General features: G+C 72.6%; 48 protein-coding genes and 3 pseudogenes (1 of these 51 running past the window's edge). 31 read left to right on the forward strand and 20 right to left on the reverse strand.

Going from position 1 to position 57,166, the window contains the following annotated elements; translation table 11 throughout:
• The 5 genes from ACN260_RS02940 to ung all read left to right on the forward strand — a co-directional run.
• A protein-coding gene (locus tag ACN260_RS02940) for an NAD(P)H-hydrate dehydratase (protein ID WP_422754595.1) crosses the window boundary here: on the forward strand, positions 1–613 show its 3' end. It extends 857 nt beyond the left edge of the window; only the last 613 of its 1,470 coding nucleotides appear in the window; its start codon lies off the left edge, out of view; the stop codon is at positions 611–613.
• A gap of 57 nt (positions 614–670) precedes the next feature.
• Positions 671–1,789 (forward strand): alanine racemase, encoded by a 1,119-nt coding sequence (gene alr / locus ACN260_RS02945; protein ID WP_422754596.1) that lies wholly within the window; start codon positions 671–673, stop codon positions 1,787–1,789.
• Complete coding sequence (locus tag ACN260_RS02950; RefSeq protein WP_422754597.1) at positions 1,786–2,883, forward strand: alpha/beta fold hydrolase; 1,098 nt, start codon at positions 1,786–1,788, stop codon at positions 2,881–2,883. Before alr ends, ACN260_RS02950 begins: the two co-directional genes overlap by 4 nt.
• Positions 2,880–3,362 carry a tRNA (adenosine(37)-N6)-threonylcarbamoyltransferase complex ATPase subunit type 1 TsaE gene (gene tsaE, locus ACN260_RS02955; protein WP_422754598.1) on the forward strand — a complete coding sequence of 161 codons (483 nt, stop codon included), beginning with the start codon at positions 2,880–2,882 and terminating at the stop codon, positions 3,360–3,362. Before ACN260_RS02950 ends, tsaE begins: the two co-directional genes overlap by 4 nt.
• 70 nt (positions 3,363–3,432) lie before the next feature.
• On the forward strand, positions 3,433–4,134 hold the full coding sequence (ung, locus tag ACN260_RS02960) for a uracil-DNA glycosylase (RefSeq protein ID WP_422754599.1): 702 nt from the start codon (positions 3,433–3,435) through the stop codon (positions 4,132–4,134).
• Between the two features lie 24 nt (positions 4,135–4,158).
• On the opposite strand, the gene ACN260_RS02965 is transcribed toward ung, so the two are convergent.
• Positions 4,159–4,899, reverse strand: a complete 741-nt coding sequence (locus ACN260_RS02965) for a helix-turn-helix domain-containing protein (RefSeq protein ID WP_422754600.1) — start codon at positions 4,897–4,899, stop codon at positions 4,159–4,161.
• A gap of 380 nt (positions 4,900–5,279) precedes the next feature.
• Here ACN260_RS02965 and tsaB point away from each other — a divergent pair, with 380 nt between their 5' ends.
• From tsaB to ACN260_RS02985, 4 genes are read left to right on the forward strand one after another with little or no spacing between them, the layout of a single operon-like run.
• Positions 5,280–5,990 (forward strand): tRNA (adenosine(37)-N6)-threonylcarbamoyltransferase complex dimerization subunit type 1 TsaB, encoded by a 711-nt coding sequence (gene tsaB, locus ACN260_RS02970; protein WP_422754601.1) that lies wholly within the window; start codon positions 5,280–5,282, stop codon positions 5,988–5,990.
• A 2-nt stretch (positions 5,991–5,992) separates the two neighbouring features.
• Positions 5,993–6,463 carry a ribosomal protein S18-alanine N-acetyltransferase gene (gene rimI, locus ACN260_RS02975; protein WP_422756598.1) on the forward strand — a complete coding sequence of 157 codons (471 nt, stop codon included), beginning with the start codon at positions 5,993–5,995 and terminating at the stop codon, positions 6,461–6,463.
• Positions 6,456–7,502: a tRNA (adenosine(37)-N6)-threonylcarbamoyltransferase complex transferase subunit TsaD gene (gene tsaD, locus ACN260_RS02980; RefSeq protein ID WP_422754602.1), complete on the forward strand. Its 1,047-nt coding sequence runs from the start codon at positions 6,456–6,458 to the stop codon at positions 7,500–7,502. Before rimI ends, tsaD begins: the two co-directional genes overlap by 8 nt.
• Positions 7,503–7,516: 14 nt before the next feature.
• Positions 7,517–7,771 carry a hypothetical protein gene (locus ACN260_RS02985; protein WP_145921705.1) on the forward strand — a complete coding sequence of 85 codons (255 nt, stop codon included), beginning with the start codon at positions 7,517–7,519 and terminating at the stop codon, positions 7,769–7,771.
• Positions 7,772–7,864: 93 nt separating this feature from the next.
• Here ACN260_RS02985 and ACN260_RS02990 read toward each other — a convergent pair whose 3' ends face one another.
• The 8 genes and pseudogenes from ACN260_RS02990 to ACN260_RS03025 form a co-directional block, all read right to left on the reverse strand.
• Positions 7,865–8,605: a DUF4142 domain-containing protein gene (locus ACN260_RS02990; RefSeq protein ID WP_422754603.1), complete on the reverse strand. Its 741-nt coding sequence runs from the start codon at positions 8,603–8,605 to the stop codon at positions 7,865–7,867.
• Between the two features lie 141 nt (positions 8,606–8,746).
• On the reverse strand, positions 8,747–9,928 hold the full coding sequence (locus ACN260_RS02995) for an ROK family protein (protein ID WP_422754604.1): 1,182 nt from the start codon (positions 9,926–9,928) through the stop codon (positions 8,747–8,749).
• A 40-nt stretch (positions 9,929–9,968) separates the two neighbouring features.
• On the reverse strand, positions 9,969–11,228 hold the full coding sequence (locus ACN260_RS03000; RefSeq protein WP_422754605.1) for a sugar ABC transporter permease: 1,260 nt from the start codon (positions 11,226–11,228) through the stop codon (positions 9,969–9,971).
• Positions 11,225–12,049, reverse strand: a complete 825-nt coding sequence (locus ACN260_RS03005) for an ATP-binding cassette domain-containing protein (RefSeq protein ID WP_422754606.1) — start codon at positions 12,047–12,049, stop codon at positions 11,225–11,227. Before ACN260_RS03005 ends, ACN260_RS03000 begins: the two co-directional genes overlap by 4 nt.
• A gap of 118 nt (positions 12,050–12,167) precedes the next feature.
• Positions 12,168–13,268: a sugar ABC transporter substrate-binding protein gene (locus ACN260_RS03010; protein ID WP_422754607.1), complete on the reverse strand. Its 1,101-nt coding sequence runs from the start codon at positions 13,266–13,268 to the stop codon at positions 12,168–12,170.
• A gap of 209 nt (positions 13,269–13,477) precedes the next feature.
• Positions 13,478–13,957 (reverse strand): Cys-tRNA(Pro) deacylase, encoded by a 480-nt coding sequence (ybaK, locus tag ACN260_RS03015; protein ID WP_422754608.1) that lies wholly within the window; start codon positions 13,955–13,957, stop codon positions 13,478–13,480.
• A 10-nt stretch (positions 13,958–13,967) separates the two neighbouring features.
• Positions 13,968–14,399, reverse strand: a pseudogene (locus ACN260_RS03020) (THUMP-like domain-containing protein); the annotation flags it as partial.
• Between the two features lie 78 nt (positions 14,400–14,477).
• A pseudogene (locus ACN260_RS03025) lies at positions 14,478–15,236 on the reverse strand (methyltransferase domain-containing protein); the annotation flags it as partial.
• 340 nt (positions 15,237–15,576) lie between these two features.
• Between ACN260_RS03025 and groES the strand changes: the two are divergent.
• From groES to ACN260_RS03045, 4 genes are all read left to right on the forward strand, one after another.
• On the forward strand, positions 15,577–15,891 hold the full coding sequence (groES, locus tag ACN260_RS03030) for a co-chaperone GroES (protein ID WP_204924915.1): 315 nt from the start codon (positions 15,577–15,579) through the stop codon (positions 15,889–15,891).
• Positions 15,892–15,964: 73 nt separating this feature from the next.
• A complete protein-coding gene (groL, locus tag ACN260_RS03035; protein WP_422754609.1) occupies positions 15,965–17,611 on the forward strand; it encodes a chaperonin GroEL in 1,647 nt (548 codons plus the stop codon).
• 129 nt (positions 17,612–17,740) lie between these two features.
• Entirely contained in the window at positions 17,741–19,501 is a 1,761-nt protein-coding gene (locus tag ACN260_RS03040; RefSeq protein ID WP_422754610.1) for a molybdopterin-dependent oxidoreductase, read from the forward strand.
• Positions 19,502–19,681: 180 nt separating this feature from the next.
• Positions 19,682–21,115: a non-reducing end alpha-L-arabinofuranosidase family hydrolase gene (locus ACN260_RS03045; protein WP_422754611.1), complete on the forward strand. Its 1,434-nt coding sequence runs from the start codon at positions 19,682–19,684 to the stop codon at positions 21,113–21,115.
• A gap of 245 nt (positions 21,116–21,360) precedes the next feature.
• Here the strand turns inward: ACN260_RS03045 and ACN260_RS03050 are convergent, their stop codons facing one another.
• Positions 21,361–21,744 carry a WhiB family transcriptional regulator gene (locus ACN260_RS03050; RefSeq protein WP_088645816.1) on the reverse strand — a complete coding sequence of 128 codons (384 nt, stop codon included), beginning with the start codon at positions 21,742–21,744 and terminating at the stop codon, positions 21,361–21,363.
• 257 nt (positions 21,745–22,001) lie between these two features.
• On the opposite strand from ACN260_RS03050, the gene ACN260_RS03055 reads away from it, so the two are divergent.
• A complete protein-coding gene (locus ACN260_RS03055) occupies positions 22,002–22,817 on the forward strand; it encodes a LuxR C-terminal-related transcriptional regulator (protein ID WP_422754612.1) in 816 nt (271 codons plus the stop codon).
• A 49-nt stretch (positions 22,818–22,866) separates the two neighbouring features.
• Here the strand turns inward: ACN260_RS03055 and ACN260_RS03060 are convergent, their stop codons facing one another.
• A complete protein-coding gene (locus ACN260_RS03060; protein ID WP_088645783.1) occupies positions 22,867–23,277 on the reverse strand; it encodes a DUF5319 domain-containing protein in 411 nt (136 codons plus the stop codon).
• A gap of 196 nt (positions 23,278–23,473) precedes the next feature.
• Here ACN260_RS03060 and guaB point away from each other — a divergent pair, with 196 nt between their 5' ends.
• The 3 genes from guaB to ACN260_RS03075 all read left to right on the forward strand — a co-directional run bounded on the left by guaB (position 23,474) and on the right by ACN260_RS03075 (position 27,784).
• Positions 23,474–25,036, forward strand: a complete 1,563-nt coding sequence (gene guaB / locus ACN260_RS03065) for an IMP dehydrogenase (protein WP_088645784.1) — start codon at positions 23,474–23,476, stop codon at positions 25,034–25,036.
• A gap of 30 nt (positions 25,037–25,066) precedes the next feature.
• Positions 25,067–26,185, forward strand: a complete 1,119-nt coding sequence (locus ACN260_RS03070; RefSeq protein ID WP_088645785.1) for a GuaB3 family IMP dehydrogenase-related protein — start codon at positions 25,067–25,069, stop codon at positions 26,183–26,185.
• Between the two features lie 147 nt (positions 26,186–26,332).
• Entirely contained in the window at positions 26,333–27,784 is a 1,452-nt protein-coding gene (locus tag ACN260_RS03075; RefSeq protein ID WP_422754613.1) for a M1 family metallopeptidase, read from the forward strand.
• Positions 27,785–27,800: 16 nt separating this feature from the next.
• Here ACN260_RS03075 and ACN260_RS03080 read toward each other — a convergent pair whose 3' ends face one another.
• Complete coding sequence (locus tag ACN260_RS03080) at positions 27,801–28,925, reverse strand: LCP family protein (RefSeq protein ID WP_422754614.1); 1,125 nt, start codon at positions 28,923–28,925, stop codon at positions 27,801–27,803.
• A gap of 123 nt (positions 28,926–29,048) precedes the next feature.
• Between ACN260_RS03080 and ACN260_RS03085 the strand changes: the two genes are divergently transcribed.
• Both ACN260_RS03085 and guaA read left to right on the forward strand, forming a co-directional pair.
• Positions 29,049–30,749: an FAD-dependent oxidoreductase gene (locus ACN260_RS03085; RefSeq protein ID WP_422754615.1), complete on the forward strand. Its 1,701-nt coding sequence runs from the start codon at positions 29,049–29,051 to the stop codon at positions 30,747–30,749.
• A 78-nt stretch (positions 30,750–30,827) separates the two neighbouring features.
• Complete coding sequence (gene guaA / locus ACN260_RS03090) at positions 30,828–32,384, forward strand: glutamine-hydrolyzing GMP synthase (RefSeq protein ID WP_282344116.1); 1,557 nt, start codon at positions 30,828–30,830, stop codon at positions 32,382–32,384.
• Positions 32,385–32,391: 7 nt separating this feature from the next.
• Here guaA and ACN260_RS03095 read toward each other — a convergent pair whose 3' ends face one another.
• Positions 32,392–32,727, reverse strand: a complete 336-nt coding sequence (locus ACN260_RS03095) for a PspC domain-containing protein (protein ID WP_422754616.1) — start codon at positions 32,725–32,727, stop codon at positions 32,392–32,394.
• A gap of 144 nt (positions 32,728–32,871) precedes the next feature.
• Here ACN260_RS03095 and ACN260_RS03100 point away from each other — a divergent pair, with 144 nt between their 5' ends.
• The 3 genes from ACN260_RS03100 (at position 32,872) to ACN260_RS03110 (ending at position 36,205) form a co-directional block, all read left to right on the forward strand.
• Positions 32,872–33,822 carry an NUDIX domain-containing protein gene (locus ACN260_RS03100; RefSeq protein ID WP_422754617.1) on the forward strand — a complete coding sequence of 317 codons (951 nt, stop codon included), beginning with the start codon at positions 32,872–32,874 and terminating at the stop codon, positions 33,820–33,822.
• Positions 33,823–33,945: 123 nt separating this feature from the next.
• On the forward strand, positions 33,946–34,908 hold the full coding sequence (locus ACN260_RS03105; RefSeq protein WP_422754618.1) for an NUDIX domain-containing protein: 963 nt from the start codon (positions 33,946–33,948) through the stop codon (positions 34,906–34,908).
• A 367-nt stretch (positions 34,909–35,275) separates the two neighbouring features.
• A complete protein-coding gene (locus ACN260_RS03110) occupies positions 35,276–36,205 on the forward strand; it encodes a CDP-alcohol phosphatidyltransferase family protein (RefSeq protein WP_422754619.1) in 930 nt (309 codons plus the stop codon).
• A 65-nt stretch (positions 36,206–36,270) separates the two neighbouring features.
• Here the strand turns inward: ACN260_RS03110 and ACN260_RS03115 are convergent, their stop codons facing one another.
• The 3 genes and pseudogenes from ACN260_RS03115 to ACN260_RS03125 all read right to left on the reverse strand — a co-directional run bounded on the left by ACN260_RS03115 (position 36,271) and on the right by ACN260_RS03125 (position 39,799).
• Positions 36,271–37,518 (reverse strand): phosphatidylserine decarboxylase, encoded by a 1,248-nt coding sequence (locus tag ACN260_RS03115; RefSeq protein ID WP_422754620.1) that lies wholly within the window; start codon positions 37,516–37,518, stop codon positions 36,271–36,273.
• Between the two features lie 467 nt (positions 37,519–37,985).
• Positions 37,986–38,222: pseudogene (locus ACN260_RS03120) on the reverse strand (hypothetical protein); the annotation flags it as partial.
• Positions 38,219–39,799 carry a PspC domain-containing protein gene (locus ACN260_RS03125; protein ID WP_422754621.1) on the reverse strand — a complete coding sequence of 527 codons (1,581 nt, stop codon included), beginning with the start codon at positions 39,797–39,799 and terminating at the stop codon, positions 38,219–38,221. The gene ACN260_RS03125 and the pseudogene ACN260_RS03120, both read right to left, overlap by 4 nt.
• A gap of 168 nt (positions 39,800–39,967) precedes the next feature.
• Between ACN260_RS03125 and ACN260_RS03130 the strand changes: the two genes are divergently transcribed.
• The 8 genes from ACN260_RS03130 to ACN260_RS03165 all read left to right on the forward strand — a co-directional run bounded on the left by ACN260_RS03130 (position 39,968) and on the right by ACN260_RS03165 (position 49,795).
• Complete coding sequence (locus tag ACN260_RS03130) at positions 39,968–41,236, forward strand: PspC domain-containing protein (RefSeq protein WP_422754622.1); 1,269 nt, start codon at positions 39,968–39,970, stop codon at positions 41,234–41,236.
• 1 nt (position 41,237) lies between these two features.
• Complete coding sequence (locus tag ACN260_RS03135; RefSeq protein WP_422754623.1) at positions 41,238–41,924, forward strand: response regulator; 687 nt, start codon at positions 41,238–41,240, stop codon at positions 41,922–41,924.
• 168 nt (positions 41,925–42,092) lie between these two features.
• Positions 42,093–43,289 carry a thioester domain-containing protein gene (locus tag ACN260_RS03140; RefSeq protein WP_422754624.1) on the forward strand — a complete coding sequence of 399 codons (1,197 nt, stop codon included), beginning with the start codon at positions 42,093–42,095 and terminating at the stop codon, positions 43,287–43,289.
• Between the two features lie 677 nt (positions 43,290–43,966).
• The gene (locus ACN260_RS03145) at positions 43,967–45,607 is read left to right on the forward strand and encodes a peptide ABC transporter substrate-binding protein (protein WP_422754625.1); all 1,641 of its coding nucleotides are present in this window, start codon (positions 43,967–43,969) and stop codon (positions 45,605–45,607) included.
• A 153-nt stretch (positions 45,608–45,760) separates the two neighbouring features.
• Positions 45,761–46,687 (forward strand): ABC transporter permease, encoded by a 927-nt coding sequence (locus tag ACN260_RS03150; RefSeq protein WP_422754626.1) that lies wholly within the window; start codon positions 45,761–45,763, stop codon positions 46,685–46,687.
• Between the two features lie 75 nt (positions 46,688–46,762).
• Positions 46,763–47,734: an ABC transporter permease gene (locus ACN260_RS03155; protein WP_422754627.1), complete on the forward strand. Its 972-nt coding sequence runs from the start codon at positions 46,763–46,765 to the stop codon at positions 47,732–47,734.
• 26 nt (positions 47,735–47,760) lie between these two features.
• Positions 47,761–48,789, forward strand: coding sequence for an ABC transporter ATP-binding protein (locus ACN260_RS03160; protein ID WP_204925028.1), 1,029 nt, complete (start codon positions 47,761–47,763; stop codon positions 48,787–48,789).
• Positions 48,782–49,795: an ABC transporter ATP-binding protein gene (locus ACN260_RS03165; RefSeq protein WP_204924936.1), complete on the forward strand. Its 1,014-nt coding sequence runs from the start codon at positions 48,782–48,784 to the stop codon at positions 49,793–49,795. The genes ACN260_RS03160 and ACN260_RS03165 overlap by 8 nt, the downstream gene beginning before the upstream one ends.
• Positions 49,796–49,879: 84 nt before the next feature.
• On the opposite strand, the gene ACN260_RS03170 is transcribed toward ACN260_RS03165, so the two are convergent.
• Positions 49,880–50,248, reverse strand: a complete 369-nt coding sequence (locus ACN260_RS03170; RefSeq protein WP_422754628.1) for a chorismate mutase — start codon at positions 50,246–50,248, stop codon at positions 49,880–49,882.
• A gap of 267 nt (positions 50,249–50,515) precedes the next feature.
• The gene (locus ACN260_RS03175) at positions 50,516–52,366 is read right to left on the reverse strand and encodes a bifunctional metallophosphatase/5'-nucleotidase (protein WP_422754629.1); all 1,851 of its coding nucleotides are present in this window, start codon (positions 52,364–52,366) and stop codon (positions 50,516–50,518) included.
• A gap of 214 nt (positions 52,367–52,580) precedes the next feature.
• Between ACN260_RS03175 and pcrA the strand changes: the two genes are divergently transcribed.
• Positions 52,581–54,983, forward strand: a complete 2,403-nt coding sequence (gene pcrA, locus ACN260_RS03180) for a DNA helicase PcrA (protein ID WP_422754630.1) — start codon at positions 52,581–52,583, stop codon at positions 54,981–54,983.
• 58 nt (positions 54,984–55,041) lie between these two features.
• Here the strand turns inward: pcrA and ACN260_RS03185 are convergent, their stop codons facing one another.
• Both ACN260_RS03185 and ACN260_RS03190 read right to left on the reverse strand, forming a co-directional pair.
• Positions 55,042–55,833: a M23 family metallopeptidase gene (locus ACN260_RS03185; RefSeq protein WP_422756599.1), complete on the reverse strand. Its 792-nt coding sequence runs from the start codon at positions 55,831–55,833 to the stop codon at positions 55,042–55,044.
• A gap of 319 nt (positions 55,834–56,152) precedes the next feature.
• On the reverse strand, positions 56,153–56,869 hold the full coding sequence (locus ACN260_RS03190; protein ID WP_422754631.1) for a M23 family metallopeptidase: 717 nt from the start codon (positions 56,867–56,869) through the stop codon (positions 56,153–56,155).
• Positions 56,870–57,166: the final 297 nt, after the last annotated feature.

Here is a 57,166-nt window from a genome sequence, read left to right on the forward strand (position 1 = left end):
CGACGAGGTGGTCCGGCAGCACCCGTCGGTGATCGCCACCGACCGGGTCGCCGGGGCCGGCCGGGTGCAGGCCTGGGTCTGCGGCTCCGGCCTGGGCACCGACGAGCAGGCCGGGGCGGAACTGCGCGCGGTGCTGGCCGCGCCGGTGCCGGCGGTGCTCGACGCGGACGCGTTGACCCTGCTGGTGGACGGTTCGCTCGCCGGTCGGCTGCGGGACCGGGACGCCCCGATCGTGGTCACCCCGCACGACCGGGAGTTCACCCGGCTGTGCGGCGAGGAGCCGGGGGCCGACCGGGTCGCCGCCGCGCTGCGGCTGGCCGCCTGGATGAACGCGACGGTGCTGCTCAAGGGGGACCGCACGGTGGTCGGCACGCCTGACGGCCGGGCGTACGTCAACCCGACCGGCAGCCCCGCGCTGGCCACCGGGGGCACCGGGGACGTGCTGGCCGGGCTGCTCGGTTCGCTGCTCGCCGCCGGGCTGGCCCCCGAGCGGGCGGCGGCCGGCGCGGCGTACCTGCACGGGCTGGCCGGGCGGGAGGCGGCCCGGGGCGGCCCGGTGACCGCGCCGGACGTGGCGGCCGCACTGCGTACGGTGGCGGCCCCGCTGCTCTGACCGGGGCGGGTCGGCGTCCACCGACCCGGTGATCACCGACGCCAGTAGGCTGGGCGTATGTGGCAGGCCGAGGTACGTGTCGATCTGGACGCGATCCGTCAGAACGTGGCCCGGCTCCGGTCGGGCACCAGCGCCGAGTTGATGGCGGTGGTGAAGGCCGACGGGTACGGCCACGGCATGGTCCCGTCGGCGCGGGCCGCGCTGGACGCGGGGGCGGACTGGCTGGGGGTGTGCACCCTCGACGAGGCGTTGACGCTGCGCCGGGCCGGGATCACCGTGCCGGTGCTGGCGTGGCTGCTCGACCCGGGGCTGCCCCTGCACGAGGGGGTGGCTGCCGGGGTGGACCTGGCCGCCGCGAGCCTGTCCCAGCTCGACGAGATGGTCGCGGCGGGGCGGGCCGCCGACCGGCCGGCCCGGCTGCATCTCAAGATCGACACCGGGTTGTCCCGGGGCGGTGCCACCGTCGCCGACTGGCCGACCCTGCTGGAGGCCGCCGCGAAGGCCCAGGCCGACGGCCTGGTCGAGGTGGTCGGCGTGTGGAGCCACTTCGTGTACGCGGACTCGCCCGGCCACCCCACCACCGACCGGCAGTTGGCCGTCTTCCACGAGGGGCTGGCCATGGTCGAGCGGGCCGGGTTGCGCCCGCGCTACCGGCACCTGGCCAACTCGGCGGCCACCCTGACCCGCCCCGACACCCACTTCGACCTGGTCCGACCCGGGATCGCCGTCTACGGGCTGTCGCCGGTCGCCGGGCAGCAGTTCGGGCTGCGCCGGGCGATGACCGCGCGGGCCCGGGTGATGCTCGCCAAGCGGGTCCCCGCCGGCACCGGCGTGTCGTACGGCCACACGTACACCACCGCCGGGGAGGCGAACCTGGCCGTGGTGCCGCTGGGCTACGCCGACGGGGTGCCCCGGCACGCCTCCAACGTGGGGCCGGTGCAGCTCGGCGGGAAGCGGCGGACCATCTCCGGCCGGGTCTGCATGGACCAGTTCGTGCTCGACTGCGGCACGGACGAGGTGGCCGCCGGTGACGTGGCGACCCTGTTCGGCAGCGGCGACGACGGCATGCCCACCGCCGACGACTGGGCGGAGGCGGTCGGCACGATCAACTATGAGATCGTCACCCGGTTCGGCGGGGTCCGGGTTCCCCGGGTCTACGACGGGACGCGCCCGTGAGCGCGGTCAGCCGGTTCCGGGTGCCCCGGCCGAGGACCGCCGCCGGGCGGGTCGCCGGTGTGGTCGGGGCCGCGGTGGGGGTGGCCGCCGCCGGGCTGGCCGCCGGGGTGGCCACCGAACGGGCCCTGGTCCGCCGGCTCAAGGCCGACCCCGCCGACCCGTACGCCGGGGAGGACTTCGGCGAGCAGCGGTACGACGAGGCGTACCGGCTGGAACTGCCGGACGGCACCGACATCCACGTCGAGGTGGTCGAGCCGACCCGGCCGGTGCCGGGGCGTCCGACGGTGGTGCTGGTGCACGGTTTCTGCCTGGACATGGGGACGTTCCACTTCCAGCGCAAGCTGCTCGCCGAACGCGGCGAGCACCGGATCGTCGCCTACGACCAGCCGGGGCACGGCCGGTCGGGGCGGCTGGAGACCGGCGAGTACGACCTCGCCGCGCTCGGGCACACCCTGCGCCGGGTGATCGACGCGACCGCCCCGGAGGGGCCGTTGGTGCTGGTCGGGCACTCGATGGGCGGGATGACCATCATGGCGTTCGCCGAGGCGTACCCGGAGTTGTTCGGCGACCGGGTGGTCGGCACGGTGCTGATGGCCACGTCGGGCGGGTTGCTCGCCGAGACGAAGCTGGTCGCGCCGGCCCTGCTCGGCCGGGTGGGCTCGCCGGTGCTGTTCATGATGAGCAACGCCACCCGGTACGGCGGGCTCGTGATCGACCGGGCCCGCAGGTCCACGTCCAACGTGGCCTGGCTGCTGACCCGCCGCTACGGCTTCGGCACCCCGAAACCCAGCCCGGCCCTGGTGTCGTACGTGGAACGGATGAACTCCCGGACGTCGGCCGACACGGTGACCCGCTACCTGCGGACCCTGGCCACCCACTCCCGGTTCCCGGCGCTGGCCGCGCTGAGCGGCACCCCGGTGCTGGTGGTGGTGGGCGACAAGGACATGATCACACCGGTGGTGCACTCCGACGAGATCGTCCGCCGGCTGCCGCACGCCGAGTACCTCAAGATCCGGGACAGTGGGCACGTGGTAATGCTGGAACACGCCGACGAGGTCAACGCCGCGCTGGAACGCTTCCTGGAGGCGTTGTGAGCGTGCGCGTCACGTTGCCCACGGTCGAGGACACGCACGCCTTCGGCCGCCGGCTCGCCGGCGTGCTGCGCGCCGGTGACCTGCTGCTGCTCACCGGCCCGCTGGGGGCCGGCAAGACCGCCCTCACCCGGGGCCTCGGCGCCGGCCTGGGGGTACGCGGCGACGTCACCTCGCCGACCTTCGTGATCGCCCGGGTGCACCGGCCCGACCCGGCCCGTGGCGGCACGGTGGCCCTGGTGCACGCCGACGCGTACCGGCTGGGTGACGCCGCCGACCCGCGCGCCGAGATCGACGACCTGGACCTGGACGCCTCGGTGGACGACTCGGTGACCGTGGTCGAGTGGGGTGAGGGGCTGGTCGAGCAGCTCGTCGACACCCACCTGCGGGTACGCATCGACCGGCGCGACGACGACACCCGGGTGGTCGAGCTGGAGCCGGTGGGCGGGGACTGGGCGGACCGCCTGACCGCGCTGGGCTGACCGGCCCTGGGGTGCGGGGTGTCGTACCCGCTGCCTAGAGTGCCGGGGACTTCGTTGTGAAAGGTTGCCGATGCCCGACGACACCCCCACCCTCGACCTGCTGGCGCTGCTGCCGCAGGAGTGGCGTGCCGTGCTCACCCCGCACCTGGACCCGGCCCGGACGGCGGCGCTGGCCGAGTTCGTCGCCCACGAGTACGCCACCCAGACGGTCTTCCCGCCGCAGGAGGACCTCTTTTCCGCCTACCGGCTGTGCGGCCCGGAGCAGTGCCGGGTGCTGATCCTCGGCCAGGACCCGTACCACAAGGCGGGGCAGGCGCACGGGCTGAGCTTCAGCGTCCGCGAGGGGGTGTCCGTGCCGCCGTCGCTGCGCAACGTCTTCAAGGAGTTGAGCGAGGACCTCGGGGTGCCCAAGCCGCGCAGCGGCAACCTGGACGGCTGGGCGGCGCAGGGTGTGCTGCTGCTCAACGCGGTGCTCACCGTCCGGCAGGCCAGCCCAGGTTCGCACGGCAACTCCGGCTGGGAGGAGTTCACCGACGCGACCATCCGCGCCCTGGACGCCCGGGACGAGCCGGTGGTGTTCCTGCTCTGGGGCGGGTACGCCCGCAAGAAGGCGGCCCTGGTCACCAACCCCCGGCACGTGGTGCTGGAGGCGGGCCACCCGAGCCCGATGAACCCGCGTGGCTTCCTCGGCAGCCGTCCGTTCAGCGCCACCAACAAGGCCCTCGCCGACGCCGGGCTGCCCCCGATCGACTGGGAGCGCTCGGCCGGCTGACGTCGGCGGCGCGCGGTGGTGTGCTCACCGCCCGGTCCGACCGGCCGGGTCGACGTCCGGGGTACGGCGGTCGACGGCGCGTTGCCGGTGCCGGCGCAGCAGTGCGGCGGCCCGCGGGTCGGTCAGCTCCACGGCGACCAGCGGGACCACCCGGTAGCTGCGCTTCCCGTGCCGCACCTCGATCGCCGCCGGGAACTCGTCGCACATCTGCGCGCGGATCTCGCCGTACCGGGTCATCCAGAGGTGCTCGCCGGGCTCCTCCGGTTCCAGGTACAGGCCACCGAACTCACCCCACCTGGCGTTCCAGCGCTGCCCGTAGGCGGCCGTCAGCCAGGCGGTGAACCGGGCGGAGTCGCACCACCGGACGGCGATCTCGACCGCGTCGACCGGTACGGGCGCACCCTGGAGCAGCGCGGCGGTGCTGCCGGTCAGCAGGTGCGGCAGGTCACCGAGCCGGTCGAGCAGCCGGTCCAGCCCCAACTCGTCGATCCGGTCGGTGGTCGACCGCCCGGCCAGCGCGTCCATCTCGGCGTCGAGGTGGCTGTCGAGGGGCTCGGCGGTGACGGCGAGTTGCCGGCCGAGGGCGGCGAAGAGGCGCTCGACCAGGTCGAGGCTCGGTACCCGCCCACCCCGCTCGACCCGGGCCACCGCGCTCTGACTCGTCCCTGCCCGATCCGCCAGTTGCTGCTGGGTGAGCCGCCCGACGCTGCGTTCCCGACGAAGCAGGGCGGCGATCTCTGTGGCGAGCCGACTGCTTTCAGGCATCCCCGGATGATGATGTGCCGGCAGTGAGCGGTATGCCTGTGAGTCATAAGTATGACTCACAGGCATACCGCGCTACGTCGGATGGCACTCCCCGCCCTGGCCGGTTCCCCATCCGGTGGTCCGTCGACGGAGCCAGGAGCCAGGGGTGAGGAGCAGTCGGGGCGGGGACAGGGGAGTGGCCCGAGAGCGAGGTGTGGACCTGAGGGCGGAGCCGAAGGGCTGTTCCGAGGCAGCAGCGCGGGGCCGGGACCGGGACGATTCCGAGGTCGAGAGCAGGACGAGCGCCCGGGATGAGAGCCCGGGCGGGGGCGAGGGCGGGGGATGAGAGGGCGGGCGGGGTGTGGCCGGGCGGCGCGGGTGGACGGCTAGGCTGGCTTACCGTGCTCGTACTGGTGGTGGACTCCTCGACCCCCGCGGTCACCGCGGCGCTGGCCGAGGTCACAGCGGACGGTGTCGCGCTGCGGGCGCACCGGTGCACGGTCGACGCCCGCGCCCACGGTGAACTGCTCGCCCCGCAGGTCGAGGCGGTCCTCGTCGACGTCGACGCCCGGCCGGCCGACCTCGGCGCGATCGTCGCCGGGCTCGGCCCCGGCCCCTTCACCGGGCTGCGGGTCGGGCTGGTCACCGCCGCCACCGTGGGCCAGGTGCTCGGCATCCCCACGTACGGCGTCTGCTCGCTCGACGGCATCGGCCACCCCGGCCCGGCCCCGGCCGGCACGACCGGCGGCACGGCGGTGGGGGAGCCCCGGGTGCTGGTCGCCGCCGACGCGCGGCGCAAAGAGGTCTACTGGGCGGTCTACGACGGCAGCGGCCGGCGGATCGTCGGGCCGGAGGTGGACGCCCCGGCGGTCGCCGCCGCCCGCGCCCGGGAACTGGCCGTCACCGAGGCGGTCGGAGACGGCGCCCACCGGTACGCCGACGTGCTCGGCCTGCCGCTGCGCGCCGAACCCCGCTACCCGGACGCCGCCGCGCTGGTCGCCCTGGCCGCCGCCCGGATCAGGGCGGGTGCCCCCGGCGAGACGCTCACCCCGCTGTACCTGCGCCGGCCGGACGCGGTCGCGGCGACCAGCCGCAAGTCGGTGCTGCCGTGACCGTGCGCGTGGACCGGTTCCGCTGGTGGCACATCCCGGAGGTGCTGCTGATCGAGGCGGACCTGTTCGGCCCCGAGCAGTGGTCGCCGGCGATGTTCTGGAACGAACTGGCCAACGGCCACCACTACCGGGTCGCCCTGGACGGCGACGGGTCGCTGCTGGGCTACGCGGGCCTGGCCGTCGACCCGGGCGGCGAGTCGTGGGTGCAGAACATCGCGGTCCGCCGGAACGCCCAGCGGCGCGGGATCGGCCGGGCGCTGCTGGAGGACCTGCTCGCGGAGACCGCCCGCCGCGGGGTCGGCAGCGTCCTGCTGGAGGTGGCCGTCGACAACGCCCCCGCCCAGCGGCTCTACGCGGGGTACGGCTTCGAGCCGATCGGCGTACGACGGGGCTACTACCAACCGAGCAACACCGACGCGCTGGTCATGCGGCGCGACGCGGAACCGGGCGCGGACGGGACGGACCATGGCTGACGAACCGCTGATCCTCGGGATCGAGACCTCCTGCGACGAGACCGGGGTGGGCATCGTTCGCGGGCACACCCTGCTCGCCGACGCGCTCGCCTCCAGCGTGGACGAACACGCCCGGTTCGGCGGGGTGGTGCCCGAGGTGGCCAGCCGGGCGCACCTGGAGGCCATCGTGCCGACCATGGACCGGGCGCTGCGCGACGCGGGGGTGACCCTCGCCGACATCGACGCGATCGCGGTCACCTCCGGTCCGGGCCTGGCCGGGGCCCTGCTGGTCGGGGTGGCCGCCGCGAAGGGCTATGCGCTGGCCGCCGAGAAGCCGGTGTACGGGGTGAACCACCTGGCCGCCCACGTCGCGGTGGACACCCTGGAGCACGGTCCGCTGCCCGCACCGGCGATCGCCATGCTGGTCTCCGGTGGACACTCCTCACTGCTGCGCGTCGACGACCTGGCCCGGGGGGTGACCCCGCTGGGCGCGACCATCGACGACGCGGCCGGGGAGGCGTTCGACAAGGTGGCCCGGCTGCTCGGCCTGCCGTTCCCGGGCGGCCCGTACATCGACCGGGAGGCACGGGCGGGTGATCCGGCGTCGATCGCCTTCCCGCGTGGCCTGACCGCCGCCAAGGATCTCGTCGCCCACCGCTACGACTTCTCCTTCTCCGGGCTGAAGACGGCGGTGGCCCGCTGGGTGGAGGGGCGGCGCCGGGCCGGTGAGCCGGTGCCGGTGGCCGACGTGGCGGCCGCCTTCCAGGAGGCGGTCTGCGACGTGCTCACCGGCAAGGCGCTGGCCGCCTGCCGGGAACACGGGATCGACACCCTGGTCATCGGCGGGGGAGTGGCGGCGAACTCGCGGCTGCGGGCGATGGCCGAGCAGCGGGCGCAGCGGTACGGCGTCCGGGTCCGCACCCCCCGACCGGGGTTGTGCACCGACAACGGGGCGATGGTCGCCGCGCTCGGGTCGCACCTGGTGGCCGCCGGGGTACGCCCGAGCCGGCTGGACCTGCCCGCCGACTCGGCGTTGCCACTGACCACGGTCAGCGTGTGAGGGGAGGGGCCGACGTGATCGTACGGATGTGGGAGGCGCGGGCCGAGTCGTACGGCTTCGCCGACCTGATCACCTGGGTGTGCGAGACGGCCCTGCCGGAGTTCGAGCACGATCCGCTGCACCTGTCCAGCGAGGTCTTCTCCTCCACCGACCACCGGGTGGTGGTCGTCTCGAAGTGGCGCAGCAGCCCCCGGTCGCTGCCCGAGCCGCCGGCCACCCTGGTCGCCCGCCCCCCGCACTCCTGGGACTTCACCCAGGTCGACCGCTGACCGGGCACCCGTCCCCAGCACAGGGCCCTCCGACAGCCGGACGGCCCGCCGGCGGTGGTGCCGCCTGCGGGCCGTCGGGTCGGTCGCGCCGGGTCAACTGCGGCGCGTGATCCGCCAGGTGGCGTAGCCGCCCGCGCCGAGCGCGAGCAGGAAGACCGCCCAGACCACGGTAGTGCTGATCGCGACGGACGGGCCGGCGGCGGCGCCGGCCTGTGCGGCGGCGACCAGCGAGTCCTGCTGCGCGGCCGGGATCGCGGCCGGTGGCATCTGCTGCCAGCGGACCAGTCCGGTGCTCTCCAGCATGGCCATGTGGTCGTTGACGAACTTGTTGGCATCGTCGGCGAGCTTGCGGACGGTGTTGTCCCGGGTGCTGGCCCGGACCGCGCCGATCACCGGGAAGATCTTGCCGTGCGCCAGCCGGAGCCGGGTCACGAAGATCTGGTCGAACTGAGCACCGGAGGCGTTCTGCATCTCGGTCAGCCACCCCTTCTGCTCGGCGGTGGGATCGCTCGGCAGCGTCGCGCCCAGCTTGTTGGCGGCCTGCACCACCAGCTCGTCGAGGACGCCGTGCTGGCGGGCGATCTCCGCGCCGACCTCCCGCACCCGCGCGGACTGACCCTTCTCGGCGGCCATCGTGCCGGCCGGCATCTCCCAGAGCCCGGCGAGCCGGACGCCGTTGAGCAGCGCCATGTCGGCGGCGTTCAGCTGGACGCCGGGAGCGGCGACCGCCATGCCGGGTAGCACGACCAGGCCGGCCAGGAAGGTGACGAGCAACACCGCCACCCGGTGGGTCCGGTGCCCTCGCCGACGACGTACGGAATCCAGCGGTGCCATGCTGCGGTGCCTCCTCGATCCGGGCCGACCCTGTCCTGCCGGGCAGCGACCCGCCGGCTGCCCGTCCGTCCACTGGTACGGACTGTCGGGCCGATCAGTTCATCGGGCCGGACAACTCGCCCGTCGGCGCAGGTCGAGGACTCAGGCGGCGTCGAGCGGATCGGCGAGGAGTCGTTCGAAGGCCAGTTCGGCGGCGCCGATCAGGGCCGCGTCGTCGCCGAGTTTCGGGGTCCGCAGCCGGACGTGTTCCAGGCAGGCGGGCAGCCCGGTCTCGTTGAGCCGGCTGCGGACCTGGGCGGCGGCGGCCAGGTAGAGGTCCCGCATCGTGCCGCCGAAGATGACCATCTCGGGGTTGAAGATGTTGACCAGGTTCGCCACTCCGAAGCCGAGCCAGTCCCCGGCGTGCCGTACGGCGGTCTGGGCGCGGGCGTCACCCCGGTCGGCGGCGTCGAACACGGCCAGCAGCGCGTCGCGCCCCCGGGCCTCGGAGCGGCCGGCGGCCCGCAGCAGCCCGTACTCGCCGATCTGGGTCTCCCAGCAGCCCCGGGAACCGCACTCGCAGGGGGTGCCGTCGCGCACCACCACCATGTGTCCGACCTCGCCGCCGTACCCGCCGTGGCCGGTCAGCCGGCGGCCACCGGCGATGATGCCGGCGCCGACGCCGACGTCCCCGTACAGGTAGATGACGTTGTCGCAGCCGGCGGCGACACCCCGGGCGTGCTCGGCGAAGGCGGCGACGTCGGCCACGTTGCCCACCGTGACCGGCAGCTCGACGCCGAGTTCGACGGTCAGGGCGGCCCCGATCGGCTCGTCCACCCAGCCGGTGGTGGGGCCGAGCCGGACGAGCCCGTCGGCCCTGCGGACCATGCCGCAGACCGCGACGCCGGCACCGACGCAGATCGACTCCGGCGGCACCCGTTCCCGCATCTGCTTGAGGGCACCGGCCAGCATCGGGACGGTCTCCCCGGCGTCCAGGTCACGCGGCCGGTCCAGGTCCCGGCGGTCGAGCACCTCGCCGCCGAGCCCGACCCGCGCGGCCCGCAGCCGGTCCACCTCGATCGAGTACGCGTACGCGTAGACCCGGTCGGACTCGGGCCGGACGACCAGCGACGGTCGTCCGGCCCGGCCGGTCTCCTTCGGTGTGCCCTCGCTGACCAGGCCGGCCCCGGCCAGGTCGGCGGTGAGCGCACCGATGGTGCTGCGGTTGAGCCCGAGGGCGGTGGTGAGTTCCGCGCGGGAGGTGGCGCCGTGCACGTGGACGTGCCGGAGCAGCGCCCCGAGGTTCTGCCGTCGGATCTCGTCCTGGCTCGGTCCTACCCGCATCGTCGCTGGCACCCCATGTTCCGCCGCTGGAGTACGCGGATCAGCGCGTTCCGGAGGCGGAGGCGCGGCGGCGCGACAGCGCGTCCACGCTGGCCGCGAGGAGCAGCACCACACCGGTGACGACGTACTTCACCCCGGCGCTGTAGCCCATCAGGCCCATGCCGTTGTCGATGACGGCGACGACCGCGCCACCGAGCACGGCGTCGAGGACCCGGCCCTTGCCGCCGAAGAGGCTGGTGCCGCCGATCACCGCCGCGCCGACGGCGTAGAGCAGCACGTTGCTGCCGCCGGTGTTCGGGTCGACCGAGTTGGCCCGGCTGGCCGCGACGATGCCGCCGACCGCCGCCATGGACGAGCAGATGACGAAGACCGAGATCCGGATCCGGTCGACGTTGATGCCGGCCCGACGGGCGGCCTCCTTGTTGCCGCCGACGGCGTAGACGTGCCGGCCGTAGCTGGTGCGCTGGAGCACGAAGGTCCAGACGATCAGCAGCACCGCGATGACCGGCACCACGATCGGCACGCCCTTGAGCGAGTTGATCAGGACGTTGCGGCTGCGTTCCTGGTTGAGGATGTAGACCGCGATGCCGAGGATCAGGGTCAGGCCGCCGATCCGGGCGAGCACCACCGCCATCGGGTCGGTGGTCAGCCCCCGGGACAGCCGCTTGCGGTGCCGCAGCAGCTGTACGGCGGCGTACCCGCCGATGGCGACGGCGGCCAGCGCCCAGCCGACGGCCGGGGGCAGGTTGCGGTTGGCGATCGCCACCAGCACCTCGTCGTTGACCGAGATGTTGGCGCCACCGCTGATCAGCATCAGCACGATGCCCTGGAAGGCGAGGAAGCCGGCCAGGGTGACCACGAACGACGGGATACCGATCTTGGCGACCAGGAAGCCGAGCACGGTGCCGATGACCACGCCGGTGAGGATCGCCGCGAGCACGGCAACGTACCAGGGGTAACCGGCCTTGGTGGCAACGTTGGCCAGGATGGCCGCGCACACCCCGCTGGCGAAGCCGGCGGAGAGGTCGATCTCGCCGAGCAGCAGGACGAAGACCAGCCCCATGGCGATCAGGGTGACCGCCGCGCCCTGGGTGAACAGGTTGGCGAAGTTGCCGGCGGTGAGGAACGACGGCCGCATGATCGAGAAGACGGTGCAGAGCACGATCAGCCCGAGTACGGCGGGCAGCGCGCCGATGTCGCCGCCGCGGACCCGGCTCCAGTAGCCGCGGAGGTGGCTGCCGACGGTCGGCGGCGGCGTGACCGCCGCCGGGCCTTCCTTGCGCACGGCGGTGGTGGTCATCGAACGCCTCCTGGAGTGGTGTCGGCGGGCCCTGCGCCGGTGCCGTTGCCGGCGGTGACCGGTTCGCCGGTGAGACCGAGGTTGCCGGAACGGCCGGCGGTGATCAACTCGACGACCTGCGAGTGGGTGATGTCGGTGGTCTTCACCTGGGCGACCATCTGGCCGAGGTAGAGCGCGGCGATCCGGTCGGAGACCGCGAAGACGTCGTTCATGTTGTGCGAGATCAGCACCACGGCCAGGCCCTTGTCGGCCAGCCGGCGGACCAGTTCGAGGACCTGGGCGGTCTGTGCCACGCCCAGCGCGGCGGTCGGCTCGTCGAGGATGACCAGCTTGCTGTTCCAGAGCACCGCCTTGGCGATGGCGACGGTCTGCCGCTGCCCGCCGGAGAGGCTGGAGACGTGCTGGCGCAGCGACTTCACCGTCCGTACGGAGAGCCCGGCGAGGGTCTCCGCCGCCATCTGCTCCATGGTCGGCTCGTCGAGCACCAGCCCGCTGCGCTTCTCCCGGCCGAGGAACATGTTCTGCACGATGTCGAGGTTGTCGCAGAGCGCGAGGTCCTGGTAGACGACCTCGATGCCGAGGTTGGCAGCGTCCCGGGGGCTGTTGATGGTCACCGGTCGGCCGTCGAAGAGGAACTCGCCGGCGTCGGCCGGGTAGATGCCGCTGATGCACTTGACCAGGGTGGACTTGCCGGCGCCGTTGTCGCCGACCAGTGCGGTCACCTCTCCGGCGTGGGCGGCGAGGGCGACGTCGCGCAGGACCTGGACGGGACCGAAGCTCTTGTCGATCCCGCGCAGTTCCAGCAGGGGGGTCGCGGACACGGGGGTCTCCTTCGGACGGAGGGAAGATCTCGGAGCCCGTCCGGCGGCGGGCGCCGCCCGGCACGAGGTTCCGTGCCGGGCGGCGTCGCGTCGACGGGGTACGACGCTCGTCGTACGGTCAGCTGATGCCGTTGGCGGTGCAGAGCGCGGCGTACGCGCCGGTGCAGAGCTTCGCCTTGTCGACGTAGCCGTCGGCCACGACGTCCTTGACGGTCGCCTTGTCGATCGCCTTCGGCTCCAGCAGCACGGACGGGACGTCCCGGCCGCTCTCCGGGTCCTTGACCGTCTGCCCGGTCTCCTTGCGCTCGCCCTTGGCCACGGCGATGGCCAGCTCGGCGGCCGCGTCGGCCTCCTTCTTGACGGCCTTGTAGACGGTCATGCACTGGTCACCGGCGAGGATGTTCTGCAGGCCGGTCACGTCGGCGTCCTGGCCGGTGACCGGGACCTTGCCGTTGAGCTTGTTCTTCTTCAGCACCGAGATGGCCGCGTTGCCGAGGCCGTCGTTGGCGGAGAGCACGCCGTCGATCTTGCCGCCGGTCTGGGTGAGCATCTGCTCGAAGATCGTGGCGGCCTGCGCCGGGTCCCAGTCCGGAACCGACTGGTCGGGGCCCTTGGTGTATTCCTTCGACTCGAACTTCGGCTTGAGCACCGAGTCGTAGCCGTTCTTGAACAGGGTGGCGTTGTTGTCGGTCGGCGAGCCGTTGAGGTAGGCGACCGTCGGGTTCTTGACGCCCTTCTCGGTCAGGCACTTGACCAGGCCCTCGCCCTGGAGCTTGCCGACGGCCTCGTTGTCGAAGCTGACGTAGTACTGCGCGGAACCGCCCAGGGTGAGCCGGTCGTAGTCGATCGTGGCGACACCCTGCGACTTCGCCTTGTCCAGCACGGCCTTGCCGGTGCCGGAGTCCAGGTTGACGATCATCAGGGTGGTGACCCCGCTGGTGATCATCTGGTCGGCGATGGTCTGGAAGGCGTTCTTGTCGTTCTGCGCGTTCTGGATGTCCGACTCGACACCGGCGGCGTCGAAGGCGGCCTTGAGGAACCTGCGGTCGGCGGTCTCCCAGCGGGCGGAGGACTTGCTGTCCGGCAGGATCACGCCGATCTTCGGCTTCTTGGCGGTGTCGCCGCCGGCGTCGTTGCTGCTGGAGTCGTCGCCGCAGGCGGCCATGCTGCCGGTGGCCAGCAGGCCCACGGCGGCGAAGGTGAGGAAGCCCTTGCGCATCTGCACGGGTCCTTTCGAGGGTGGGGGAGGAGTGGTCGGTGTTTTGTTGTGTCCGGCAACGTATTCCCGCCCGCGAGTCGGGCGCAAGACTGCCGAGGTCAGAAGTTTGTTGGCGGCGGTAACAATTCAGCAACGCGGTTGTCACCCCCGGGACACCCGCCCCGCGATCACGCTGCGTGTCCGTTCTGCGACCGGCTCCCGGTGCCGGGTCAGCCGGCGGCGATCCGTGCGGTGCGGGCGTCGGTGAGAGTCACCAGGTCCGCCGGGGCGAGCTCAAGCTGCAACCCCCGCCGGCCGGCCGACACGTAGACGGTGTCATGGTCCAGCGCGGAGACGTCGACCACCGTCGGTAACCGGCGGCGCTGGCCCAGCGGGCTGATCCCGCCCCGCACGTAACCGGTGCTCCGCTCGGCGGCGGCCCGGTCGGCCAACGCGGCCCGCTTGCCACCCAGCGCCGCGGCCAGCGCCTTGAGGTTCAGCTCGCCGGTGACCGGGACGACCGCCACCGCCAGCGCCCCGTCGACCTCGGCGACGAGCGTCTTGAACACCCGCTCCGGCGGCACCCCGAGCGCCGCAGCGACCAGCGCGCCGTAGTTCGGCGCGTCCGGGGAGACGTCGTACGGGTGGGTGCGATGGGCGATCTTCCGCTTGGTCAGCAGCGCCGTCGCCGCGGTGGCCTGTCCCGCCATGCCGGTCACGCTAGCCCGGCGGGCCCCCGTCCGCGACCGGTCGACCGACCAGCACCGTCGGAGCCCCGGCCACCCGGGTCAGCACCAGGCTGGCCGGATTCTCCCCGGCCAGTCGCAGGTCCCGGCGCAACTGCTCGGGCGACAACGCCGAGCCCCGCTTGAGGATCTCCACCCGGCCGACCCGGCGCTCCCGCAGCAGCGCGCGCAGCCGCTTCAGCGAGAACGGCAGCACGTCGACGATCTCCAGGCACCTGCCGAACGGGGTGGGGCGTGGGGTGTCCGCGTAGAGGTAGGCGATGCTCGGGTCGGCAAGCGTCGCGTCGAGGGTGTCGGCCAGTTCGGCGACCAGGTGCGCCCGGACCACCGCCGGGTCCGGGTCGTACAGGTAGCGCCGTACCGGCCCGACCTCGGCCTCGGCCGTACCGGTGCCGGTCAACCGGTGGGCGGCGACCGGCTCGCTGTCGGCGCGGTGGCCGGTGGGCGAACCGTCCGCCGGGCGCTGCCGGTCGGCGGGCCCCGCCCGCAGCACGGTCGCCCGGCGGGGCACCTCGGCGAGCCGGCCGCACCACAGGGCCGCCTCGACCAGGTCGCCGTCGACGCTGACCCACTCCGCCTCGGCGTCGGCCGGGATCCGGGCGTGGTCGATACCGGGGGCCACCTTCACCACCGTGTGCGGCACCCGCGCGGCCAGCCCGGTGACGAAGTCCCACGGCGGCGAGTAGGCGTCCGGGTCGAAGATCCGCCGTCCGGTGCCGGCCCGCCGTCGGGCCGGATCGCAGAAGACCGCGTCGACCCGGGTCACGTCGAACGCCGTCGCGTCGCCGCACTCCACGGTGAACGTCCCGGCCAGCCCGGCGGCCTCGGCGTTCGCGGCGGCCAGCGCGGCGGTGACCGGGTCGGCCTCCACCCCGTACACCCGGATGCCGGCGCGGGCGGCGGCGAGCGCGTCGGCGCCGAGGCCGCAACCCAGGTCGGCGAGGGTGCGCACCCCGGCGGCGGCGAGCCGGGCGGCCCGCCGGTCGGCGACCACCCGGCGGGTGGCCTGCTCCAGGCCGGGTCGGGTGAGGAACATCCCGGCCGCCTCCGGGCCGAACTTGCCGACCGCGCGGCGGCGCAGCTCGGCCTGGGTGAGCGCGGCGGCGGCCAGCCCGGCCGGCACCCCGCGTGAGCGCAGCGCCGCCGCCGCGACCAGCGGGTCGCCGCCGGCCACCCCGACCGCCGCGGCGAGCGCGGCCGACCCCTCGGCGGTACGCAGCGCGGCGAACTGGTCGAGATCCACCCGCCCATTGTCCGGTCCTGCCCGGAGATCGACTCAGGCGGGCCGACGGTGCGGTGTCCGGGGGTGTCGCCACCGCGACGCCGCCGCCCTTCAGTTGATCATGGCCCCGGTCGGGCGACACGTCGGGCGGCAGATTGGCACTCTCCTTGACGGAGTGCTAGCCGAGGAATAACCTGCGATTAGCACTCTCACCCCGAGGGTGCCAGCGCCCGGGCTCCGGTCCGGGTGCTGAACGCCAGGCGGACCGGCACCCGCGACGACGGCCCCGCCCGGTGGCATGTGGCAGATTGACGCTGGTCGGACTCTCGGCCGGCAACGAAACCAAGTACCCCAGGAGGGTATGCCCGTGACTACCGCGACCAAGGTTGCGATCAAGCCGCTCGAGGACCGGATCGTGGTCCAGGCGAACGAGGCTGAGACCACCACGGCGTCGGGCATCGTGATCCCCGACACCGCCAAGGAGAAGCCGCAGGAGGGCACCGTCCTCGCCGTCGGCCCCGGCCGGATCGACGACAAGGGCAACCGCGTGCCGCTCGACGTCAACGTCGGCGACACCGTCCTCTACTCGAAGTACGGCGGCACCGAGATCAAGTACGCCGGCGAGGAGTACCTGGTGCTCTCCGCCCGCGACGTTCTCGCGGTCATCGAGAAGTAACCAAACCGATTCCAGTGTCGTCGCCCCGGTCCGGCTCGCCGGGCCGGGGCGACGTCGCTTCGAAGGGACATCCATGGCGAAGATCCTGAGCTTCTCGGACGACGCCCGGCACCTGCTGGAGCACGGTGTCAACGCCCTCGCGGACGCGGTCAAGGTCACCCTCGGCCCGCGCGGGCGCAACGTCGTCCTGGACAAGAAATTCGGTGCGCCGACGATCACCAACGATGGTGTGACCATCGCCAAGGAGATCGAGCTCACCAACCCGTACGAGAACCTCGGCGCGCAGCTGGTCAAGGAGGTGGCGACGAAGACCAACGACGTCGCCGGCGACGGGACCACCACCGCGACCGTGCTGGCCCAGGCCATGGTCCGCGAGGGCCTGCGCAACGTGGCCGCCGGGGCCAACCCGACCGCCCTCAAGCGGGGCGTCGACGCGGCGGCCACCAAGGTCTCCGAATCGCTGCTCGGCCGGGCCGTCGAGGTGGCCGACAAGAAGGCGATCGCGCACGTCGCGACGATCTCGGCGCAGGACGCCACCATCGGTGAGCTGATCGCCGAGGCGATGGAACGGGTCGGCCGCGACGGTGTCATCACCGTCGAGGAGGGCTCCACCCTGACCACCGAGCTGGAGGTGACCGAGGGTCTCCAGTTCGACAAGGGCTTCATCTCGCCGAACTTCGTCACCGACGCGGAGTCGCAGGAGTCGGTGCTGGAGGACCCGTACATCCTCATCACCACCCAGAAGATCTCGGCGATCGAGGAACTGCTGCCGCTGCTGGAGAAGGTTCTCCAGAACAGCAAGCCGCTGCTGATCGTCGCCGAGGACGTCGAGGGCCAGGCGCTGTCCACCCTGGTGGTCAACGCGATCCGCAAGACCGTCAAGGTCTGCGCGGTCAAGGCCCCCGGCTTCGGTGACCGCCGCAAGGCGATGCTCCAGGACATGGCGATCCTGACCGGCGCCGAGCTGGTCGCCCCGGAACTGGGCTACCGGCTCGACCAGGTCGGCCTGGAGGCGCTCGGCACCGCCCGGCGCGTCGTGGTCGACAAGGAGAACACCACGGTCGTCGACGGCGGTGGCAAGTCCGCCGAGGTCGCCGACCGGGTCGCCCAGATCCGCAAGGAGATCGAGGCGTCCGACTCCGACTGGGACCGGGAGAAGCTGGCCGAGCGGCTGGCGAAGCTCTCCGGCGGCATCGCGGTCATCAAGGCGGGCGCGGCGACCGAGGTCGAGATGAAGGAGCGCAAGCACCGCATCGAGGACGCGATCGCCGCCACCAAGGCCGCGGTCGAGGAGGGGACGGTTCCCGGCGGCGGTGCCGCGCTGGCCCAGATCCGCTCGGTGCTCGACGACGACCTCGGCCTGACCGGTGACGAGAAGGTCGGTGTCTCGATCGTGCGCAAGGCGCTGGTCGAGCCGCTGCGTTGGATCGCCCAGAACGCCGGCCACGACGGCTACGTGGTGGTGGAGAAGGTCGCCGGGCAGGACTGGGGCCAGGGCCTCGACGCCGCCCAGGGCGAGTACGTCGACCTGGTCAAGTCCGGCATCATCGACCCGGTGAAGGTGACCCGCAACGCGGTCACCAACGCCGCGTCGATCGCCGGCCTCCTGCTGACCACCGAGAGCCTGGTGGTCGAGAAGCCGGAGCAGCCGGAGCCGGCCGCCGCCGGTGGCCACGGCCACGGCCACGGTCACGGCCACCAGCACGGCCCGGGCTTCTGACCCGGTAGTACGCCTGTTCAGGGCGCACCGTCGTTCCTCGGCGGTGCGCCCTGACGCGTACGGTGACCGCTGCTTACGGAACGGTGACGTGGTTGGCGGCCGGCCCGGTCGATCGACGACACTGGCCGGATGAGCACCACCCCCCGTGGCTTCGCCGCGCTGGCCGGGGTCACCGCCGCCGTGGTGGCCATCGGTGTCGCCGAGCCGGTCGCCGTCCTCACCGGTCCCCGCTCCGCCCCGCTGATCGCGGTCGGCGGGGTCGTGGTCGACACGGTCCCCGAGCCGCTCAAGCAGTTCGCCATCGACGTCTTCGGCAGGTACGACAAGATCGCCCTGCTGGTCGGCACGGCGGTGCTGCTGGCGGCGTTCGCCGCCGGGATCGGTGTGCTCGCCGTGCGCCGGCTCGCGGTCGGGCTGGTGGGCATCGCGGCGTTCACCGGCCTCGGTGTCGCCGCCGCGCTCACCCGGGCCGGCGCGGATGCCGCCGACGTGCTCCCCGCCCTGGTCGGTGGGGCGTTGGGCGGGCTGGTGCTCTGGGCCTTCGTGGCCGGTCCCTGGCAGCTCGACCCCTGGCCGTGGCAGCCGCCCACCCCGCTGCCGGCCGTCCGTCCCGGGCCGCCCCCGACCCCCGGGTCGTCGCCAACCGACCGGCCGCTTGCGGCCGGCGGGCCGCCGGTGGCCGGTCCAGCGGTGGACGGGGCCGACGTTCCGCCGGTCGCCGGGTCGACGGCGGGCGGTGCTCCGGGGGTCGACGGTCCGCGTGCGCCTGCGGTTTCGGCCGGCGGGCCGCCTGTCGGGTGGGAGCCGCTGGAGTCGACCGACCCGGAGTCCCGGCGGCGGTTCCTGCGCGGTGCGGGCCTGCTCGCGGGCGCGGCGACCGTGGTGGGGCTGGGCGGGCACTGGCTCGCCGGGCGGCGGGGGGTCTCGGCGGCCCGGCAGGCGGTCGCGTTGCCCACCCCGTCGGTGGCGGCGCCGCCGGTGCCGGTCGGCGCGGACCTGTCCCTGGCCCAGCTCGCCCCCTACACCACGCCGAACGGCGGCTTCTACCGGATCGACACGGCGCTGGTGGTGCCGCAGGTCGACCCGGAGACCTGGCGGCTGCGCATCCACGGTCGGGTGCGCAACCCGATCGAGTTGACCTTCGCCGAGTTGCTCGCCCGCCCGATGGTGGAGCGGTACGTCACCCTCGCCTGCGTCTCCAACGAGGTGGGTGGGGACCTGATCGGCAACGCCCGGTGGCTGGGCGTACCGATCCGGGAACTGCTCGACGAGGTGCAGCCGGAGGACGGGGCCGACCAGGTCGTCGGCCGCTCGGTCGACGGTTGGACCTGCGGCACGCCGACGGCGGCGCTGCGCGACGGGCGGGACGCCCTGCTGGCGGTGGGGATGAACGGCGAGCCGCTGCCGGTCGAGCACGGCTTCCCGGTGCGGATGGTGGTGCCGGGCCTCTACGGGTACGTGTCGGCCTGCAAGTGGGTGACCGAGCTGGAGTTGACCAGCTTCGCCGACTTCGACGCGTACTGGGTGCCGCGTGGCTGGTCGGCGCAGGGGCCGGTGAAGACGCAGTCGCGGATCGACACCCCGCGCGCGCGTAACCGGCTCACCGCGGGCGAGGTGACGGTCGCCGGGGTGGCCTGGGCGCAGCACCGGGGGATCAGCCGGGTCGAGGTACGCGTCGACGGCGGCGCGTGGCAGGAGGCGACCCTCGCCCCGACGGTGTCGGTGGACACCTGGGTGCAGTGGTCGTGGCGGTGGCCGGCGACCCCGGGTGAGCACACCCTCCAGGTGCGGGCGACCGACCGGGACGGGGAGACGCAGACCCCGTTGACCGCGCCGGTGGCCCCGGACGGGGCGACCGGCTGGCACAGCGTCACAGTCACCGTCCGCTGATTTCCCATCACCGTTCAGTCATCAAGAGTGATCAATGTTCGGATAACCAAAAATTCCACGGTGATATCGAGGCTTGAGGCTGTGGGAGCGCTCCCGTAACATACCTGACGCGACTGTTAACGTTAACCTAACAACGGCCACCACCAATGTGCAGGTCGCGTCCCGTCAGGAGGGTGTTTTATGTCCAGATCCAGATCGGCCAATGTCGGCCTGATCTCGGCCGGTGTCGCGTTGCTGGCGTCGGCGTCGGTGGTCACCGCGCTGCCCGCAGGTGCGGCGGCAGCGGGATGCTCGGTGAACTACACCGTCTCCTCGGAGTGGGGCGGTGGCTTCGGGGCCAACGTCGCCATCACCAACCTGGGTGACGCGCTCAACGGTTGGACGCTGACCTGGTCCTTCGCCTCCGGGCAGTCGGTGACCCAGGCGTGGAACGCGACCGTGACGCAGAGCGGCTCGGCGGTGACCGCCAAGAACGTGAGCTACAACGGCGCGATCCCGACCAACGGCTCGGTGTCGTTCGGCTTCAACGGGGCCTGGACGTCGAGCAACCCGGTCCCGACGAGCTTCGCGCTCAACGGGGTGGCCTGCAACGGCGGCACGACGCCGACCAACCCGCCCACCACGCCGCCGACGACCGCGCCCCCCACCACCCCGCCCCCCACCACGCCGCCGCCGACCACCCCGCCGCCGACGGGCAACTGCTCCCTGCCGACTACCTACCGCTGGTCGTCGACCGGCCCGCTGGCGCAGCCGAAGGCCGGCTGGGCGTCGCTCAAGGACTTCACCATCGCCCCCTACCAGGGCAAGCAGTTGGTGTACGCCACCACCCACAGCAGCAGCGCCACCGGCGGCTGGGGTTCGATGAACTTCGGCCTGGTCGACAACCTCAACCAGCTCAGCACGGCTCCCCAGAACACCATGAGCCAGAGCACCGTCGCGCCGTCGCTGTTCTACTTCGCGCCGAAGAACATCTGGGTTCTCGCCCACCAGTGGGGCCCGACGTCGTTCTCGTACCGCACGTCGACCAACCCGGCCAACGCCAACGGCTGGTCGGCCGCGCAGCCCCTGTCGACTGCGTCGATCACCGGTTCCAGCACCGGTGTGATCGACCAGACGATCATCGGCGACGACCAGAACATGTACCTGTTCTTCGCCGGTGACAACGGCAAGATCTACCGCCAGATCATGCCGATCGGGAACTTCCCGGGCAACTTCGGCTCCAGCTACACGACCATCATGAGCGACACCTCGGAGAACATCTTCGAGGCGCCGCAGGTCTACAAGGTCGCGGGCCGCAACCAGTACCTGATGATCATCGAGGCCAGGACCAGTTCCTGGGAGCGCTACTTCCGCTCGTTCACGGCGACCAGCCTGAGCGGCACCTGGACGCCGAACGCGACGACCTACAACAACCCGTTCGCGGGCAAGGCCAACAGCGGTGCCACCTGGACCAACGACATCAGCCACGGTGAGCTGCTGCGTACCAGCGCGGACCAGACGAACACGATCGACCCGTGCAACCTGCAACTGCTGTACCAGGGCCGCGCCACGAACTCGGGCGGTGACTACGGCCTCCTGCCGTACCGGCCGGGTCTGCTGACCCTGCAGCGCTGACGGCGTGACGCAGGTGCGACCCCGCTGTTCCTGACTCCCGCGGCCGGCGGCGAACGCCGTGCCGGGTGAGCCGTAGGACGGCTCGGAGCAGGATCGGGTGCAATGAAGGGGCGGGTCCGGCCATGCCGGGCCCGCCCCGCCCCGCTTGTCGTACCTGTCGGCCCGGCGTCGTGACCGTGGGCCGGGAACGACGAGGCCGCGCTCCGGAGATCGGAGTGCGGCCTCGTCGAGGTGTGGTGGGTCGGTCAGGCGATCTTGCGCTGGGCCGGTACGGCGGTCTTGTGCGAAGCGCCGAGCCGGGCCTCCATGCGGGCGATGTCCACCCGGGTCTGCCGGCGGTCGGCCAGGTCCTCCCAGCCGAGGGCGAGCAGCCGCAGCCGCTCGGACTCGCTGAGGCCGCCCCAGACGCCGTACGGCTCCCGCACGGACAGGGCGTGCGCCGCGCACTCGGCCCGCACGGGGCAGGCCTGGCAGACGGACTTGGCACCGGACTCCCGGCGCAGCCGGGACGAACCGCGCTCGCCGTCCGGGTGGAAGAACTGCGCGCTGTCCCGGCCCCGACAGGCGCCGAGACGCTGCCAGTCCCACAGGTCGACGATGGGTCCGGGCAGTCTACGTACGTTCGACATCAGCACCCCTCCTCCCGCGCGGCACCGCGGAGATCCTCGTTGAACCGGCGTCCGGGCTGTGGTCCGCGCTGGCGTACCCCGTTTCCGGCGTGGAGCCTCGGTACCCGAACCCTCGTCGACTCACACGTGTTGAGATCGAAAACCCGAAGCCTCCTGCGGCGTATGACCCAAATGTCGGAAAAGTTCAGAGGATTGCCCGGAACCTCCTCCTCGGTGGACCCCGTCATGGTCTGCTCGTGTCCGGAGAGGAGACCACCTTGCGTACCGTTCTCGTATGCGTTCGGACACCGATCGCCGCGCAGCAGTTGACCAACGCGGCGGCGCGACTCGGCCTGGCCGCGGTCGTCCGGACAGCCGTCTCCGATCCCGAGGTGATGCTGCGGCTCGCCGAGCGCCCGGTCGACGTGGTGCTGGCCGACACGGCGCTCACCCGGCCGGACAGTGCCGGCTTCGTGCGCCGGGTGCTCGCCCGCGCCCCGCAGGCCGCGGTGCTGCTGCTCGGCACCGAGGAGTCGGAGGCGGCGGCGGCCACCATCAGCGCCGGTGCACGCGGCCTCATCCAGGGCGCCGACCACGACCTGACCAGCGCGGTGGCGAAGGCGCTGCTGCTGCTCGCCGCGCCCGGCCGGCCCGCCCGGCACCGGGTCGCCGACCCCGCCCGGGACACCGCCGCGGTCGGCGCGCCCCCGCGATCCGGTCGCCCGCCCGCCCCGGGCTGGTCGCCGCCGGCCGACGGTACGCCCGGAGCGCCGTCGGTGGTGCCCGTGCAGCGCGGCGACGACGAGGTCGAGGGGGACCCGGAGGGCACACCGGCCGAGTCGGCCCCGGCCGCCGGCCTGCCGCGTCCGACCTCCGGCGCGCGCGCCGGCCGGACCTCGGTCGGGCTGACCGAACGTGAACTCCAGGTGCTGCTCGGCATGGCCGAGGGCAAGAGCAACGCAGAGATCGGCCGGGAGCTGTTCGTCTCGGAGGACACCGTCAAGACGCACGCCCGGCGGCTGTTCCGCAAGCTCGGCGCGCGGGACCGGGCGCACGCGGTGGCCGCCGGCTTCCGCGCCGGCCTGGTCGCCTGACCGTCCCGGCTCCGAACCGGCCCGGCGGCGGGCCGCCGCAGCCCGGGGGTCAGTCGTCGGAGTCGGTGTCGTCGCCCGCGGACTCGGTCAGCGTGTCGTGCACCCCGTCGGCGTAGCCCCGGGCGTAGTCCCAGGTGACGTAGTGGTCCGGGTCGGGGTCGTAGGCCGGCTCGTGCACCCGGGGCCGGCCCGAGCTGAGCAGGTGCCGCAGGTTGCCCCGGAGCAGGTCCCAGTCGAAGTAGTGCGGCTCGCGGCAGTCCTCGCACTCGATGACCAGCCCGCGTACCCCGATCGGGGACAGCAGGGCCTGGTAGATCTCCAGGTCGGCGAGGTCTTCCAGCACGTCCTGCCGCTCGACCTCGGTCAGCGGGTCGAGCGGGGCGTCGTCGCCCGGATCGTCCAGCCCCGCAGCCGGATCGGCCGGGTCGCCGTTGAACGGGTCGATGGGCTCGTCGTGCACCCCCTCACCGTAGACCCAACCCTCGCCGCACGCGCCCCCCGGCGGTCGCTGTGGCGTCGCCGACCCCGACCGGTAGCCGGCGAGGGCCGCCCTGCTCAGTGGGTACGATGAGACGACTCGCCGTCACCCCGGCGTGCGCCGGTTGCCGCGCGCGCCGCCTCGCTGAATCCCGTCCGAGCAGCTCAGGGGAGCAATCGTGGAGAATTCGCCCAGCACCGATCTTCCGGCCGGCGTCGACAGCGGCGAGTGGGGCGGCCACCTGCCGGAGCTGCCCGCCGGGTCGGCGCGGGTGGTGCCGCTCGGCCTGACCTTCGACGACGTGCTGCTCCAGCCCGGCGAGTCGGACGTGGTGCCCAGCCGGGTGAACACCCGCACCCGGCTCACCCGCAACGTGGAGCTGTCCATCCCGCTGCTGTCCAGCGCGATGGACACCGTCACCGAGGCCCGGATGGCGATCGCGATGGCCCGCCAGGGCGGCATCGGCGTGCTGCACCGCAACCTGTCCCTGGAGGACCAGGCGCTCCAGGTCGACCTGGTCAAGCGCTCCGAGTCCGGCATGATCACCAATCCGGTGACGGCCAGTCCCGAGGACACCCTGCGTGAGGTCGACGAGCTGTGCGGCCGTTACCGCATCTCCGGCGTCCCGGTGGTCGACGGCGAGGGCCAGCTCGTGGGCATCGTCACCAACCGGGACATGCGGTTCGTCTCCGACCCGGCCACCCCGGTTCACGCGATCATGACCCGGACGCCGCTGGTCACCGCCCCGGTGGGGGTGAGCAAGGACGACGCGCTCACGCTGCTGCGTCAGCACAAGGTCGAGAAGCTGCCGATCGTGGACGACTCGGGGCGGCTGCGCGGCCTGATCACCGTCAAGGACTTCACCAAGAGCGAGCAGTACCCGGACGCCACCAAGGACGACGCCGGCCGGCTGCGGGTCGCCGCCGCCATCGGGGTCGGCGAGGACGCCTACAAGCGGGCCCGGACCCTGGTCGACGCGGGCGTCGACGTGCTGATCGTGGACACCGCGCACGGCCACCAGCGGGCCGTGCTGGACATGGTCCGCCGGCTCAAGGCCGACGTCACGATCGACATCGTGGGCGGCAACGTGGCCACCTACGCCGGGGCGAAGGCCCTGGTCGACGCCGGTGCCGACGGCGTCAAGGTGGGGGTGGGCCCGGGTGCCATCTGCACCACCCGGATCGTCGCCGGGGTCGGGGTGCCGCAGGTGACCGCGATCATGGAGGCGGCCCGCGCGGCCCGTCCGGCCGGCGTCCCGGTGATCGGCGACGGCGGCATCCAGTATTCCGGTGACATCGCCAAGGCCCTGGTGGCCGGTGCCGACACGGTGATGCTCGGCAGCCTGCTGGCCGGCTGCGAGGAGAGCCCCGGCGAGCTGATCTTCGTCAACGGCAAGCAGTTCAAGGCGTACCGGGGGATGGGGTCGCTGGGCGCGATGCAGTCCCGGGGCCAGGCCAAGTCGTACAGCAAGGACCGCTACTTCCAGCAGGACGTGCTCAGCGACGACAAGCTGGTGCCGGAGGGCGTGGAGGGCCAGGTGCCCTACCGGGGGCCGCTGTCCCGGGTGGCCCACCAGCTGGTCGGCGGGCTGCGGCTGGCGATGGGGTACGCCGGCGCGGAGAACATCCCCGACCTGCACCACCGGGGCCAGCTCATCCGGATCACGGCGGCCGGGCTCAAGGAGAGCCACCCGCACGACATCCAGATGACCGTCGAGGCCCCCAACTACCACACCCGCTGACCCACCACCCCCAACCACCTGGAGTCCCTCATGCGTGACGTGGTCGAGATCGGGCTGGGCAAGACCGCGCAGCGCGGTTACCACCTGGACGACATCGCCATCGTGCCCAGCCGGCGGACCAGGGACGTCGACGACGTCTCCACCGGCTGGCAGCTCGACGCCTACCAGTTCGACATCCCCTGTGTCGGCCACCCGTCGGACGCCACCATGAGCCCCGCCTCGGCCGTCCGGCTCGGGCAGCTCGGCGGCCTGGGCGTGCTCAACGTCGAGGGCCTCTGGACCCGCTACGAGAACCCGACCAAGGTGCTGGAGGAGCTGGCCGGGTTGGGCGAGGATGCCCGCGCGACCAAGCGGCTCCAGGAGGTCTACGCCGAGCCGATCCGTCCCGACCTGATCGCCGAGCGGGTCCGCGAGCTGCGGGCCGGCGGCAGCACGGTGGCCGTCCGGGTGTCCCCGCAGCACACCCTCGCGCTGGCCCCGGTGATCCTGGACGCGGGCGTCGACATCCTGGTCATCCAGGGCACCATCGTCTCGGCCGAGCACGTCTCGACCACCGACGAGCCGTTGAACCTCAAGGAGTTCATCGCCGACCTCGACCTGCCGGTGGTCGTCGGCGGTTGCACCGACTACAAGACGGCGCTGCACCTGATGCGTACCGGCGCGGCCGGCGTGATCGTCGGCATCGGCGGTGACGACTGGTCGACCAGCGAGTCGGTGCTCGGCATCCGGGTGCCGATGGCCACCGCGATCGCCGACGCCGCCGCGGCCCGCCGCGACTACCTGGACGAGACCGGTGGACGCTACGTGCACCTCATCGCCGACGGCGACATCCAGACCTCCGGCGACATCGCCAAGGCGCTCGGCTGCGGCGCGGACGCGGTGATGCTCGGCGAGCCGTTGTCGCTGTGCGAGGAGGCCCCGGCCGGCGGCGCCTGGTGGCACTCGGCGGCCAGCCACCCGTCCCTGCCGCGCGGGGCGTTCGAGGTGGCCGGCGAACCGCTCGGCTCGATGGAGCGGCTGCTGTTCGGTCCCGCCGACGAGCCGGACGGCCAGCTCAACCTGTTCGGTGGGCTGCGTCGCGCGATGGCCAAGTGCGGCTACCGCGACCTGAAGGAGTTCCAGCGGGTCGGGCTGGTCCTCGACCGCTGACCCGGGTCCGTCGCGGCCGGCCGGCTCCACCGTGGGCCCGGCCGGTCGCACCCCGCCCCGCTCGTCGTGCGGCGTTACCGGCCCGCCGGGCCTGCCGGGTCGGTAGGCTGCGCGGACGGCGACGGCGAACGGGGGACGAAGGTGGCCATGAGCCGGAACCGGCGTGGGCTCGCGCTGCTCGTCACCGGGGCGCTCGCCCTGGCCGGCTGTACCGCCGACCCGGAACCCCGGCGGGAACCCCGGTCCACCCCGACGCCCGGGGCGACCCCGGGGGTGACCCCCGGCCCGGCCGGCGTCGGCGACCCGTACTTCCCGACCGCCGGCAACAGCGGGTACGACGTCGAGCGGTACACCCTCAAGGTGCGCTACGACCCGGCCAGCGACGAGCTGCGCGGCGACGCCACCGTCCGGGCCACCGCCGGGGCCGACCTGCCGCTGTTCCACCTCGACCTGGCCGGGCTGACGGTGCGCCGGGTGACCGTGGACGGCACCCCGGCCCGGCACACCCGCGAGGGCACCGAACTGGTGGTCACCCCGGCCGCCCCGGTCCGCGCCGGAACGGCCTTCACCGTCCAGGTCGGCTACGACGGCCGGCCGGAGCCGCTGCGCAACGAGACGATCGGCGAGGGCGGCTGGCTGCACACCGCCGACGGCGCGGTCGCGCTCGGCCAACCCGAGTCGGCGAGCACCTGGTTCCCGGTCAACGACCACCCCTCCGACAAGGCCGCCTACGACTTCGAGATCACCGTGCCGAAGGGGCTGGTCGCGGTCGCCAACGGGGTGCCGCAGGGGCAGCGCCCGGCGTCCGGTGGCTTCACCACGTGGCGCTGGTCGGAGGCCGCTCCGATGGCCAGTTACCTGAGCACGGTGGTGATCGGGAAGTACCGCACCAGCACCGGCGAGCACCAGGGCCGGCCGGTGTTCAGCGCGGTCGCCGCCAGCCTGCCCCGGGGGGCCGCCGACGAGTCGGTCGCCCGCACCGTGGCGGTCGCCGACTACCTGGAGAGCGTCTTCGGGCCGTACCCGTTCGCGGCGTACGGCGGGGTGGTGGTCGACGAGCCCCGGATCAGGTACGCGTTGGAGACGCAGAGCCGGCCGGTCTACTCGGCCAACTTCTTCCGGGGCGGTGAGAACACCGGGGTGGTGGCGCACGAGCTGGCCCACCAGTGGTTCGGCGACAGCGTGTCGGTGGCCCGTTGGTCGGACATCTGGCTCAACGAGGGGCTGGCCACGTACGCCGAGTGGCTCTGGGCCGAGCACGAGGGCCGGGACCCCGCGCAGGCCACCTTCGACCGGCAGTACGCCGCCTCCGACGACGGGGTGTGGCGGGTGCCGCCGGCCGCGCCCGGGGCGACGAACCTGTTCAGCGAGTCGGTCTACCAGCGGGGCGCGATGGCGGTGCACGCGCTGCGGGTGACCGTGGGCGACGACGCGTTCTTCCGCCTGCTGAAGACCTGGGCGGCCGAGAAGCGCAACGGCAACGCCACCACCGCCGAGTTCGTGGCGACCGCCGAACGGGTCTGCGGGCAGCAGCTCGACGACCTCTTCGCCGCCTGGCTGTACGGCACCGAACGTCCCGCCCCGCCCACCCGTCGCTGAGCGTGCACCCCGACGGTCAGTTCTTCACCCGCAGCTCGGGGTGGGCGTCCAGATAGCTCTCGGCCTTGCCGGCCTTGAGGGCGGGCAGGAAACCCTTGCCGACGCTGGTCAGCTGCTCGCCCCGGTAGCTGCTGCCCTTGCCCACCCCGTCGCCGGGCAGCCCGACCAGGGTGATCCGGTCGGCGCTCAGCCCGCCGAGGGCGTACGCCAGGTCGACGATGCGGGGGCCGCCCGCGTAGACCAGGGTGTCGCCGAGCGCGGACACCACCTGCTCGACCCGGTCGGGCTGACGGGCCAGGTTCTCGTTGAGGATCTTGGCGGCCAGCGCCCGGAGGAGCTGCTGCTGGTGGCGCTGCCGGGCGTAGTCGCCGCCGGCGATGTAGCGCTGCCGGGCGTAGTCCAGCGCCTGCCAGCCGTTGAGGTGCCGCTCACCCTTCTCGTAGACCATCTGCGGGCCGGTGTATCCGCCGCCGCCCGGGGCCGGCTCGCGGTACCTGCCGTCCGGCCGGCGGTGCAGCGAGGGGACCCGCTGGTCGACGTAGAGGTCCACCCCGCCGAGGCTGTCGACCAGCCGGTCGAAGCCGTTGAAGGTGACCACCGCACCGGCGTCGAAGCGCAGCCCGGTGTACCCGGCGACCGTGCTGCGCAGCAGCTCGTACCCCTGGGCGGCGCTGGGGTCCCGGGGTTTGCCCGGCACCCGGCTGCCGTAGCTCATCGCGTGGGTGAGTTTCGTCCGGCCGCCCTTGTATCCCGACTTCGGGAACTTCGGGATGTCGACCACCAGGTCGCGGGGGAGCGAGAAGAGGTACGCCCGGTCCAGCCCGGCCGGCACGTGCAGGATCAGCACTGCGTCGCCGTGCGGTTCCCAGCCGGGCACGCTGACCCGGGTGTCCACCCCGACCAGGAGCAGGTTGAGCGGCCCGGTGATCGAGGCCCCGGGGGGCGGGGTCGGGCTGGGGGTGGGGCTCGGCGTCGGGGTCGGGCCGGTGGTCGTGGCGGCCGGCCCGGCCGTACGCCGTGGCTCGTCGTCGCGGACCATCCGGGTCACCACCAGGGCGGCCACCCCCACCAGGACGACCACGGCCAGGGCGGCCAGCCCCCACACCCAGCGTGGTCGTCCCGTTCCGGTCTCCTGAGTCATCGCTCGCCACCCCCGTCTGCACAACGCTTCGACCGGCCCTGCGGGTTGCGGTCGGCGACGGTCAGCATGATCGCGCGAAATCCGGCACTGGCGCGATGGCTACCCGCCGGTAATGATGCGGTCATGCGGTACGACGTGCTCGTCATCGGATCCGGCTTCGGCGGCAGCGTCGCCGCGCTGCGGCTGGCCGAGAAGGGCTACACCGTCGGCGTGCTGGAGGCGGGCCGGCGGTTCGCCGACGACGAGTTCCCGCAGACCTCCTGGCGGCTGCGCCGGTTCCTCTGGGCCCCCCGCCTGGGCTGCTACGGGCTGCAACGGATCACCCTGCTCCGCCCGGCCGCCCGGGGTGCCGCGAGCGGGGTGCTGGTGCTCTCCGGTGCCGGCGTCGGCGGTGGCTCCCTGGTCTACGCGAACACCCTCTACCAGCCACCGGACGCCTTCTACACCGATCCGCAGTGGCGTGACGTCACCGACTGGCGGGCCGAACTCGCCCCCCACTACGACCAGGCCGGACGGATGCTCGGGGTCACCCCGTACCCCCGGCACACCGGCGCGGACCGGGCGATGCGGGCGGTGGCCGAGCGGATGGGGGTCGGGCACACCTTCGGTCCGACCCCGGTGGGGGTGCACCTCGGCCGTCCCGGGCAACGGGTGGCGGACCCGTACTTCGGCGGGGCGGGGCCGGAGCGCACCGGCTGCACGCACTGCGGGTCGTGCATGACCGGCTGCCGGTACGGTGCCAAGAACACCCTGGTCAAGAACTACCTGTGGCTGGCCGAACGGCTCGGCGCGCGGGTCCACCCGCTGACCACGGTCACCGCCGTACGGCCGGCCGACGGCGGGGGCTACCGGGTGCACACCGTGCGTACCGGGGCCTGGCTGCGGCGGCGTCGCCAGGTGTTCCACGCCGACCAGGTGGTCTTCGCGGCCGGCGCGCTCGGCACCCAGCGGCTGCTGCACGCGATGAAGCAGACCGGCGCGCTGCCCCACCTGTCCGACCGGGTCGGCGCGTTGACCCGGACCAACTCGGAGGCGATCCTCGGCGCGTCGGTCGGCCGCCGGCAGGCCCGACGGCGGGGGCTCGACTTCACCGACGGGGTGGCGATCACCAGTTCGTTCCATCCCGACCCGCAGACCCACGTCGAGCCGGTCCGCTACGGCCGGGGCGCGAACGCGATGGGGCTGCTCCAGTCGCTGCTGGTCGACGGCGGCCCGCACCGGGTCCGGCGCTGGCTGGGCGCGATCGTCCGGCAGCCCCGGCTGGCCGCCCGGATGCTCTCGGTGCGGCACTGGTCCGAGCGGACGGTGATCGCGCTGGTGATGCAGTCGACGGACAACTCGCTGACCACCCGCTGGCAGCGGGGGCCGTCGGGCCGGCGGCGGCTGGTGTCCGCCCCCGGGCACGGCGTACCCCATCCGACCTGGATCCCGGCCGGTAACCGGGCCGTCCGGCTGCTCGCCGAGGAGATCGGCGGCATCCCGGGCGGGGCGCTGACCGAACCGTTCGACATCCCGATGACCGCGCACATCCTCGGCGGGGCGGTGATCGGCGCCACTCCGGCCGACGGCGTGGTCGACCCCTGGCACCGGGTGTACGGCCATCCGGGGCTGCACGTGGTCGACGGGGCGGCGGTCTCGGCGAACCTCGGGGTGAACCCGTCGCTGACGATCACGGCGCAGGCGGAGCGGGCGATGTCGTACTGGCCGAACCGGGGGGAGGCGGACCCCCGGCCGCCGCTCGGGTCGGCGTACGCCCGGGTGGCGTCGGTGCGTCCCCGGCGTCCGGCGGTGCCGGCGGACGCCCCCGGCGCGCTACGCGGCTGACCGGCGCTGACGCCGCGCGGCGCGCCCGGGGGCGGCCCGTGCCCGGGGCGGGTGTGACTGTCGGTAGGCTTTGCCCACATGAGCACGCCTCGCCCCGTCCTCGTGGTGGACTTCGGAGCCCAGTACGCCCAGCTCATCGCGCGCCGGGTGCGCGAGGCGAAGGTCTATTCGGAGATCGTCCCGCACTCCATGCCGGTCGCCGAGATGCTGGCGAAGGACCCGGCCGCGATCATCCTGTCCGGCGGCCCGTCCAGCGTCTACGCCCCGGACGCCCCGCAGATCGACGCCGGGCTGTTCGACGCGGGCGTGCCGGTCTTCGGCATCTGCTACGGCTTCCAGGCGATGGCCCAGGCGCTCGGCGGCACGGTCGCCCGGACCGGCAATCGGGAGTACGGCGGCACCCCGCTGCGTCCCCGGCTGCTCGACCCGGGGGTGCTGCTGCGGGACCTGCCGGCCGACCTGCCGGTCTGGATGAGCCACGGCGACGCGGTGACCGAGGCCCCCGCCGGGTTCACGGTGACCGCCGAGTCGGCCGGTGCCCCGGTCGCCGCCTTCGAGGACCTGGCCGGCCGCCGGGCCGGCGTGCAGTTCCACCCCGAGGTGGGGCACACCGCGCAGGGGCAGGAGATGCTCCGCCGCTTCCTCTACGACATCGCCGGCATCGAGCCCACCTGGACGCCGCAGAACATCATCGACGAGCAGGTGGCCCGCATCCGCGCCCAGGTCGGTGACAAGGAGGTCATCTGCGGCCTGTCCGGCGGGGTCGACTCGGCGGTCGCCGCCGCGCTGGTGCACCGGGCGGTGGGCGACCAGCTCACCTGCGTCTTCGTCGACCACGGCCTGCTGCGGGCCGGCGAGGCCGAGCAGGTGGAGAAGGACTACGTCGCGGCCACCGGCATCAAGCTGAAGGTGGTCGACGCGGCCGACCGGTTCCTCGGCGCGCTGGCCGGGGTGACCGACCCGGAGCAGAAGCGGAAGATCATCGGCCGGGAGTTCATCCGGGTGTTCGAGGCCGCCGCCCGGGAGGTCGCCGCGCACGGCGACGTCGAGTTCCTGGTGCAGGGCACCCTCTACCCGGACGTGGTCGAGTCCGGCGGCGGCACCGGCACCGCCAACATCAAGAGCCACCACAACGTCGGCGGCCTCCCGGACGACCTGAAGTTCGCCCTGGTCGAGCCGCTGCGCACGCTGTTCAAGGACGAGGTCCGCGCGCTCGGGCTCCAGCTGGGCCTGCCCGAGGCGATGGTCTGGCGGCACCCGTTCCCCGGGCCGGGGCTGGCCATCCGGATCATCGGCGCGGTCGACCGGGAGCGGCTGGCGCTGCTGCGCCAGGCCGACCTGATCGCCCGGGAGGAGTTGACCGCCGCCGGCCTGGACCGGGGCGTCTGGCAGTTCCCGGTGGTGCTCCTGGCCGACGTGCGCAGCGTCGGGGTGCAGGGTGACGGGCGCAGCTACGGGCATCCCGTGGTGCTGCGCCCGGTCTCCAGCGAGGACGCGATGACCGCCGACTGGTCCCGGCTGCCCTACGAGGTGGTGGCCCGGATCTCCACCCGGATCACCAACGAGGTCGCCGAGGTCAACCGGGTGGTCCTGGACGTGACCAGCAAGCCGCCGGGCACCATCGAGTGGGAGTGAGCGGGGTTCAGCCGGCCGTCGGCGGGGTCGCCGGCGGCTGCGGCTGCGACGTCGGCCCGCCGGCCTGCGGTCCGCCCGGCTGCGGCCAGGTGGCCGGGTCCGCCGGGTGCGGCCAGGCCGGCGCGCCGGCCGGCTCCTCGGGCATCAGGAACCACATGACCGGGTACGCCAGCGCGGCGACACCGCCGGTGACCAGGGTCGCCACCGCGAACAGCACCCGGACCAGGGTGGGGTCGACGGCGAAGTAGCGACCGAGGCCGCTGGCGACGCCGGCCACCATCCGGTCGGTGGTCGGCCTGCGGAGTTGCTTGTACGGGGCGTGGGGGGTGCTCGTCGAGGTCATGTCTCCACGGTCCGCGCCGGCCGCTTCGTCGACCTCGGTGACCGCCCGGATGCTTACCCTGACCGATCCCTGAGTGGCCAGCCCTGAGTCAGGAATCCGACTCTTTTCCGCGTCGGTAACGGGACCCGGGGAGAATTTGGCTCCGTGACCACCTTGCTGGAGCCGCTCCGCAGGATCGCGGCATATGCAGTCTGTGCAGATTCAGTCGGCCGAGTGTTGCTGGTCCGCGCATCGGAGCGCTCCGGCACCCCCGGCGTATGGTCCCTGCCCGGTGGGGCGGTCGACCACGGCGAGGACCCGAACCACACCGTCGTGCGGGAGACCGCCGCCGAGACGGGCCTCTCGGTCGCCGTCGCCGGCCTGGCGGACGTCCTGGCCGACATGCGCGCCCTGCCCGAGCGGGGCATCACCATCCACACCGACCGCCTGATCTACCAGGTGTCGGTACGCGGCGGCACGCTCACCGACAGGGTGGACCGCTCCACCGACCTGGCCCGCTGGTACACCCTCGACGAGGCGCGGGAGCTGCCGCTGCGGGCGTTCACCGCCCGCGCGCTGGGGCTGCCGGCGTCCTCGGCCGACGTGGTCCCCGACGAGGCCCCCGAGTTCCCCTCGTTCTACGCCGTGCCCGGCCCGGACGGGCTGCACCGGGCGCAGCGCTTCGCTGCGTACGCGGTGGCCACCGACCCGGAGGGCCGGGTGCTGCTGACCCGGGTCTCCGACGGCTACCCGGGCGCGGGCTGCTGGCACCTGCCCGGCGGCGGTACCGACTACGGCGAGCAGCCGGGTGCGGCGCTGATCCGGGAGCTGGTCGAGGAGACCGGGCAGATTGGCCGGCTGGTCGAGCTGCTCGGGGTGGCCAGCCACCGCGACGCCGCCTCGCTCGGCCCGGAGGGCTACCCGATCGACTGGCACGGCGTGCGCGCCTTCTACCGGGTGATGGTCGACCAGCCCGCCCCGCCGACCGTCACCGACGTGGGCGGTTCCACCTGCGAGGCCCGCTGGTTCGCCCGGGACGAGTTGGGTGCCCTGCCCACCGACCGGCTCACCGAGGTCACCGCCGAGGCGGTCCAGGCTGCCCGGCTCACCGCCTGACCTGTCCCGCCCGCCGGTGGCGTCGGTGCGACCCCCGACGGCCCGGCACGACGGCACCCGCCCCACCCGGACGACCGCTAGCCTCATGATCGACGGCGGATCGCGCGGGCGGGGGAGGGCGACGTGCAGGAGCGACGACGGATCGCGGCGTACGGCTGGTGTACGGACGGGGCCGGCCGGGTGCTGCTGGTACGCGGGCGGCCCGCAGCCGGCGACACCCCCGGCGACCCGGTGTCCGATCCGGCGGCGGGGTTCTGGCGGCTGCCCGGCGGTGCCGTGCGGCACGCGGAGCACCCCGCCGACACCGTGGTCCGCGAGTGCGCCGGGCAGCCCGGGCTGGCCGTCGCGGTCGCCGGGATACGCGCCGCCGTCGCCGACCTGACCGCTGCGGACCCGGCGGACCCTGCCGGGCCGGTGCACACCGACCGGTTGGTGTTCGACGTCACGATCACCGGCGACCGGCCGGCGGCCGGGGGAGCGCCGCCAGCGGGAGCCGGCAACGGTGAGCTGGCCTGGTGCACCCCGCAGGAGGCGGTGACGCTGCCGCTGGTGCCGTTCACCGCCGAGCTGCTCGGGCTGCCCGTCCCGCCGCCCCCCGCCGGCCCGCCACCCGGTGTGCCGGTCGAGCCGATGGTGGTGGAGTCGGCCGACCGGCGGCAGCGGTTCGCCGCGTACGGGCTGGTCACCGACCCCGACGGGCGGGTGCTGCTCACGTTGATCGCGCCCGGCTATCCGGGTGCCGGACTCTGGCACCTGCCCGGCGGCGGGACCGATCACGGTGAGCAACCGGTTGACGGTCTGTTACGGGAGCTGGTGGAGGAATCGGGTCAGCTCGGTCGGGTGGACCGACTGATTCTGGCCGACAATCTGCACAATCCGGGCGCGGTGGGTCCCGAGGGTCGCCCACTGGACTGGCACGGCGTACGGGTGATCTACCGGGTGCTCGTCGACGAGCCGACCGGGCCGGTGGTGACCGAACAGGCCGGCGGATCGACGGCTGGCGCTGCCTGGTTTACGTATTCCCAGCTCAGCGGACTGGCGATGACGGATGTCGCGGTGCTGGCGACCCGGTGGATGATCGGCTGACGGACGCTCGCCGAGCCGACCTGGTGGCGCTCCGGTAAAGTCGGCCCTGCGGTTGGCGAAGAAAACGGGCCATGAAGTCCGGAAAACGGACCCAGAAGTCCGAGATGGGAACAAGGCAGCGGTTTGCGCGGTTAACGAGGTTATAAGTACCGCCGGCAGCTATCGCCAACCACCACGCCGCTGTGCAATGGTGTACTCCGCTTGAACGGCTGCCGGGCCAAGAGCGGTCCGGCACGAGACAGCCGGACACCCGCCCGCACGGGCGGCCAGCCGATCCGGTGATGGAGGAAACGTGCCGAGAGCCCCATGGCGCCGGCGTCGTACGACTGACAGTCCGCGCCCCGCAGGGCGTCGCTGGGCGGGCCGGTTGCGCCGCAGCAGCACATTCGCCCGCCAGGTACTGCTGGTCCGGGTGGGTCGCCGGGACGGTGACCAGCTCAGCGGCACCGATCTGGTCCTTCCCGAGCACCGCGTCGACCGCCAGCGTCGCCGGTACGGCTTCGACCGTCGCGGTATCACCCTCGACCGCGCCGAGATCGAGGCGGTCGCCCCGGTCAGCCCGGTCCTGGGCCCCACCACAGCAGCCGACGAGTCGCCCGCGATGGCGATCCCGCTGCTCCCCGGCGCGCGTACCCCCGCCCGGCGGATGAAGTTCGCGCTGGTCAACGCCTGCACCCTGGCGAGCCTGGTGCTCGGCATCAACGCCATCTTCGTCGCCATGAACGGCCAGCCCCGGATCGCGGCCCTGCTGCTGATCGCCTGCGTCGCGTTCGACGGCCTCGACGGCGCGCTCGCCCGGAAGTTCGGCGTGGCCAGCCCGTTCGGTGCCCAGATGGACTCGCTGGCCGACATGTGCTCCTTCGGCCTGGCCGCCCCGGTGGTGGTCTACGCCTCGCTGGCCGGGTCGGCCCCCACCGCCGCCGCGGCGGTCGCCGCAGCCCTGGTCGCGTCGTGCGCCGCGATCAGGCTCGCCCGGTTCAACGTCTCGCCCAAGGACGGCCGGTTCTTCTGCGGCGTCCCCACCACGATGGCGGCGGCCGTGCTCGCGCTCGGCGTGGCCATCGAGTTGCCGCTGCCGGCCGCCGTGCAGATCGGCGGGGTGGCGCTGCTCGCCTTCACGATGGTCTCCAGCTTCCCGTACGCCAAGCTGGCCCGGCTGGTCAAGCTGCCGCCGTGGCTGTGGCTGGCCCCGGCCGTCGGCGCACTTGTCGACATCCGGCTCACCTTCGCCTTCGTGGTGGTGGGCTACCTGGTCAGCGGGCCGCTGCTCTGGCTGCACCAGCGCCGTACCGCCTGACCCGTCCAGCAGTTGCACAACAGGGGCGCCGCGACCGCGGCGCCCCTGTTCGCGTAGCCGTCGGCTCAGCTCCAGCGGGCGATGACCGAGGAACCGCCGACCACCTTGTCGCCGGGGCCGACCAGTGGCGTGGCGGCGTCGGCCGGCAGGTAGACGTCGGTACGGGAGCCGAAGCGGATCAGCCCGAACCGCTCACCCCGGGCCAGCAGCGCCCCCACCGGAGCCCGCTGCACGATCCGCCGGGCGATCAACCCGGTCCGCTGCGCCACCACCACCGTGCCGTGTGCGGTGTCCAGCACCGTGTAGGCGGCGACGTTGTGCTCCGCGTCCGGCTTCATCGCGTTGACGAAGCCGCCGTCGGCGACGAAGTAGTCGACCACCTTGCCGGCCACCGGCGAGCGGTTGACGTGCACGTCCAGCACCGACAGGAAGACCGCGATCCGCAGCCACTCGCCGTCGCCGAAGCGCTCGTCGTGCAGCCGTTGCACCGACAGCACCTGACCGTCGGCGGCGGCGACCACCGCGGACGGGTCCTCCGGCACGTCCCGCTGCGGGTCCCGGAAGAACGCGGCCACCGGGGCGGCGGCCAGCGCCGGCACCAGCCACAGCTTCGACTTCGGCCGGGCGACCCGGGCGACAGCGGCCAGGCCGAGCGCGATACCGGCCGCGGCGACCCCGTTCGAGTCGATGTGCATGCCCCGGGTCAGCGGCACGCTCGACGGCCGGTACGCCGGGGCGAGCCGGGCGGCCGACGTGGCACTGGCCGGGGTGAACCGCAGGTGGTGCACCCGTACCGGCGGCGAGTTGCGCAGCACCAGGTCGGAACGTACACCGTGCAGCACGCCCTGCCGGTCCAGCTCTGCGGCAGCCCCCCCGGTGCGGAACACCGGCGCGGCGACGCTGAGCACCGCGCCGTCGGTCAGGTACTTGGTGAGGCCGTCGACGGCGTCGCGGGTCTGCTCACCGGTGCCGGTGAACGGCTCGGCGACGACGACCAGCTCGGCGGCGTCCGCCTCGGCCAGCGAGTCGACCACCCGTACCCGGTCGGCGACCCAGCGGCCCTGGGCCGTCACGTGGTCGCGCAGCGTGGCGGCGTCGGTCGTCGGGTCCGGCACGACGGTCAGCGTGTCGCCCGGCAGCAGCGCGTCGATCGCCGCGGCGAGGACCGTGGCCCCGGGGGTCGCACCCACCAGCAGGGCGGCCTTCGGGTCGTTGCGTCGGGCGAGTTCGGCGACGAGGGTACGGGCGGCACGCTCGCCGATGCGGACCGGACCGGACGGACCGGAGGGGCGCACGGCGGGGGACTGGGTCATGTCGGGCGGGCTCCTGACGGGGTAGACGGACGTCGCGGCGGGACCGCATCGGGTGCCCGGACGAGGCGCACCCGGGCCGGCCGCCTGGCGCGCGGCCACCGGCGGGGCTCGGCCGGCGGAGGCGGGGCCTCCCCGGCCAGCATACGAGCCGGCGGAGGCCACCCGCACCGGCGCGGTCAGCTCGGCGGCCGGGGTGGGGTGCCGGGCGGACCGGTGACCGGTGCGTCGCCCGGCCACCGCTGGGTGTCCCCGTCGCCGACCCGGGCCGGCTCGTCCTGCCCGGGGTGACGCTCCACCGCGCCCGTTCGTCCCGGCTCGTCGGCCGGGTCGCCGAGACGCAGCTCGGCGGTGTCCCGCCAGCCGGCCCGGTCGTCGGACCCATCCACGGGACCAACCGTCGGCGCGCCCAGCGGGCTGCCCGTCGGGCCGATCACCTGGCGACCCGGGTCGGTGGTGGGGCCGGCCGGGGCGGGCGTGGGGGGCGTGCCGTCGGCGGTGGAAGGGGGAGCGGCGTCGGTGGTCCGCGCCGACCGCACCGCGCCGACCAGACCGAGCAGCCCGATCAGCACCAGCGCGCCGGCCAGGAACCAGCCCACCGCGGGCAGGGCCAACCCGAGGATCTGGGCCAGCAGCCACCAGAGGGCGAGGCCGACGAAGAGCAGCCCGAAGACGAACGACACCAGGTCGGTGCGGTGGGCCTTCACCGGGTCACCTCCAGGTTGCCGGCGTTGACCTGGACGGTGAGCCGCAGCGTGCCGCCGCCGGCCCCGTCCGGGCCCAGGTCGGTGACCTGCCGTGCCTGTCCCTCGAATCCGGCGCTACGTCGCCCGAACACGGTCGCCTCCCCGGCCTTGACGTTAGTCACCACGGTGACGTCCACGTTCGGCGGGACCACGATGGTGGCCTCCCCGAAGTTGACCACCACGGTGAGGTCGGTGTCCTGCTTGTCGAAGTCCACCGCGCGCAGGTCGAGAGTGGTGTCGCCGAAGCTGTTCTCGTAGCGGTCGGCCAGCTCCCGGTAACTGGCCGGTGCCCAGGTGACCGCCCCGTCGACGCCCCGGACCCGGTCGTAGGACTCGGCGACGGTGGCGACGGCGAGCGCGGCGGCGGCGACCAGACCGAGGGCGATCAGCCAGCGGGCCCGCCCGAACCAGGTGCCCACCAGCAGGCCGAGCCCGATGGTGGCGAGCACCGCCGCGAAGTAGCCGGCCGCGCCGATCGGGAAGACGTCCAGCAGGTCCAGGATGGCCACCACGCCGAGGACCAGGAAGATCAGCGAGAAGGTCGCGGCACCCAACGCCGAGCGTTCCTTCGGCTTCTTCGGCGGCTTGACCCGGGGCGCGGGCGGGGGTGGTGGCGGACCGGCCTGGGCGTACGGGCCGCGCGGGGCGAACGGCGGCCGGTAGCCCGTACCGGGTGACGGCGGGACCACGACCGGTGCGGCGGCCGGTCGACCGGGCACCGGTGGGCGGGGCGGCCAGCCCGGCGCTTCCGTCCGGGCCGCGGTGATCTCCATCGGCCGGGCCGGCGGCCAGGGCGGCGGCGCAGCGGTCGGCCCCTGCGCCGGCCAGCCCACCGCACCGCCGGTCCGGGGGGCCGCCGGGGCGCCGGCCGGAAACGCCACGGCAGGCGCGGGCGGGGTGAACGGCGCGGGTGCCGGGTAGCCGACCGGGGGCACCGGTCCGGGTGGCCCGGCCGCTGCGGGGGCCGGACCGGCGGCGGCGAAGCCGGACCGACCGTCCCGGTTGAGCAGCAGCGCGCCGCCGATCAGGATCGCCGCGCCCAGCAGCACCGCCCGGAACGCGTCGGTGACGATGTAGCCGAAGCTGACCGCGACCAGGATGGTCAGCACGATCACGGTGATCGGGGACATGCTCGACCGACCCCGTCCGAGCATCGACTCCAGCGGAGAGGCGCTGTCGCCCTCGCCCGGGATGATCAACCAGGCGGCGACGTAGACCAGGATGCCGACCCCGCCGAAGAACCCGAGCACGGCGAGCAGTACCCGCCACAGCACCGGGTCGGTGTTGGTGGCCCGGCCGATCGCCGCGCAGACCCCGGCGAGGTAGCGGCCGTCGCGGGGCCGGACCAGGCCGTACCGGGAGGTGAAGCTGGCCCCGCCGGACGGCGGGGGGTAGCCACCGGGCGGTGGTGGCGCGTCGTCGCCCCCCGTGGGCGACGCGGGCGCCGTGGGGTCCGGCCCGGCGGCGGGACCGGGCGGCGGCGTACCACCCGGTGCGGCCACCGGAGGGTACGGCGGCAGGGCGGGGTCCTCGGTCATGACTCGATCCTGCGCCGTCGTCGGGCCGGCCTGCCTCCGGAACCGACCCTGACCCCACCCTGAGATCCCGGCGGGCGGATGTCGGGGGCGTCCCCGTGGTCGGCGGCGTGGTGGGCGTGTGACGATCGGAGCGGCACCGTACCGCCAGGTGTCCGTCCACCACCCATCGTGACCAGGGAGCCTCCGATCAGCGTCGTGACCCCGCCGCCACCCCGCCTCTACCGGGCGCCCGAGCACCGGCTGGCCGCCGGGGTGGCCGCCGGCATCGCCGACCACCTCGGCATCTCGGTGCTGCGGGTCCGCGTCGCGTTCATGGTGCTGCTCGGGCTCAGCGGCCTGGGTCTGCTGCTGTACGCGGCGTTCTGGGCGGTGGTGCCGCTGCGACCCGGCGACACCGCCACGCCACCCCGGCGCGACCCCGGGCAGCTCCTGCCGTTCGTGGCGATCGGCCTCGGTGTGCTGCTGGTCCAGGTGATGCTCTTCGACTCGGTCGGCGCGGCGGGCACCGCCGGCTGGCTGGTGGCGATCATCGCGGTCGGCGCCGGGGTGATCTGGCACCAGTCCGCGCCGGAGCGTCGTCGGCAGTGGAGCGGGTCGATGCCGGTGCCGTGGCTCGGCGCGGTGGTGGAGGAGACCGACCGGCGGGCCCTCGTGCTCCGCTTCGCCGGGGGCGCGGTGCTGGTCGCCGTCGGCATCATCGGGGTGGCGGCGGTCTACTCGCCGGTGCAGAACCTCGACGCGGTGGTCAACGGCGTGATCTTCGCGCTGGTCGGGCTGGCCGGCGTCGGGGTGGTCGCCGCGCCGGTGCTGTGGCGGACGTGGAACCAGCTCCGCTCGGAACGGGAGGGGCGCATCCGCGAGCAGGAGCGTGCCGAACTGGCCGCCATGGTGCACGACCAGGTGCTGCACACCCTCGCCCTGATCCAGCGCAACGCCAGCGACGTCAAGACGGTGCAGCGCCTCGCCCGGGGCCAGGAACGGTCGTTGCGCAACTGGCTCTACAAGCCGGCCGCCTCGCCCACCGAGCGGTTCGCGGCGGCGCTGGAACAGGCCGCCGCCGAGGTGGAGGACACCTTCGCGATCACCGTCGAGGCGGTGGTGGTGGGCGACCGGGAGACCGACGAACGGGTGGGCGCGCTGGTGGCGGCGGCCCGGGAGGCGCTGGTCAACGCGGCCCGGCACGCCGGGGTGCAGACGGTGTCGCTCTATGCCGAGGTCGAGCCGGAGCAGGTGAGCGTCTTCGTCCGGGACCGGGGCAAGGGCTTCGACCCGGATACCGTGGAGGATCACCGGCACGGGGTCCGAGGGTCGATCATCGGGCGGATGAAGCGGCACGGTGGCCGGGCGGAGATCCGTTCCGAGCCCGGGGAGGGGACGGAGGTCCGGTTGATGCTGCCCATCACCGGCACCGGCTCCACGGCGGAAAGGGACAACTGAGATGGCGGAACAGTCGATGGAACCGGGGACGGGCACGCCGGACCGGACGCGACGGTTGAAGGTCTTCCTGGTCGACGACCACGCCATGTTCCGGGCCGGGGTCCGGGCCGAGTTGGGGGCGCACGTCGAGGTGGTGGGGGAGGCGAGCACGGTGGCCGAGGCGGTCGCCCGGATCGCCGCCACCGGGCCGGACGTGGTGCTGCTCGACGTCCACATGCCCGACGGCGGCGGGCGGGCGGTGCTGGACGCGATGCGCCGCAGCCACCCGCAGGTGAAGTTCCTCGCGCTGAGCGTGTCCGACGCCGCCGAGGACGTGATCGGGCTGATCCGGGCGGGTGCCAGGGGCTACGTGACCAAGACCATCTCCCCGGACGAGCTGACCGACGCGATCCGCCGGGTGGCCGACGGGGACGCCGTGTTCAGTCCCCGGCTGGCCGGGTTCGTGCTGGACGCCTTCGCCGCCCGGCCGGACGCCCCGGTCGCGGACCCCGAACTGGACCAGCTCACCAACCGGGAGCGCGAGGTGCTGCGCCTGCTCGCCCGGGGGTACGCGTACAAGGAGATCGCCAAGGAGCTGTTCATCTCGATCAAGACGGTCGAGACGCACGTGTCGAACGTGCTGCGCAAGCTCCAGATGTCCAACCGGTACGAGTTGTCCCGCTGGGCGGCGGACCGACGACTCGTCTGACACCTCCCATTCCGGGAGCATCACCCCAGGGCTGACAAGAGATCAATTCGTGTCGCATAATGCCCCGTCGCCTTCGCGTGTGCGGGTGGTGTCACGACCCCGCCCGGGGGCGACGCACGCAGGCCCGCCGGGCGCGGGCCGACCCCTGGGGAGAGGTGCACGGAACTGATGTTGTTCGGAGAACGAGGACGACGCTGGGCGGGTATCGCCACGGCGCTCGTCACCGGTGGTGCGCTGGTGCTCGCCGCAGCCGGTCCGGCCGCCGCCGAGCCGGCGACGAAGGGTGTGGCGCGGGCGGTGCCGGGCACCGGCGTCACGCTGAAGCTGGACGGTCGGGCGCAGAAGACCTCGGCGCTGGCCCTGGAGCTGAAGGACGGCACCGTGCCGGTCTTCTGCATCGACTTCCACACCCCGGTGGCCCGCAACGGCGAGTACGTCGAGGGCAGCTGGGACGAGTCGGAGGTGAAGAACCTCGGCCGGGTGCAGTGGGTGCTCACCCACGGCTACCCCAACGCCGACCGGGCGAAGCTGCTCGCCGCGGCCGGGGCGAGCCTGCCCACCGGGCTGCCCGACTCCCGGCGCGACACGCTGCTCTACTTCGGTACCCAGACGGCCGTCTGGCACTTCAGCGACGGCATCACCCTGGGCGACTGGGAGCGGGGCCTGACCGCCGCCGCCGAGTACGACGTGATCCGCCGGGTGCACGACTACCTGGTGCGTAACGCCACCGACCAGCCGGAGCCGAAGGCCGAGCTGAGCCTGGACCCGGCCTCGGCCTCCGCGACCACCGGGGGGCGGGCCGGGCCGTTCACCGTGCACGGGCCGGCCGGGGAGATCGCGCTGAAGGTCGAGGGCGGCAGCGCCGTCGACGCCGAGGGACGTCCGGTCGGCACGACCACCAACGGCGGCCGGTTCTGGCTGACCGCCACCGCCGTCGGCCGGGTCACCGTGACCGTCTCCGCACCGGATTCGGTCTCCTTCGGGCGGGTCTTCCTCTTCTCCGGTGGTAAGAACGCCAAGCAGAAGTTGATCCTGGGTGGCAGCACCGGTACCTCGGTCACCGCCGAGGCGGCGGCGACCTTCGCCGCCGCTCCGGCCTCGCCGTCGCCGTCGGCCTCGCCGTCCGGGTCGCCGACCCCGTCGCCGTCGCCGTCGACGGTGTCCCCGTCGCCGTCGGCCCCGGCGGAGTCCCCGTCGCCGCCGGCCAGCCCGGCGCCGTCGACCTCGCCGGCCAGCAGCGGCGGTGGCCTGCCGCTGACCGGGTCGCCGATCGCGCTGGCCGCCCTGGCCGGAATGGCGCTGCTCGCGTTCGGTGCGGTGGCCGTGCTACTGGTCCGCCGCCGCCGGATCCGTTTCACCGTCTGAGGTACGGGTCTCCCCGGCCCCGGCACCGTCACGGTGCCGGGGCCGGCCCGTCTCCGCCGGTCCGCACCGACCTCACGGCTGGTGGGGGACACCGCCGACGGCGGGTACGGACCGGCGGACCGGTACCGTCGGCCGGCCGGGCGGGACTTGGCTCCGCCCGGCGGAAGTCACCCTCATCCGGATGGTCGGAATCGGCCAACTCTCGGTCGACGTCGAACCGCCTCGACCGGACGGCGGGCAAGCTCACACTTGCTACCCGCCGGTCACCACCTGGTGGAGCGGACTTGCTGTCTTTCCTGCTCAGAGCGGTACGACCAGGGCATCTCATGATCTTTTCTCAAGTATCGGCAACATGGCGGGCAACTAACGGCTTGATAACGGCACCTTCACGTAATGGGCCGGTGGGTGTCACAGTGGCAGCACCTCACCCCTGACGTGAGGCACCCGTGTGTCCCGGTCGACCACGTCTGCGCTGCCCATGGTGCGGATCGTGGTCGTCGAGCCTGCCCGGGAGCCGAGTGCGGGGGTGCGGTGGCCCGGCGGATCGGTCCCCCTGGGGTGTCCCGATTTCTCTGCGGTAACCGGTGATCCGCAACACAGGATCGCCGTGCGGTGTCACCCCCCAACGTGCGTGAAACCCACGACGGAACCAGGTTAGAAAGAGGAGGCCCCTCGGAATGAGAGTCTCGAAGCGGGCGAGCGGCGCCATCGCGGTGGGTGCGGCGTTCGCGCTCATCGCGTCCGGCTGCTCCAGCGGCAACGACGACGAAGGTGGCAGCGCCAGCAGCTCGGACGGTGCCATCGTCGTCGACGGCACCGAGCCGGAGAACCCCCTGGTTCCGGCGAACACCACCGAGACCGGTGGCGGCAAGATCATCGACTGGCTCTGGACCGGCCTGGTCGAGTACCCGAACAACGGTGGCGCGCCGCAGAACGCGCTGGCCGAGTCGATCGAGACCAGCGACTCCAAGGTCTACAAGATCAAGATCAAGCAGAACACGAAGTTCCACGACGGCACCGTCGTCAAGGCCAAGAACTTCGTGGACGCCTGGAACTGGGGCGCGTACTCGCCGAACGGCGCGCAGAACGCCAGCTTCTTCGCCGACATCGACGGCTTCGCCGACGTGAACACCTCCGACCCGGACGGCGACGGCCCGAAGAAGGCCCCCGAGCCCAAGGCCAAGGAGATGTCCGGCCTCAAGGTCGTCGACGACTGGAACTTCGAGGTCACGCTCGCCGCGCCGACCGCCGTGTTCCCGACCAAGCTCGGCTACAGCACCTTCATGCCGCTGCCGGACGCCTTCTTCTCGCAGGGCGCCGAGGCCTTCGGCAAGAAGCCGATCGGTAACGGCCCGGTCAGCTTCGTCTCGTGGGAGAACAACGTCGCGATCAAGCTGACGCGGTTCGACGACTACAACCTGCGCGACAAGATGAAGATCAAGGACGTCACCGTCAAGATCTACCAGGACGACACGGCGGCCTACAACGACCTGGTCTCCAACAACCTGGACTTCCAGCAGCAGGTTCCGGTCTCCTCGCTGGCCGGCGACAAGTGGAAGGCCGACCTGGCCGACCGGGCGATCCCGTCGACCACGCCGTCCACCGGCATCATCGCCTTCCCGATCTACGACAAGCGCTTCCAGAACGCCAAGCTGCGCAAGGCGATCTCGCTGTCGATCAACCGGCAGGAGATCACCGACAAGATCTTCTTCGGTAACCGCAAGCCGGCCGACAGCTGGGCCAACCCGCTGACCCCGGGTGCCAAGCCGGGCAACTGCACCGCGTGCGCCTTCGACGTGGCCCAGGCCAAGACCCTGCTGACCGAGGCCGGTGGCTTCACCGGGCAGCTGAAGATGTACTACAACGCCGACGCCAGCCACAAGGACTGGATGGAGGCCGTCGCCCAGCAGATCAAGACCAACCTGGGTATCGACGCGGTCGCCGTCGGTGTGCCAACCTTCGCGGTCTTCCGGCAGAACATCAACGCCCACAAGATGGACGGCGCCTACCGCGCCGGCTGGCAGCAGGACTACCCGGACGTGGAGAACTGGGTCAACCCGCTCTACGTGACCGGTGGCTCCTCGAACGACGGTCTCTACAGCAACCCCGAGGTGGACGCCCTGGCCAAGCAGGCCAGCTCCGCCCCGAGCCTGGAGGCCTCGCACGAGCTGTTCGCCAAGGCGGTCGAGAAGATCGACCAGGACGTTCCGTCGATGCCGATCTACTTCGGTGGCCAGCAGTCCGGTCACTCCGAGAAGATCAAGAAGATGGAGCTGACCAACGTCGGCGAGATCGACATCACCTCCGTCGAGCTCTGATCCGAACGGTCTGACCCCGGGCCGGGCTCGCCTACCGGTGAGCCCGGCCCGGGGCCGTTCCGCGAGCGGGCGTACCCCGTCCCCCGCAACGTTGTCGCCACCCGTGCCGGCCGCACCCCCGCCCGGCACGCCCCTTGTCAGGAGGACCACCCCATGGGCCGTTATCTGGTGAGACGGCTGCTCCAACTCGTCCCGGTGTTCATCGGGACGACGCTGATGATCTACCTGCTGGTGTGGAAGGTCCCCGGGGACCCGTTCGCCGGCAAGTGCGGTGACCGTGGCTGCCCGGACAACTACCGGGCCATGATGACCGAGAAGTTCCAGCTGGATCAGCCCTGGTTCGTGCAGTACGCCACCTACATGAAGAACCTCCTGCAAGGCGACTTCGGGACCACCTGGTCGGGGCGCGACGTCGGCGAGATCATCGCCACCGCGTACCCGAACACCCTCAAGCTGGCCCTGGTGGCCCTGATCATCGAGGGTGTCATCGGCCTCACCGCCGGTGTGCTCACCGGCCTGCGCCGCAACGGCTTCCTGGACAACCTGGTCCTGGTCTCCACGCTCTTCCTGATCGCGCTGCCGGTCTTCGTGGTCGGCTTCGTGCTCCAGTGGTTCTTCGGTGTGAAGCTGGGCATCGTCAAGCCGACCGTCTCCAACGAGATGCGGATCTCCGAACTGCTCCTACCGGGCTTCGTGCTGGGTAGCGCGTCGATGGCGTACATCGCCCGGGTGTCGCGCACCAGCATCGCGGAGAACCGTCGGGCCGACTACGTCCGTACCGCGATCGCCAAGGGACTGCCGATGCGCCGGGTGGTCGGTATCCACCTGCTGCGCAACTCGCTGATCCCGGTGGTGACCCTGCTCGGCACCGACCTCGGTGCCCTGATGGGCGGCGCGATCATCACCGAGGGCATCTTCGGCATCAACGGCATCGGCCGCACCGTGCTGCGGGCGATCGTCACCAAGGAGAGCGCTACCGTTGTCTCCATCGTGGTCGTGCTGGTGCTCGTCTACCTGGTGATGAATCTGCTGGTGGACCTGCTCTACGCCGCGTTGGACCCGAGGATCCGCTATGAGTGAGCGCAGCAGCGAACGAACCGTCATTGCAGTGTGCGCGGGCAACCAGGCCGGCGCCGAGCGCAGCGAGGTGCAGGCATGAGCGACCCGAGTGCCGCTTCGATCGTGAGCACGCCCCGTGCCGAGCAGTTGACCGAGGCAAGCTCCCCGGCCACCGCCGGACCCGCCGGCAAGAAGGAGAAGCCGCGCAGCCTGCTCGGCGACGCCTGGATCGACCTGCGCCGCAAGCCGCTGTTCTGGATCTCCGCCACCTTCATCGTGCTCTTCGTGGTGATGTCGGCCTTCCCGTCGCTGTTCACCTCCGGCGACCCGACCGACGGTGTGCTGGCCCGCAGCCGGGTCGAGCCGTCGTCGGACGCCTGGTTCGGCTACGACGTGCAGGGCCGCGACGTGTACGCCCGGGTCATCTACGGCGCCAACGCCTCGATCGTGGTCTCGCTGCTCTCCACGATCGGCACCCTGCTGATCGGTGGGACGATCGGCGTCATCGCCGGTTACAAGGGCGGCTGGATCGACGGCCTGCTCTCCCGGATCACCGACATCTTCTTCGGCCTGCCGTTCGTGCTCGGCGCGATCGTCATCCTCACCACGTTCAACGGCGCCGGCTCCAACAACAGCGAGTGGGAGATCAAGTTCCTGGTGATCGGCTCGCTGGTGCTGCTGAGCTGGCCGGTGGTGATGCGGCTGATGCGGTCCTCGGTGCTCGCCACCAAGGAGGCCGACTACATCGTGGCGGCCCGCGCGATGGGCGCCAGCACCGGTCGGATCATCTTCAAGCACCTGCTGCCGAACTGCCTGGCACCGCTGCTGGTCTACGGGACGATCATGATCGGCTCCTTCATCGGCGCCGAGGCCACCCTCTCCTTCCTGGGTATCGGCCTGCAGAGCCCGGTGGTCTCCTGGGGCATCATGATCAATGAAGCGCAGAACTACCTCCGGGTCTCGCCCTTCCTGCTCTTCTTCCCCTCCGCGTTCCTCGTCACCGCCGTGCTGAGCTTCGTCATGCTCGGCGAGGCGGTCCGCGAGGCCCTCGACCCGAAGCTCCGATAGGGGAGACCGAAGTGTCCGACATTCTCGTGTCCGAGCAGTCCGCGCCCGGCGCCGACGGATCCGGCCGCCCCTCCGGTCGGCTGCTCGAGGTCGACGACCTGCGGGTGGAGTTCCGCACCCGGGACGGCGTCGCCAAGGTCATCAACGGAGTCACGTACCACGTCGACGCGGGGGAAACCCTCGCCGTGCTCGGCGAGTCCGGCTCCGGTAAGAGCGTCACCGCGCAGACCATCATGGGCATCCTGGACATGCCGCCCGGCTTCGTCACCGGCGGTCAGGTCCGCTTCCACGGCAAGGACATGCTCACCATGTCCGCCGAGGAACGTCGCCGCATCCGCGGCGAGGGCATCGCGATGATCTTCCAGGACTCGCTCTCCGCCCTGAACCCGGTCTTCACCGTCGGGTTCCAGATCGCCGAGCAGTTCCGGGTCCGGCGCGGCATGAGCCGTTCCGACGCCAAGAAGCGCGCGATCGAGATGCTCGACCAGGTCAAGATCCCGAACGCCAAGGGCCGGTTCAGCAACTTCCCGCACCAGTTCTCCGGCGGCATGCGGCAGCGCGCGATGATCGCGATGTCGCTGGCGCTCGACCCCGAGGTGCTGATCGCCGACGAACCGACCACCGCCCTGGACGTGACCGTGCAGGCCCAGATCATGGACCTGCTCGGCGAACTCCAGCGGGAACGCCGGATGGGCATGATCCTGATCACCCACGACCTCGGCGTGGTCGCCGACGTCGCGGACCGGATCGCGGTCATGTACGCCGGCCGGATCGTCGAGGAAGCCGACGTCTACGACCTGTACGCCAAGCCGGCGCACCCGTACACCCTCGGCCTGCTCAACTCGATCCCCCGGCTGGACGAGAAGGGGCAGCAGCTCCGCACCATCAAGGGCCTCCCGCCGAACCTGATGAACATCCCGCCGGGCTGCCCGTTCAACCCGCGCTGCCCCATGGCGCAGCCGGTGTGCCGGGAGACCGTCCCCCCGCTGTTGCAGATCGGCACCGGTCGGGCCAGCGCCTGCCACTTCGCCGAGGAGCTGGTGAACCGTGACTGACAACATCATCGAAGTCCGTGACCTGGTCAAGCACTACCCGGTCACCCGGGGCATCGTGTTCAAGAAGACCATCGGCCAGGTCAAGGCCGTCGACGGCGTCTCGTTCGACCTCAAGGCCGGCGAGACGCTGGGCGTGGTCGGCGAGTCGGGCTGCGGCAAGTCGACGCTGAGCCGGGTCCTGATGAACCTGGAGAAGCCCACCGCCGGCACGGTGCACTACAAGGGCCAGGACATCGCCAAGCTCTCCGGGGGCGCGCTGCGGCGGCTGCGCCGGCAGATCCAGCTGGTCATGCAGGACCCGTACACCTCGCTGAACCCCCGGATGACCGTCGGCGACCTGATCGGCGAGCCGTTCGAGATCCACCCGGAGGTCGCGCCGCGCGGCAGCCGCCGGGACAAGGTCAAGGAACTGCTCGACCTGGTCGGCCTCAACCCGGAGCACATCAACCGCTATCCGCACCAGTTCTCCGGCGGCCAGCGGCAGCGCATCGGCATCGCCCGCGCGCTCGCCCTGCGCCCCGAGGTGATCGTCTGCGACGAGCCGGTCTCCGCCCTGGACGTCTCGATCCAGGCCCAGGTGATGAACCTGCTGGAGAAGCTCCAGAACGAGCTGGGCCTGTCGTACGTGTTCATCGCGCACGACCTGTCGGTGGTCCGGCACCTGTCGGACCGGGTCGCGGTGATGTACCTCGGCAAGATCGTGGAGATCGGCACCGAGGACGAGATCTACGAGCGGCCGACCCACCCGTACACCCAGGCGCTGCTGTCGGCGGTGCCGGTGCCGGACCCGACGCTGCGGGAGAACAAGGCGATCATCCGGCTCACCGGTGACGTGCCCTCGCCGATCAGCCCGCCGTCGGGCTGCCGGTTCCGCACCCGGTGCTGGAAGGCGCAGGACGTCTGCGCCGAGCAGCCGCCGCTGCTGGAGATCCGTCCCGGCTCGGACCACCCGAGCGCCTGCCACTTCGCCGAGAAGCGGGAGATCGTCGCCACGCACGAGGCATGACACGACCCGGGCCGCCTGCCACCGTCGGACCGACGGCGGCAGGCGGTTCGTCGTTCACCACGTCGCACGCCCGCCGGGACGCCGTTACAGCGGCCCGCGCCCGGCCCGCAGCAGCAGCAGCGCCAACTGGGTGCCGTCGGCCCCCAGCTCACTGCGGAAACGTTCCAGGATCTCCCGCTCCCTGGAGAGCACCAGCCGGGTGCCCCCGGAGGCCATCCGGGTCACCCCGACCTCGTGGGACAGCGCGGCGCGCTCCTGCCAGAGCGCGATCAGCGTACGGTCGATCTCGTCGATCCGTTCCCTGATCGCCACGATCCGCTCGGCCGCCACCGTGTCGCCGGTGCCGGTACGGGCGGCCGCGGCTCCGGTCGGGTCGACCCCCGTGGGCTCGGCCCCGGCCGGATCGGCGTGCCGCGCGGGACCACCGCTGGACTCCACCACGTCAGTCATCATCGTCGTACCCCTCGGGTCTCGGGCCCGGTGTTCGGATCCCGGGACGAAAAAGCCCCGGGCTCTCCGAGCCCGGGGCTTTCGTAGGTCTGTCGATCAGGCGCGACCCACGGCTGCCGGACTCCCGGTGCCGTAGTAAAAGAAGAACCGCCGCTCGATCACGTCGTCGAGTATCCGACCTCCGGCCGCTCGGCGCAAGCACCCGGACGGCTGAGGGAAGGGCCCGCCCGCCGTCGCGTCCCCGCGCCGACGAGGGGCCCTTCCCGCCGGTCAGCCCAGCCGGGTGATGCGGTCCGCCGCCGTGGGGGCGACCGGCGCGCCGGCACCCAGGTACGCCACCAGGGCGTCCACGTCGAAGCCGGGGGCGGTGGTCCGGCCGGTGCCGCCCGCCAGCTCGGTGAACCCGTCCCCGCCGTTGGCGAGGAAGTCGTTCGTGGTGACCCGGAAGCTGGCCGCCGGGTCGACCGGGGTGCCGTTCAGGGCCAGCGCGCTGACCCGCGAGCCGGCCGGCGCGGTGCTGTCGTAGGAGTAGGTCAGCCCGGCCGACGGCTGGAGGATGCGCTGGGTGGTCTGCCCCTTGAAGCCGACGAACTGCTGCTCCAGCACGTTCTTCAGCTGCGCGCCGGTGAACGTCTGGGTGACCACCAGGTTGTTGAACGGCTGCACGGTGAACGCCTCGCCGTAGGTCACCTCGCCCGGTGCCTCGCCACCGGTCGACGCCCCGTACGACAGGGAGGCCCGCACGCCGCCCGGGTTCATCAGCGCGAGCTGCGCCCCGTCGCCCTTCGTGTACGCCAGCTGCGCGTCGGCGATCACGTCACCCATCGGGCTCTCGCCGTTGGGCCGGGCGTCCCGGACGATGTCGGCGCTGATCTTCCCGACCACCCGGTTGGCGATCGGGGCGACCGCCGTGCGGTACTTGTCGGCCAGCGCCTTCGCGCCCGCGTCGACAAGCGCCGGGTTCTTGGCGAACACCCCGCCGGTCTGCTGCCAGCTCCCGTCGGCGTTGCGCACGCCGTTCTCCACGATCACGTTCTTCGCGGTGATGCCGGTGAACCGGCCGGTCCGCCGGTCCAGCGAGTAGTCGATGTCGGTGACCAGCTGACCGTTGTTGCCGGCGCTGGTGACCACGCTCGGCCTACCCGAGGAGTTCGGCAGCGAGCAGGAGTAGAAGCGGTGGGTGTGCCCGGAGACCACCACGCCGAACTCCGGCCGCAGGCCCTTGACGATGTCGACGATCGGGCCGGAGAAGTTGTTGCAGTCGGAGACGCCCGGGGTGGCCGGCGGCGCGGACTGCGCGCCGCCCTCGTGCACCAGCAGCACCATCGCCTTGACGCCGAACAGCTTGAGCAGGCCACCCCACTTGTTGGCGGTCTGCACCTCGTCGGTGAAGGTGACGTCCTTGATGCCGGCCGGGTTGACGATGCCCGGGGTGCCCTCCAGGGTGACCCCGACGAAGCCGACCGGCACGCCGCCGACGAACTTCACGTCGACCGGGGGCAGGATCGGCAGCTTGGTCTTCTTGTTGATGGTGTTGGCGGCGAGGTAGGTGAACTTCGCGCCGGCGAAGCCGTCGCCGTCCTGGCAGCCGTCGACCGGGTGGCAGCCGCCCTTGTTGATCCGGAGCAGCTCCTTGACGCCCTCGTCGAACTCGTGGTTGCCGACCGAGCTGACGTCCAGGCCGACCTGGTCCATCAGCTCGATGGTGGGCTCGTCGTGGAAGGCGGCGCTGACCAGCGGGGTGGCCCCGATCAGGTCGCCGGCACCGACGGTGGTGGTGACCCGGCCCTCGGCCTTCGCCTCGGCCCGCAGCTTCTTCAGCCAGGTGGCCAGGTATTCCACCCCGCCGGCCGGGGTGCCGTTGACGGTGGCGCCGCTGCCGCCGGGCGGGTCGATCGCGCCGTGGAAGTCGTTGTAGCTGAGGAACTGGCCCTTGACCTCGCCACCCGTCGCGGTGGCGTACGAGACGGCGACCGGGGCGAGGCCGGCCCCGGGGGCGGCGTCGGCCGGCGGCGTGGTGGCGCGGCCGGTGATGGGCAGGCTGGCCACGACGGCCAGGGCGAGGGCCGGCGCGGCGAGGTGACGCAGCACGGCCCGACCGCGCGAGCGCGGTTGACTCATGGTTGTTCTCCCAAGTCGTCTACGGGGGAGCAGGCGGGGATTTCCCGGGTCATCGTCGCGCCTCGGGGCGGAAGATGCCAGTGGGGCCACCGTGACAGGTTCGTCTCAGTCCGGCCGGTCGGCGGCCGGGACGTGCGCCCGGTGGTGGGGCACGATCCGTGCCGGGCGTGCGCGGGCGGGAAGTGTCCGGCCGACGGCATAGACTCGCCGTGCGATGCATCCTCTCTTCGACATCCCCGCGTCCCCGCCCGCGCCCGAGTCCGCGCCGGTTCCGCCGCGCCGGCCGGGCCCGACCCGCCAACTCGACCCGCAGGCCCTGGTGGAGGGCCTCAACGGTCCCCAGCGGGACGCGGTCACCCACGCCGGCTCGCCGCTGCTGATCGTGGCCGGGGCCGGGTCCGGCAAGACCCGGGTGCTCACCCACCGGATCGCCTATCTGCTCGCCGCGCGGGACGTCCATCCCGGCGAGATCATCGCGATCACCTTCACCAACAAGGCCGCCGGTGAGATGAAGGAGCGGGTGGCCCACCTGGTCGGCCCCCGTGCCCGGCTGATGTGGGTGTCGACGTTCCACTCCGCCTGCGTGCGCATCCTGCGCGCCGAGCACGAGCACGCCGGCCTGAAGTCGACCTTTTCCATCTACGACGCCGACGACTCCCGCCGGCTGATGCAGCTGGTCGCCCGGGAGCTGGATCTCGACCCGAAGCGTTACCCGGCCCGGGGGCTGGCCGCCCAGGTGTCCAACCTGAAGAACGAGCTGGTCGACCCGGAGGAGTTCGCCGGTCGGGCCAAGGGGCCCAACGAGCGGGCGCTGGCCGAGGCGTACACGCTCTACCAGCGGCGGCTGCGGGAGGCGCACGCGCTGGACTTCGACGACCTGATCATGACGACGGTGCACCTGCTCCAGTCGCACCCGCACGTCGCGGAGAGCTACCGACGCCGGTTCCGGCACGTCCTGGTCGACGAGTACCAGGACACCAACCACGCGCAGTACACCCTGATCAAGGAACTGGTCGCCGGCACCGAGGGACTCGCCCCGGCCGAGCTGTGCGTCGTCGGCGACGCCGACCAGTCGATCTACGCGTTCCGGGGCGCGACGATCCGCAACATCCTGGAGTTCGAGCGGGACTTCACCGACGCCCGCACCATCCTGCTGGAGCAGAACTACCGCTCCACCCAGACCATCCTCAGCGCGGCCAACGCGGTGATCGACCGGAACACCTCCCGCAAGCCCAAGCGGCTGTGGAGCGACGCCGGAGCGGGCGAGCAGATCGTCGGCTACGTCGCCGACACCGAGCACGCCGAGGCCGACTGGGTGGGCCGGGAGGTCGACCGGCTGGTCGACGCGGGCGAAACCCGCCCCGGCGACGTCGCCGTCTTCTACCGCACCAACGCCCAGTCCCGGGTCTTCGAGGAGGTGTTCATCCGGGTCGGCCTGCCCTACAAGGTGGTCGGCGGGGTGCGCTTCTACGAGCGCAAGGAGGTCCGCGACGCGCTGGCCTACCTGCGCGCGGTGGTCAACGACGACGACACGGTCAGCCTCCGGCGGGTGCTGAACACCCCGCGCCGGGGCATCGGCGACCGGGCCGAGGCGTGCGTCGAGGCGCTGTCCAGCCGGGAGCGGATCTCCTTCGGCGCGGCGCTGCGCCGGGCGCGGGAGGCACCGGGCATCTCCACCCGGGCCGCCAACTCCATCGCCGAGTTCGTCGCGCTGCTCGACGGTGCCCGCGAGCTGGCCGAGGAGGGCACCCCGGAGGAGGTGCTGGAGGCGCTGCTGACCCGTTCGGGCTACCTGACCGAGCTGGAGGAGAGCGTCGACCCGCAGGACGCCGGCCGGGTCGACAACCTCCAGGAGCTGGTGAGCGTCGCCCGGGAGTACACCGAGCGGATCGAGGCGCTGGGCGGCGACGACGAGCGGGCCACCCTGGCCGGTTTCCTGGAGCAGGTGGCGCTGGTCGCCGACGCCGACCAGATCCCCTCCGACGACCCCGACCACCAGGGCGTGGTCACCCTGATGACCCTGCACACCGCCAAGGGCCTGGAGTTCCCGGTGGTGTTCCTGACCGGCCTGGAGGACGGCGTCTTCCCCCACCTGCGGTCGCTGGGCGACACCCGGGAGTTGGAGGAGGAGCGGCGGCTGGCGTACGTGGGCATCACCCGGGCCCGGCAGCGGCTCTACCTGTCCCGGGCGGTCACCCGTTCGGCTTGGGGGCAGCCGTCGTACAACCCGCCGTCGCGGTTCCTGGAGGAGTTGCCGCCGGAGCTGGTGCGCTGGGAGCGCACCGAGGGGACGTACACCTCGTGGGCCGGTGGGGGCGGCGGCGTCGGGGGTCGCGCGGACCGCGCGCCCGGCGGGCGGAGCGGCTTCACCGGGGGTACGCCGAGAGCGGCGGAGCTGGCGAAACGGCTCGGGGTGGACGCCAGTCGGCTGGCCACCGCCAGCGAACTGCCGCAGGGGCCGAAGGTGTCGGCCGGCGACCGGGTCAACCACCAGCGCTACGGCCTGGGGCGGGTGCTCGCGGTCGAGGGTCACGGGCCGAGCGCCCGCGCGCAGATCGACTTCGGCGACCAGACCATGTGGCTGGTGCTGCGGCACGCCCCGCTCGACAAGCTCTGAGCCGACGCCGACGGGCCCGGTCCGGCGTGCTGCCGGCCGGGCCCGTCGGCGGTACGGCTCAGCAGGCCACGTCGATGCCCCGGGCGCGCAGGAACGGCGCCGGGTCGATCTGGTTCCACATCTGCCCCTGGTGCACCTCGAAGTGCAGGTGGGGGCCGGTGGAGTCGCCGGTGGAGCCTTCGTAGCCGATCACCTCGCCGACGCCGACCCGGTCACCGACGGCGACCTTCACGCTGCTCTGGTGGGCGTAGTGGGTCAGGTAGCCGTTGCCGTGGTCGATGAAGACCGAGATGCCGTAGCCGTCGCCGACGTCGCCGGCCTTGACGACCGTGCCGGCGGCGGCGGCACGGATCGGGGTGCCGGCCGGCAGCGCGAAGTCGATGCCGGCGTGCAGGGTGCCCCACCGCTGCCCGTAGCAGGAGGTGACCTGCGCGCCGGCCATCGGGATCACCCAGGACGGCTTCGGCTTCGGCGCGGTCGCCTTCCTGACGGTGGCCTTCGGCTTCACGGTGGCCTTCGGCTTCGCGGCGGCCTTGCGGGTCGCCGTGGCCGTCGGGGTGGGGCTGGCGCTGGTGGGGGTCGGTGCGGCGGTGGGGCTGGCCGGGGCGGCCGACTCGCGGGCGGACCGGTCGGCGCGGGCGGCGGCCTCGGCCCGTTCCCGGGCGTCGAGCGCGACGGCCGCCGGTTCGGGGGCGTCGTCCCGGTCGAGGGTGGTGACCGTGGCGACCCCGGCCAGGCCGAGGCCGACCAGCGCGGCGACGCCGACGGCCAGGGTGCGTACGCCCCGCGGGTGACGCCGCCGGTGCCGGACCACGGCGGCCGAAATCCGGGCTCCGGGGCCGGTGCGGATGGGCTTCCCGGCGCGGGTGGTGCCGTCGTCCGGGCGGTTGTTGTCTTCCAGCACGGTGGACCTTCAACTACTCAGGGGGTTTCGGACCCGGACCATCCTGGGTGTCGAAGCGCGCCGGGCCGGGTACGGGTACCGGCCGGTAACCCGGGCCGCCCGGCGGCCCGGTCGGCTATGTCCCGCCGGGGTGGCGTCTGGCCGGTTGCGTGGCGTGACCCGGACGTGCCTTCGGTCACACTGCGGAGTGTGACGCAGCAGACCTGACCACAAACGAAACCGCCCGGATCCACGGATCCGGGCGGTGAACAGGCGTTACCGAGCGTCAGGAAGCGGCTGCTTCGGTGTAGTACGCCTCCACTTGCAGCTTGATGTCCACTCCGCGCTCCTGGAGCCACGGCACCGGGTCGAGGGGCTGGCCCTTGACATGGACCTCCAGGTGCAGGTGAGCGCCGTAGGAGTGGCCGGTGTTGCCGACCAGCCCGAGCTGGTCGCCCGCCTTCACCTGCTGGCCCTCGTGCACGCTCACCGCCGAGGAGTGGCCGTAGATGGCCTCGCTGCCGTCGGCGTGCTGCACGATCACCGCGTAGCCGTAGCCGCCGAACCAGCCGGCCTTGGTGACCGTGCCGGAGTGGATGGCCACGTAGGGGGTGCCCTCCGGCGCGACCAGGTCGATGCCGGTGTGCAGCTTGCCCCAGCGCATGCCGTACGGGGAGTTGAAGTCGTAGCCCTGCATGGGCAGCAGCCACGGGTCCTGCTCGTTGACGCCCGGCTGGCTGTCCCGGGCGTCGCTGCGGGTGGCCCGGTCGGCGGCGTCGGCGCGGGCGGCGGCGTCCTGGCTGGTGATCGACGCCTGCCGCAGTTCGTCGAGGACCGTCGGGCTGACGCTCTTGGCGTCGGGCATCGCCCCCGCGCCGAGCGCGACGATCCCGGCACCGACGAAGGCGGTGGTCACGACCGCCGCGTAGCGGCTCCGCGGGGGGGTGGGTACGCGGCGACGGCCGCGATATCTATCGGGCTCAGACGACAGGCGCTGGCGCACGCACACCCTCCGTTGTCGGGGATCCGATGCAACCTCCGACCGATCGGTGCAGCCGCCCCGACGATCGTTGATCGCGTCATCACCCGTCCGTGGACCTGATGACAACCGTGGACACGTTAGCCCTCCGCCGCTCCGGTCACAAGCGTGGCCCCCGCATCGGCGATTCGTTCTGTCCCTTTCTGTCTATCATTGTCATAGCTCCAGACGCCGGACGGCTGTCCCCCTTCCTGCCCGTTCGTCGCGCACAGTGACCGATCGGCGGAGGCGTCCGGCTTTCCTGGGGGCAGGCCGGGGCGG

Source organism: Micromonospora sp. WMMD708, assembly GCF_049315245.1.
In the GTDB taxonomy this organism is placed as follows: Bacteria; Actinomycetota; Actinomycetes; order Mycobacteriales; family Micromonosporaceae; genus Micromonospora; species Micromonospora wenchangensis.

What these genes read in the sequence shown, in the direction of transcription:
- alr (WP_422754596.1), top strand. Translation starts at nt 671, where the DNA reads ATGTGGCAGGCCGAGGTACGTGTCGATCTGGACGCGATCCGTCAGAAC.
- ung (WP_422754599.1), top strand. Translation starts at nt 3,433, where the DNA reads ATGCCCGACGACACCCCCACCCTCGACCTGCTGGCGCTGCTGCCGCAG.
- ACN260_RS02965 (WP_422754600.1), bottom strand. Translation starts at nt 4,899, where the DNA reads ATGCCTGAAAGCAGTCGGCTCGCCACAGAGATCGCCGCCCTGCTTCGT.
- tsaD (WP_422754602.1), top strand. Translation starts at nt 6,456, where the DNA reads ATGGCTGACGAACCGCTGATCCTCGGGATCGAGACCTCCTGCGACGAG.
- ACN260_RS02990 (WP_422754603.1), bottom strand. Translation starts at nt 8,605, where the DNA reads ATGGCACCGCTGGATTCCGTACGTCGTCGGCGAGGGCACCGGACCCAC.
- ACN260_RS02995 (WP_422754604.1), bottom strand. Translation starts at nt 9,928, where the DNA reads ATGCGGGTAGGACCGAGCCAGGACGAGATCCGACGGCAGAACCTCGGG.
- ACN260_RS03000 (WP_422754605.1), bottom strand. Translation starts at nt 11,228, where the DNA reads ATGACCACCACCGCCGTGCGCAAGGAAGGCCCGGCGGCGGTCACGCCG.
- ACN260_RS03010 (WP_422754607.1), bottom strand. Translation starts at nt 13,268, where the DNA reads ATGCGCAAGGGCTTCCTCACCTTCGCCGCCGTGGGCCTGCTGGCCACC.
- ybaK (WP_422754608.1), bottom strand. Translation starts at nt 13,957, where the DNA reads ATGGCGGGACAGGCCACCGCGGCGACGGCGCTGCTGACCAAGCGGAAG.
- groES (WP_204924915.1), top strand. Translation starts at nt 15,577, where the DNA reads ATGCCCGTGACTACCGCGACCAAGGTTGCGATCAAGCCGCTCGAGGAC.
- groL (WP_422754609.1), top strand. Translation starts at nt 15,965, where the DNA reads ATGGCGAAGATCCTGAGCTTCTCGGACGACGCCCGGCACCTGCTGGAG.
- ACN260_RS03040 (WP_422754610.1), top strand. Translation starts at nt 17,741, where the DNA reads ATGAGCACCACCCCCCGTGGCTTCGCCGCGCTGGCCGGGGTCACCGCC.
- ACN260_RS03045 (WP_422754611.1), top strand. Translation starts at nt 19,682, where the DNA reads ATGTCCAGATCCAGATCGGCCAATGTCGGCCTGATCTCGGCCGGTGTC.
- ACN260_RS03050 (WP_088645816.1), bottom strand. Translation starts at nt 21,744, where the DNA reads ATGTCGAACGTACGTAGACTGCCCGGACCCATCGTCGACCTGTGGGAC.
- ACN260_RS03070 (WP_088645785.1), top strand. Translation starts at nt 25,067, where the DNA reads ATGCGTGACGTGGTCGAGATCGGGCTGGGCAAGACCGCGCAGCGCGGT.
- ACN260_RS03075 (WP_422754613.1), top strand. Translation starts at nt 26,333, where the DNA reads ATGAGCCGGAACCGGCGTGGGCTCGCGCTGCTCGTCACCGGGGCGCTC.
- ACN260_RS03080 (WP_422754614.1), bottom strand. Translation starts at nt 28,925, where the DNA reads ATGACTCAGGAGACCGGAACGGGACGACCACGCTGGGTGTGGGGGCTG.
- ACN260_RS03085 (WP_422754615.1), top strand. Translation starts at nt 29,049, where the DNA reads ATGCGGTACGACGTGCTCGTCATCGGATCCGGCTTCGGCGGCAGCGTC.
- guaA (WP_282344116.1), top strand. Translation starts at nt 30,828, where the DNA reads ATGAGCACGCCTCGCCCCGTCCTCGTGGTGGACTTCGGAGCCCAGTAC.
- ACN260_RS03095 (WP_422754616.1), bottom strand. Translation starts at nt 32,727, where the DNA reads ATGACCTCGACGAGCACCCCCCACGCCCCGTACAAGCAACTCCGCAGG.
- ACN260_RS03115 (WP_422754620.1), bottom strand. Translation starts at nt 37,518, where the DNA reads ATGACCCAGTCCCCCGCCGTGCGCCCCTCCGGTCCGTCCGGTCCGGTC.
- ACN260_RS03125 (WP_422754621.1), bottom strand. Translation starts at nt 39,799, where the DNA reads ATGACCGAGGACCCCGCCCTGCCGCCGTACCCTCCGGTGGCCGCACCG.
- ACN260_RS03135 (WP_422754623.1), top strand. Translation starts at nt 41,238, where the DNA reads ATGGCGGAACAGTCGATGGAACCGGGGACGGGCACGCCGGACCGGACG.
- ACN260_RS03140 (WP_422754624.1), top strand. Translation starts at nt 42,093, where the DNA reads ATGTTGTTCGGAGAACGAGGACGACGCTGGGCGGGTATCGCCACGGCG.
- ACN260_RS03145 (WP_422754625.1), top strand. Translation starts at nt 43,967, where the DNA reads ATGAGAGTCTCGAAGCGGGCGAGCGGCGCCATCGCGGTGGGTGCGGCG.
- ACN260_RS03150 (WP_422754626.1), top strand. Translation starts at nt 45,761, where the DNA reads ATGGGCCGTTATCTGGTGAGACGGCTGCTCCAACTCGTCCCGGTGTTC.
- ACN260_RS03155 (WP_422754627.1), top strand. Translation starts at nt 46,763, where the DNA reads ATGAGCGACCCGAGTGCCGCTTCGATCGTGAGCACGCCCCGTGCCGAG.
- ACN260_RS03170 (WP_422754628.1), bottom strand. Translation starts at nt 50,248, where the DNA reads ATGATGACTGACGTGGTGGAGTCCAGCGGTGGTCCCGCGCGGCACGCC.
- ACN260_RS03175 (WP_422754629.1), bottom strand. Translation starts at nt 52,366, where the DNA reads ATGAGTCAACCGCGCTCGCGCGGTCGGGCCGTGCTGCGTCACCTCGCC.
- pcrA (WP_422754630.1), top strand. Translation starts at nt 52,581, where the DNA reads ATGCATCCTCTCTTCGACATCCCCGCGTCCCCGCCCGCGCCCGAGTCC.